The following is a 57,671-nucleotide window of genomic DNA, read 5'->3' as shown; positions in this document are numbered from 1 at the left end:
GTGATAGGAATGAGCACTACTGAACACGCCTCTCCGCGGGTAAAGCGTCCAGAGCTTTCCCCAGAAGAGCGAGAGGCTAAGCGTGCTGCCCGAGAGGCAGCACGCGCAAAGGCTATTGAAGAGGCACCCTTTGTTGCCGTTGTAGTGCGAGCTTCTGGGATTCATCCTTCTTCTTCTCGCATTGTTGCTATTGATGCTGTAACTTTCTCGGACAACGGTACCGTGGTGGATAAGTTCTTTGCGGTAGTGAATACGGATTCAGATCCTGGCCCGAAACATCTGCATGGTCTCACACCTGAAGATATCGCTCAGGGAAAGAAAATGGAGCAATTGGTGCGTGCCCTCGATCGTTTTATTGATGGCCGCACGCTCGTAGTCCATAACGCACCCCGCACTTGGGGTTTTTTGGTTTCGGAAACAAGGCGAGCATTGAAGCGCCAGCGCGGTCGGGCTCGCTCACAGAATAGAAACCATAGGAGGCAAGGTCCTCGACGCAGATTAGGGCATGTTCCTAGGCCTGCCCGCATTGTAGATACACTTGCCTCGTTACGACGTCGCGGAGTTGCATTACAAGACACTCGACTGCGGGCGGTTGCCCACCTGATGGGGTGTGGTCCGGATAATGCTGCGGCGTCGATAAGCAGAGCACAACAAGACCCTGCGGAAGTGGTGCGGGAAGAAACATTGCTTTTGGTTAATCTTTTTCTCACATTGCGTGGCGGCGAGCTTGCGGTGCGGCAGCCGGACCAACTGCGTGCAGATCGTTTTGGCCTACAACGCAGCATTGTGCGTGCCGAAGCTTCGGATTGCCCGCCGGAATTTACCAACCCCGGAGTCTATATTCCCGGAAAACCGCTGGTTGAAGGTATGGAATTGGTGGTTACTCCAGAGATTACTATGGACCCCAATATTATTATTGAGGCGGCCGTGGACGCTAACCTTGCCTATTCTGAAAAACTTACTCGCACCACCAGTATTGTTATTTGCAATTCCACCGAGCAGCTTCGCGGAAAAGCAATGCATGCACAACGAAAAGGTATTCCCCTAGTCCGCGACGCGGAATTTTTAGAGCTTGTGAAAACGGTCGCAAAAGGCACGCCCACAACCTAGTTCCTGTGTATTCCTGACTGCTGCAGAAGAGCATTACAATATTGGGAATGAAGTTGAATCTTTCCGGGTTACGAACCAAAGCCGCTAAGGCTGCGGCGTCGTTAGCCACACGTGCATCTCAGGCTACTGGCAGGGGCGCTGGTGGCATGATCGGCGGGCTTATCGCTGGTGTTATCGACCCCAATATTATGGAGCATTTAGGCGAAGGCCGCCCCGTAGCGTTAATTACCGGGACAAATGGTAAATCCACCACCACCCGGATGTTAGCTTCGGCGCTACGCACCCAGTACTCCGTAGCCACCAATGATGGCGGCGATAATATGGATGCTGGGATTATTTCTGCACTTATGGCAGGCCAAAAAGCCTCCCATATCGTATTAGAGTGCGATGAGCTTCACGTCCCCGCAGTTGCTGACCGCCTGCACCCAAGTGTTTTAGTGTTATTGAACCTCACCCGCGACCAGCTCGATCGTGTCGGCGAAATTAATAAACTTGAACGGGCCCTACGAGCTTGCGTAGAAAAGCACCCCAATATGACCGTAGTGGCCAATTGCGATGATGTGCTGGTAACCTCCGCGGCTTTCGACGCGCCAAATGTTGTATGGGTTTCCGCAGGCGCGGGTTGGACGGGAGACTCCGTATCTTGTCCACGCACCGGTGGCCATATTTTGCGCGATGGTGATGATTGGTACTCCACCATTCCGCTTATCGACGGCCGCCCATTCCGCCGTCCCACACCAACTTGGACTATCTCCGACGAGGGCATCACCAGCCCGGAAGGATCCCATAACCTCCAACTAGCTATCCCTGGCCGTGCAAACCGAGGTAATGCCACTCAGGCCATTGCCGCCGCCGTACAGGTTTTCCAAATTCCAGTAGATAAAGCCATATCGGCTGTAAGCGAAGTCGCCGACGTAGCTGGCCGTTACTCCACTATTTCTTTTGAAGGCCGTGAAGTACACATGCTGTTGGCAAAGAATCCCGCAGGTTGGCAAGAAGCCTTATCCATGGTTGACCGTACCGCCGATTCACTTGTTATTGCAGTGAACGGCCAAGTTGCCGATGGTGAAGACCTTTCCTGGCTCTGGGACGTCCAATTCGAAGCCTTCGACGATCTTCATGTGGTTGCCTCCGGAGAACGTGGCACCGATCTTGCAGTCCGGCTCACCTACGCTTCCATTAGCCACGACCTCGTTCCAGGCCTTGTAGATTCCATTCGAGCCTGTGAACCTGGACGCGTTGAAGTCCTTGCCAATTACACCGCTTTCCGTGACCTCAAGAAAGGCCTACTCGCACAATGAGCACCCTCCAAATCGGCCTTATTCTCCCAGATGTCCTTGGCACCTATGGCGACGACGGCAATGCCCTGGTACTCCGCCAACGCGCCCGTATGCGCAATATTCCTGCCGAAATTATTCCAATCCGCTTAGGAGCTGAGGTTCCTGCTTCCCTCGATATATATTGCATTGGTGGTGGTGAAGACGCCGCTCAAACCCTTGCAGCCGAGCACCTAAATAGTCCAGCTGGTGCCGGATTACGCACTGCTGCCGAATCCGGCACACCGATCCTTGCTATTTGCGCGGGTCTCCAGATTCTCGGCGAATCATTCCGCGCAAGCGATCGCATTGTCCCAGGTATTGGACTTCTCGACGCCACCACAGGCAGCCTTGGAAAACGTACAATCGGCGAAATCCAATCAACCCCCTCGGGCCTCCCCGGACTCACTGCACCGCTCACAGGTTTCGCAAATCATATGGGTGCAACCATCCTTGGGCCTGACGCCCGCCCTCTTGGCCATCTCACCCGCGGTGTCGGCAATCTCGACGCCCACACCATTAGCGAAAACCCTGACGCTGCCGGCCAAGAACGTGCCGAAGGCGCCGTCCAAGGAAGCGTTATTGCAACATATATGCACGGACCAGTACTCGCCCGAAACCCAGAACTTGGTGACCTGCTGCTAGCTAAGGCACTCAATATTGGTATTGAGGAGCTCGAACCCCTCAATATTCCTGTCGTTGAGCAACTCCGAAAAGAACGCCTCGCCTAACGCTACAGGCGAAGCCGGCCATTTAAGGCCCGAGAAAGCGTCAACTCATCGACAAATTCCAGATCACCGCCTAGCGGCATTCCACTCGCTAGGCGGGACACTACCAAATCCGGAAAATCACGCAGTAATCGCGCCAGATACGAAGCCGTAGCTTCCCCTTCAGTATTCGGATCAGTAGCAAGAATCACTTCCCGAATCTCAGGCATTTCAGCATTATTCGAAATATCCGGCAATACACCAGCAATACGCTGCAATAACACGCTAATATTCAAATCCTTCGGGCCAATATTCGCTAGTGGATCCAGTGCCCCACCAAGCACATGGTATCGACCCCGATACTCTCCAGTACGCTCAATAACCTGAATATCTTTTGGTTCTTCAACCACGCAAATCACACCAGCGTCCCGCGCCGAATCTGCGCAAAAACGACAAACCTCATCGCGAGAAATATTATGGCAAATGCGGCAAAAACTTACCCCATCCTGCAGCCCATCAAGAGCAGAAACAAGCCGACGTATATCGTCTGGATCTACCTGCAATAAATGAAACGCGATACGCTGCGCACTTTTCGGCCCAACCCCAGGAAGCCGAGACAATTCATCAATAAGATCCTGTAGCGGTCCTTCAAACACGTTCCGTGAACTTTCTCAAACAAACGATGGGCCACGCCCCGGGATAAACTTTACCGGGGCGTCGAAAAGCACAATAAATTTACAACGAGCCGAGAGATTGCCCGCCGAAGCCTGAAATCGGCCCCAGTTTCCGCTCCGATAAATCTGCAACACTGCGGCTGGCTTGATTTACCGCACTAAGCACCAAATCCTGGAGGGTTTCCACGTCGTCTGGGTCCACGATCTTTGGATCAATCGAAATATCCAGCACTTCCCCACCTCCGGACATTTTGACCTTCACCAAGCCATTCCCAGCTTGCCCCTCAACAGTCGAGGCCAAAATCTCTTGTTGAGCACGCTCAAGTTGAGCCTGCATCTCTTGGGCTTGGCGCATAAGTTGTGCCATATCAGGCTGATTCATAGCAATACCTTTCGTAGCAATATCGAGCCACAAGTGTAGCCCACAAGACATTATGCCTTGGGTTGCACCTCACAGCCTCACAAAATTTTCCTCATTACAATGGCCGAGCCCCAAGCTCACGCTCTAACATTTCCATAGCAACGGCGCGCGCATCCCGATGATCATGCGATCCCGGCTCCGAACTCGCCTGCCGCACCATATCCGCTTCCTCCTGTTCACGAGCAGAAACCTGTGGTGAACCTGAAGTAGAGGGCTCCGGTGCAGACTCCAGAGGCGACGCGGGCGGTGGAGGTGATGGCACCTCCTCTTCCGGGGGAAGATCATAGGGATCATCCGGCTCAGGCGGCAATGGGACACCGTCAGAAAATGTCGGATTATTTTTTAACCGCTCATTACCGCGTGCCACAGCCTCCTCCCACCGTTTAGGCTTACGAGGCTCCTCCACCGCAGGCTTTGGGGAATGAGCAGCGGGATATCTCGAAGAGGGCGCAACAGCAGGTGCAGCCCGCTCATCAGAATGCTGTGATTCCTCCGAAGACCCGCCCAACTTCGCAGGCTCATTCCAAACCGAAGTGGGTTGCTGCGGCGTCTCTGTTGGCTCGGGTTGTGGTGCTAGTACTTGTGGTGCTGGTGGAGTAGCTTGTTCCCGTAAAACCTGTTGTGGCCTCGGTGCTGGCTTGTCTGGATTCCATTCAGGCTTATCAGCATCGGGGCTAAAACCAGCAGACTGAAGATCCGTACCGACCACACAATGGACCCGCAGATCGTACCCAAGCTCAGTTTTTAAAACATTAATAATCGTCCCATTGTTGCGAGGATCATTGAGTCGCGCCGCCAACGCACCCGTATTATGCCCAATAATCAGCGTTCGATCACGGATACCCAGTGCTTTCGCCTCAGTAAGCATAATCTCCGCAACTTTATTTTCTATGCCAACAACCTCACGAACCCGTGCCCACTTACGCCGAATCCGATCGATAGGTTGCTCCTCAACCTTCTGATGTACCTGCTCTTTAGGTTGCGGAACCTGTGTTGGTGGAGATTGAGGCACTGGTTGCTGCGCTGGTTGAGGTTGAGGCACAGGGGCCTCAACCTTAGCTTCAGGTTTATCTGGAGTTAAAGCAGGGGTTAATGCTGGGGCAGACTGCTCTGAACGCTCCCGCACAGTCCTTTGAGATTTCCGCTCAAAAACACGCTTAGGAGGAGCACTTGGGGTGGCAGGAGCACTAGATGTAGGTGATATAAACGCTGCCTCAGTTTGAGTGGCAGGCTGTCCCATCAACATGCGTGCGCACAAAATCTCCAAAAGTAAACGAGGGCTTGTCGCACCACGCATATCAGTCAAGCCATCATTCACCAAAGCGGCCAATGTGCTTAAAACTCCCACCGGAAATTGCTTTGCCTGACCAGTCAAAACAGGGACACGATCCGCAGGAACATCAATCAATCCAAGAGCAAGCGCATCCGGAACTGATTGCAACACCATAAGGTCCCGCAACCGATCCAATAAATCAGTGGTAAACCTGCGAGGATCTAGCCCAGCCTCAATAACGTTATCCACCGTTACGAACAGCCCACCCCCATCATTTGTGGCAAGTGCATCAACTGCGGCGTCGATAAGCGTATCGTCTGTGACTCCCAATAATGGCACCGCAAGGTCATAGGTCAATCCGTCAGGCCCGGCACCTGACAACAACTGATCCAAAACTGACAAAGAATCCCGAGGAGACCCGCCGCCTGCACGAATAACAAGCGGAAATACGGCATCTTCAACATAAATACCCTCAGTGGCACAAGTACGCTCCAATAAACCACGCATCGCCGAAGGCGTAAGAAGACGGAAAGGATAATGATGCGTGCGTGAACGAATCGTACCGATCACACGTTCTGGCTCCGTGGTGGCAAAAATAAATACCAAATGCTCTGGCGGTTCCTCCACAATCTTTAACAACGCATTTGAACCTGCCGTACTGATCATGTGGGCTTCGTCGATAATAAACACGCGATAGCGCGACTCCGCAGGGGCAAAAAACGCACGATCACGCAGGTCACGCATATCCTCAACACCATTGTGGCTCGCCGCATCAAGCTCCGTAACATCCAAATTTCCGGGGCCACCTGGTGCAAGACTGCGGCATGAATTACACACCCCGCAGGGAGTAGAAGTAGGGCCTTGTTCGCAATTTAACGAACGCGCAAGAATTCGAGCCGAAGAAGTTTTACCACAACCCCGAGGGCCAGAAAACAAGTACGCATGATTAATACGGCCAGTATCCAATGCCACCGAGAGCGGTCCAGTAACATGTTCCTGGCCAACAACCTCACCAAACGTTGCAGGACGGTATTTGCGATAAAGAGCCACGAAGTAGAGCCTACCTGTGCAAGAAAATCGAATGCTTAAATGAAACTACTAGCGCTGAAGATTCATAAGATCAACGTTTTCCTCGATAAGCGCTTCCTGTAATGCAGCAACCCCATACGTATGCGCATGAATAAACTCATCATCTGTTAAAGGAATCAGCTGACATAACGTAGTAAGCCGCTCTTCCTCCCGAACCTGCGGAACTCCCTGCTCCCATACAAAAGGAGCAATAAGTAAACCATGATTTACCGAAACACTCTGCATCACATCCGACGCACCATACGCACCCATCCCAGGAAGAATCGTCCCAGGCTGCGCGTGAAAAACCGTGCTTTGAGAATTAGTGTCTACCAACATAGTTAAGGCCGCAGATACTAACGCAGAAACAACTTTTGGTTCAGCCCGCGCAACCATAAAGATCTCGCATCGAACAGGCACGTCCGGAGCGTCCGTAAGCGAGAGTCCGGTATCAACCTCACCAAAATCCACGGAGCACGCCAAAGATTCCCCTGCACCCAACTCTGCGGAAGCCATATGAAAACCAGCTACCTGCGCAAAATTAAGGGAGCAGGGAAAAATACTGTCAAGCCAGTAGGCGGTCTCTTTAAGATTCACTACTTTGAAAACTTCTCCACTGCAGCGAGCAATACACAGGTAGCCACGCCATCCATCGCTACTTCGACTTCAGATACTGGTGGCAGAGAGGGTGCTAGGCGAATATTGCGATCATTTGGGTCCTTCTTTAGCGGATATGAGGAACCGGCCGCAGTCAATGCAATGCCTGCTTCCTTCGCAAGCTCTACCACCCGTGACGCTGTGCCATCCACCACATCAAGTGAAATAAAGTAACCTCCCGTGGGCTTTGTCCATGTGGCGATACCATACTCCGAAAGGCGCGAGTCAAGGATCTGCAAAACCCGTTGGAATTTAGGCGCAAGTGAAGCTGCATGCTGCAGCATCACTTTCCGGACCCCTTCAGCATCACCAAAGAACCGAGCGTGAGCAAGCTGGTTAATCTTATTTGGACCAATGCCACGAACGTTTGCTTGTGTGCCATACCAATCAAGGTTGGACTTGGAAGAAGCAAAGAAAGAAACACCAGCTCCAGCGAAGGTGATCTTTGACGTGGAAGACATAAACCAAAAACGGTTCGGGTTGCCTGCCTTTTCCGCGAGGTCAAGGACGTTAATAACCTCGGGAAACTCCTCAGTCAAGGTATGGATTGCATACGCGTTATCCCACACAATGCGGAAATCAGGAGCTGCGGTCTGCATAGCTGCCAAAGCCTCACAAACCTCACGGCTAAATGTCACGCCAGTTGGGTTTGCAAACATAGGGACACACCACATGCCCTTAACCTGCGGATCCTTAACTAGTTCCCGGACTGCATCCATATCAGGCCCATGCTCAGTAATGTCCACTGGAAGCATCTCTATGCCAAAATGCTCAGTAATAGTGAAATGGCGGTCATAGCCCGGAACTGGGCAAATCCATTTAACTTTATCTTCCTTACACCAAGGACGCTCTGAATCCTGTGTGCCCCAAATCCAAGCAGCACTAATAAGATCAAACATGATGTTCAAGCTGGAAGCATCACCCGCCCAAACGTTTTCCACCGGAACGCCAAGGGTATCCGCCCAAATCTGCCGAATATCAATAATGCCCGTTAAACCACCATAGTTCCGGCAATCCGTACCATCAGAGGCTTTGAAATCCCCTTCTCCTGGCAAACTCAATAACGCATTTGAAATGGAAAGCTGTTCTGCGGAAGGCTTACCGCGAGTGAGATCAAGCTTTAGATTACGAGCCTTGAGCTCCCCATAAGCTTTTTCAATCTCCGCCTTGAACTCGGCGAGTTTGGTCGAATCAAAATCCTGCAACTGCAAAGTGGGCCACCTTCCACGGTGAAACGACGTTCTTTGGTCCTGGCTCGCTTTAGCTGTTTTGGTCACCTTGTTTTGGTTACCCTGCCACAGCCTTGCTCAACCTACTGTAGCTGTTCACCACCCGGACGACTAGCCCTACACAACACATAAAAATACCCCCGATACTATCGAGGGAGAAAACAAAATATTTTAGGGGACCCCGCGCACCCGTCAGAGCTCGCTGACCCTTGCTGCATTCCTGCCCTGGGGGAGTTCACAAGATACACGCCACACGGGGTCCTGACGCACAACCATAGCACAAAATCCCTGACAACGTTTTAGCCCAGTAAAAATGCCGCCAGGCTAAAACCACCCACAGCGACACCACACCCCCCAACGGAAGCAAGAGTCAAACCACTCAGTTTCCCAGTTGATGCTTGGTACTAAGCGTAGCAACTCAGCTCCGCTGATCGCATGGTGGTGATACAAAAAGGGCAAGTTTTTTAAAAACCCTTCCATTTTGTATCAGGCAGATTTTCACCACCTGGGGTTTTGCAGAAGCGATTGATACAAAAAGGGCAAGTTTTTCAAAAAGTCCTCCAAAAAATATCACTCTTCCAGCTGGCCACAGCCAAACAAAACTTCTCTGTGACGTTTTTAGCTGCATAAATAATATTCGAGGCCTGAAAACACCTTAATAAGGAGTGGGCACTTTAATTGCCCCATCCCAACCCGCAGGGCTCAGCCACCCGCAGCCCCCCCACTCCCAGGCCTACACCCAAACACCACCCCCACATTCAGCCCGCCCCCACTCAACTTCATTCGGTTTTCAACACCTCATGATTACCGCCATCCTGATACTTTTCTAAAGTTATCGGCGGGCCGCTTTCCCACAGTAAAGTTTATTCTCTGGCGCAATCCAGCTGTGCAGTTGTGATTTTACTTTGGGTTTGGCTTTTTTAAAGTTGCCGGTGTACAGTCTTTGAGGAACACAACGCAATTGCTGCGTTTTGTTGCAATGGAGGATTCGACTAGCGGCCTATGTCGCACGCCTGGAACGCGTGTTGGGAGCAATCCCTCAGGGGTTCAAATCCCCTATCCTCCGCCATAGACACCCCCTCGCCATTAAAAAATGGTAAGGGGGTTTCGTTTTGCCGTGAAATAATATGGCCACAAACCCACATTCTTTGTTTGGTTTGTCGATCAAGCTAAATTAACGGGGGTAGCTTCCTTAATTTTATCTGCGATTTATGTTTACTCTTGCTATAATCGGGGGTGCCGAAAGGGGGCATTTGTGACCGTATTTCTTGTAATTGGTGGCATCGGTCTCGCACTTGTAATCCTCACTTTTCTCGTTGGGGATTTGCTTGATGGTGTCTTTGATTTTGATGCACTCGACAATGACCTCTTTTCGCTTTCCAGCCTGGCTGCGTTTCTTGGCGCATTTGGGTTTGGTGGGGCGTTAGGGCTGTCTACTACTGGAAATACGGCTTGGGCTGCTGGTATTGGATTCTTTATTGGCGCGGCCGCAATGTTTGGGGCGATTAGGCTGACCAGATTTTTAAAGTCGGGCGAGGATGCTGCAAGTTTCCGATCCGATTCTTTGGTTGGGCATAGTGGTCGCGTGATTACTTCGATCCCCGAGGCTGGATATGGGGAGATTCGTATCAGTGTTGGTGGACATATTCGTAAGGTTGCCGCACGTTCAGCTGAGCCAATTGCTGTGGGTAGCGAGGTTTGGGTTGTGTCTATTCTTTCGCCTACGGCAGTTGAGGTCGTGGCGCTCCCTACGCTTCCATAAGTTTTGTTTGTTTTCTTTGATTGAAAGGTGTTATGAGCACAGCCATTTTTGCTTTAGTGAGTTTATTTGTCCTTCTGGTTTTGGTCGGGTTGCTTATTGCGAGCCGGTATCGGGTGGCTAAACCTAATGAGGCGTTTATTATTACTGGTCGTCGCGGGAAGGAAGTCCGTAATCCAGAAACAGGTTTGATTTCTACGGATTTAAGTGGACAGAAAGTGGTTATGGGTGGCGGAGTGTTTGTTATTCCGTTTATTCAGCGGCTACATATTCTGGATCTTTCGTCTCGGCGGATTATGGTGACTATTCGGAATGCGGTGTCTGGCCAGGGCATTAAATTGAATGTTGAGGGAGTTGCCATTGTAAAGGTTGGTGGCAATGAGGATTCCATTCGTGCTGCTGCCCAGCGTTTCTTGGCACAGCAGGGTGAGATTGAGACTTTTACTCAGGAGACTCTTGCTGGTTCACTTCGTTCGATCGTGGGTTCGTTGACGGTTGAGCAGATTATTCGGGATCGTGCGGCATTTGCCCAGCGGGTTACGGATGAGTCTGAGGCTTCATTGACTGGCCAGGGCTTGGTTTTAGATACGTTCCAAATTCAAGACATCACTGATGATGGTACGTACCTCAATGATTTGGGTCGTCCGGAATCGGCTAAGGTTGGTCGACTTGCAGCTGTTGCAGAGGCCGAGGCTACTCGGGAAGCTCAGCAAGCACAGATTGCTGCCGAGCAGGAGGTTGCTATTTCGCGGCGGGAGTTAGTGCTAAAGCAGGCTGAAATTCAAGCTGAGACGGATGCCGCATTGGCAAAGGCCGCGGCTTCAGGGCCATTGGCGCAAGCGGATCGTGATCAGGCGATTTTGCGGGAGCAGGAGAAGGTAGCGGTTGCTCAAGCAGCTTTAAAGGAACGCCAGTTGGACACTGAGGTTCGCAGGCCTGCCGACGCTCAGCGGTACCGGGTGGAAACGGAGGCTGAGGGGCGTCGAAACGCAGCAATTTTCGACGCCGACGCCCGCAAGGCTGCCTCTATTGCCAATGCTGAGGCGGAAGCTGAGAAGGCGCGCCTTGAGGGTGTGGGTGAGAAATCCCGTCGTTCGGCATTAGCTGAGGCAAGTGCCATTGAGGGTGCAAAATTGGGTGAGTCCGAAAAAGCGCGCCGTATTGCGGAAGCCGAAGCTGTTCGTGCCGAAGGTGAAGCTCAAGCCGCGGCAATCCTCGCGGTTGGACAGGCGGAAGCTGAGGCAATGAATAAACGTGCAGACGCGTTTGCACACTACAATGAGGCCGCGATCCTGCAAATGCTGGTAGAGGTCCTGCCGCAGATCGCCGAAAAAGTCGCAGAACCAATGAGCAATATTGAGAAACTGACAGTGGTTTCCACTGACGGTGCGGGTGCTATTCCTCGGCAAGTAACCGATAACTTGCTGCAAACTCTGCAAATGGTCAAAGACACAACCGGCTACGATATCTCTAAGATTCTGGAACGTAGCCCAGAGTCTTCGCACAAGTCTGAAGCCGTCACTGAACAGCACTAAACTGCAGGTGGTGTGTTTACAAGCGTTGACTCACCACCTATTTTAGGTTTCTCCTATTCTTGACCGATGAAAGATTAAGCAAATAGCTACCCCCTATTGCCCATACACTGCGTCACTGCTACTTATGGGCTTATGTTCAACCGAAATCCAAAAACCATAAGTGCGGCATACGACCCAGTTTTGCCTGAGCCCAAATGGGCGCGAAGAATTTCTACAATTCCGCCACTTATTTTTCAGGCTATGGTGGTTTTTGGATCTGCTTCCGCAGGATACTTCGGAGTGGAACACCTCCCAATCACAGTATTATGCGGCACTTTAGCATTATTTGGCCTTATCCTTGGAAAGCTAAGAGATGGGCGTAAAAAGGTCCTAGAACAAGAACGTCACCATGCGCAGATGAATGCGTTGGATTCCATCGTCCGGGAATTGACGCAAGCAACACAAGATGTGGGTGACACATTTAATGTTGAAGACCAGAAACTCCGTGATATGCGCCTTAATAACGCTCGCCGCAATATTCTTTCCATGGTGAAAGATCGCCTAGGGCCAGGAACAGGAGTAAGAGTCAATCTTTTCCTTGTTACTAATATTGAGCCAGTGGAATTACGTGCTTCTTCATGGGGCCATGGTGGTCGCCAAAATCAACGCTCCACACGCGTATTTACCATCAATGATGAATCATTGCGCCTGGCAATGAGCCTTAATGAGGGGCGATACGAACCAGATACCTCAGAAATCTCTGACGAAACATTTAACTACCAATGCTTCGCCACTATGCCAGTAAGCAATGCAGATAAACTCTATGGTCTACTTACCGTAGATGCACCAGAAGCCGACGATATTGACCACTTCGAGGCCACTGTGCTCCTCAACCAATTCGCTTCTCTGCTCGCTTTGACTTTCGCTAAAGATCCACAAGCACTAAGTGTCCCGATTGGGGAAAACGCCGCCCAAATGCAATCACTTCTGGCTGGCGAATCTGAACGCCTGGCAATCACTGATGCTGAATTAGTACTGGAAGACTAACTCCCGCTAGGAAAACCACTGGGGCTTATGGGAACATATAGACCCATGTCAACTCCTGTACGTTTTATTCCGGTGCAGCGCAGCCTATACCCGGTACTACTCGCGCTTTTCGTTGCGGTTTTTGTTATTTCCAATATCACCGCAACAAAAGCTGTAGCATTCGGACCAATTATTACCGATGGGGCATTCTTTCTTTTCCCCCTCGCCTATGTAGTTGGTGACGTACTCGCCGAATGCTTCGGTTTTCGGGCAACACGCCGCGCAATCTGGACCGGTTTTGCCGTCACACTTATTGCCGTTATATCTTTCTATATCGCAATTGCACTACCAGCTGCAGAATTCTACGAACACCAAACACAATTTGAAACTGTACTTGGCCTTGTACCCCAAATTGTCCTAGCCAGTCTTACCGGATACTTGGTTGGTCAACTGCTTAACTCCTGGGTTTTGGTAAAACTCAAGGAAAAGACCGGTGAAAAATCTTTATGGGCCCGGCTATTAGGCTCAACCCTTGTTGGCGAATTCGGAGACACATTAGTCTTCTGTTTGATTGCAGCACCCGCAATTGGAATTACCACTGCGGCAGACACACTCAACTACACATTGTTTGGATTTGCGTGGAAAACAGCAGTGGAAATCCTGATGATGCCCCTGACATATATTGTTATTGGATGGGTCAAGAAGCGCGAAAACTATTTTGCGGAAGCATAGTATCTGCCAAGAAATTCATCTCGGTAGGCTTCGTAATATCCGCCCTCAATAGCGGCTCGTATATTGTCTACTAAACTAACCATAAAATGCAGATTGTGAAGGGTACATAGCGTTCCTGCAAGTAGTTCCTTCGCACGCAATAAATGATGGATATAGGCTCGGGAGTAGTTTTCTGAAACATACCCTCCGAGCTCTTCGTCAATGCCAGAAAAATCGCGTTTAAACTCGGCTTTTGTAAGGTTTACACGACCATCAAGCGTATAGACGCCGCCATGACGGCCAAGGCGCGTAGGCGCAACACAATCGAAAGTATCTGCGCCGGATTCAATAGCGGTAAAAAGGTCATTGGGCTCAGAGATACCAAGAAGGTGTCGCGGACGGTCTTCCGGCAGTTCATCACACACCCAGCCGATAATAGTGCCCAGATTTTCCTTCTCTAATGCGCCCCCAATGCCATAGCCACCAAACCCACGGCGCCCTGCAGCCTCCGCGGCGTCGGAAAGCGATACCAAACCCCTAGCGGCCTGCCTGCGCAAATCCTCATATTGGGCACCTTGCACCACACCCCATAAGCTCTGTAAAGGTTTACCCACTCGCGCCTGAGTAAGCCGCTCGTGCTCATCTAAACAGCGCTGCGCCCAACGATGCGTCCGCGCCACCGAAGCCTCCTGGTACTGGCGAGTATCCACAAGCGTGGTGAGTTCATCGAAAGCGAACATAATATCTGCACCTAATTGGTGCTGGATCTGCATGGAAACCTCGGGAGTAAAACGATGCTTCGAACCATCGATAACACTTCGGAAATCCACCCCCTCTTCGTCTACTTTGGCCAGACGATCCTTTTTCTTTGCGCGAATATCACCCTCGACTAGGTTCTTAGTATCCATTGCAATGACTTTTTTAAACCCCACGCCGAGGCTCATTACCTGAAAGCCGCCCGAATCTGTATAGGTTGGCCCATGCCAGTTTTCAAATGCAGCCACTCCCCCAGCTTCGTCTACAATTTCGGGCCCTGGCTGCAGATACAAATGATACGCATTCGACAACACTGCCTGCGCCCCCGTAGAACGGACCTGCTCTGGAGTTAATGTTTTTACAGTTGCTTTCGTTCCGACGGGAATAAATGCTGGAGTGGCAATATCTCCATGAGGGGTGTGAATAACCCCAGTGCGACCATGTGGGGAAGAATCAAGGCGAGTATGTAACTCGAAAGTGGTGTCGGCTTGCGTCATGAAATAAGAGTTTAGCCTTGACGCAATGCATGGAGTTTTTCGGTGTTCTGTCGGTCCCGTTCCTCTTGCAGACGCACCCACTCAGATTCCAAAGCGGCACCTTCCACATCAACAACTGGCAAAATACGGTCCAGCCAAGCTGGAATCCACCATGTAGCCCTTCCAAGCAGGAACATTGCGGCAGGAACTAATCCCATTCGAACAAAAAACGCATCGAAAAATACGCCCGCGCCGAGTGCAAAACCAAATATTTTAATAAAAGGCAATGGTTGATCAATAAATGCCACAAACACCGCGATCATAATTAATGCTGCGGAGGTAACTACGCGGGAACCGAGTGTATAACCTTCAATAATCGATTCTTCAACAATGTTGTACTTTCCGCTTTGTGGCTTACCTGCGATATGCGTGTAGTGTTCACGCATACGCGACACCAAGAACACTTGATAATCCATTGCTAAACCGAAGGTCACACCGATTAAGAAAATCGGCATAAAGGAAATCAGCGGTCCTGGCGTATTTACCATTCCCCATAGACCTTCCTGCCAGAACAGTACAGTCACGCCAAATGCTGCACCAACAGAAAGCAAAAAGCCCAATCCAGCCACAACGGGAACCATTACCGAACGGAATACCACCAGCAATAGCAAAACTGCAAGGCCAACAACGATTCCCAAGTAGATCGGCATCGCATCGGAGAGCTTTTGGGTAACGTCTCGCTGGATAGGCGTCAAACCCGTGATACCAATCTCTATTCCAGTACTTGACTCAATTGTTTGTTCACGGGACCGTAGCGCAGCCATAAGTTGGCTGGTCATTGGATCCTCTGGCCCGTAATTTGGAGTAAGCAGCATTTGCGCCGCATTATTTTTTTCATTCACGCCGATTATCTGCGCGTGCTTTACCCCAGGGTGGGTAGCAAATTGCTGAATAGTATGCTGAAACGAAGCCAATGCAGCAGCGTCTTTGCGCTTAAACTCTTGTTCGTTACGCTCTGCTTCGTCTTTCATGACGCCAACAAGTGGAGCCAGCACCTGAGATTGCGCATCAACTTCACGGGCATCCACTACTAAAAGAAAAGGCGCATTTACACCCGGGCCAAAACCCTCTTTCATTAAATCAGCAGATTTCCGCTGAGTAGTGTCGAGGTTTGAAGTGGTATCCGATGGCAGCGCAAGTTCTAAGCGAGTGGCCGGAATTGTCAAAGCCCCCAAACCCAAAACTACAACTGTGAGCACAAGTGCGGGGAAACGGTGCACAAAGCCAACCCACACACGACCCTTTGACCGAGTAAAAGTTCCTTTTTCATCAGACTCTTTCCCGATTTTAGGTATCCGCAATCCAAATGCATATTGACCAGCAACGCCAAGCAATGCAGGCAAAAGTGTCAAAGCCACGAGAACAGCCACCGACACTGTAAACGCAGCAGCTAGGCCCATATACGTAAGAAACGGAATATTCACAATCGTTAGCGCAACAAGCGCGATTACCACTGTAAGACCCGCAAACACTACAGCAGATCCGGCAGTGCCTACAGCCATGCCAGCTGCTTCATCCCGTGGAGCACGCTTATATTCACTACGGAATCGAGAAACAATAAACAATGCATAGTCAATACCAACAGCTAGCCCAAGCATGACCGCAAGCACGGGAGTGGTGTTATTAAGAGGCGCCCAAGCGGTAGCAAGGATAATCGAAGCACTACCAATACCAACGCCTACCACTGCAGTCACCAGCGGTAAACCTGCCGCAATAAGGGACCCAAAGGTAAAGAGCAATACCAAGAAAGCAACACCGATACCAATAATCTCACTCGTCGATTTAATCACCAGCGGATCGCCAAAAGCTGCACCACCACTTTCCACGGTGAGCCCCAGGTCACGCCCAGCTTGCATGGCGTCATTAATTACTTTGCGGTGCTCTTCAGTAACAGCCGAAGGAAGCGGAACATCAATGCCAAAGGTTGTGTAGCCGATACGCCCATCATCGCTTACAAGCCGCAAGTTATAGGCGTCTTTCTCCGCCATAGGCAACGGTAAACCACTCTGTGTCTCCTGCTCAATAATCCCTTGCATAAGCTCTGGACTAAGCTTTACAGGATTACCAAAACGGCGGGTATCAGTGAGCCCTGGCAGATCTTTTTCAATCCGCCCAATAACAACATCAATGGCCTGGGAATATTTAGGTTCATCTAAACGGTGCCCCTCAGGTGCCGCAAACACCATATTCACACCGGCTGACTCTAAGGGATTTTTCTGGTCAGGAAATAGCTCAACCAAAGACTCCGCAGCACGTTGAGATGGAGTACCCGGAATGGAAAAAACATCATCAAAACCGCGCTGAAATGCGGATGCCGAACCAGAAATAGCAGCGAAAATAACCGCCCATATAGCTAGAACAGCCCATTTCCGGCGGTACGAGAACCTGCCTATGCGGAATAGCAGCTTGGCCACGGCGAAGAATACTCCTCAGGTTACTCGATGGTATAGAAAGACTAGTCTCCCAGGAAAGCCTACCCCGGAAGATTCTCAAGGTGTGCGAAGCGTATGCTTTCCACACCACAGGTGCCATATAAGTACATCGGGGTCACTCTGAGAAATGAAACATCCGATTCATAAAAACAATCCCCCAACATCGAAATGTCCAGGGGATACGTTTTTATTGGCGGTGGCGGGGGGATTTGAACCCCCGGTTGGGGATTACCCAACACTCGCTTTCGAGGCGAGCACCTTCGGCCGCTCGGACACGCCACCGCCAAAAAGCTTATCGGGATAAGCGGGTAGCTACCAAATTACCCAGGTTATTTATCGTCTTTCTGGAAAGCACCCAGTACTTTATCCTTGGCGTTCTGTACGGCTTCACCAGCATTGCTAAGCGTTTCCTTGACGTCGGCTTTCGTTTGATCTGCGCGTCCTTCATCAGCCATGCTCTCATTGCCAACTGCTTCGCCTACGGCTTCCTTGGCTTTGCCACCGAACTTTTCAGCTTTACTACCTAGATCTCCCATATTGGGGCTCCTTTTCATAGTTGAAGGTTCCACCACTCTACGGGGGACACACATACACATCCCCCCCCCACTGAAATGATTGATATAAGTTTGTTATCTAGGTCTCAGTTGGGTGTGTTTGAAAAAATCCACCATGAGTTTCGCACATTCGGACTCAAGTACGCCTCCTCGAACTTCTGCATTATGAAGTACTGAAGGGTCACGTACTACATCAAAAACAGAGCCACATGCACCGGTCTTTGGCTCCCACGCACCAAAAACAATACGTCCGATCCGCGCTCCAACTAACGCACCAGCGCACATTGTGCACGGTTCTAGAGTTACTGCAATAGTACAGTCAGTTAGCCGCCAACCATCCCCGTACGCTTGCACAGCTTGACGGATCGCTAATATCTCAGCATGAGCGGTTGGGTCTAGATCTGCTTCACGGCGATTCGTAGCCGCAGCCAGTTCAGAGCCGTCGGGAGCAAAAATAACCGCACCCACTGGGACGTCGAAACGCGGAGTAGTTTTGGCTATTTCTAAAGCGCGACGCATATAACCTTCGTCGCGCAGCAGCCCAGTTGGTTTCGGCAAGTTACTCAAGGTATAGATCTGTCGCTTTGGCAAACTCCGCATCAAAACCCAATTCAGTTGCTATACATACAAGTTGCGCACTTGGAAGCAAATCATAGTCACCACAAATTGCCTGCATTGTCGCAGCTGAAAGGCCAAAATCCTCCAGGATTCCAAAATCACCTGCCGGGCAAGGATCGGCAAGATCACAATCCCCTAAATCAGGCACACAGTCTCCAGTAAGAGTCAGGGCAGTATCAGCATATGCATCAGCTACCGCCATACAGGAATCTGAAAGCAAGACTCGAGCACCAGAATCCACTGGTCGTGCGACAATAAAATAATCATCATTCACACAGCTCATCGAAAATACATGCCCATGTTCGCGCAGATCTCGGATCGCCTTCACTGTTTCGTCAATGCTTGTGAAACGTGACGGTAGTTCCGTCACGAACCATGCACCAGTTGGTGTCCGGCACACTGCCACCGCGAAACTCGAATCTGCGTCGTACCCCTGAAGGGGCGCTACAAGAGGCTCAGTTTCATTCATAACCCGTAACCGTAGCCTGAATGTGCCACACTTGTCAGGTGACCACAACAACAATCTCCCGCCCTGTATGCATTCTTGGACTCGGCCTTATTGGAGGTTCACTACTTCGCGACCTCACTGCCAGCGAACATCCCACTTTTGGCTTTAATCGTTCGCCTTCCGGAGCAAAAGCAGCATTAGAAGAAGGATTTGATGTTTCCTCCTCACTACCAGATGTGCTGCAACGTGCCGAGGTGGAAAATGCGCTTATTGTATTAGCCACCCCAATGCCCGCCATCGCTTCTTTGCTCAATGCACTGGAAAAACATGCCCCAAACTGTGGTTTCACCGATGTCGTGAGCGTAAAAAGCGAAGTATATGAACTTGTTTGCGAACACGGAATGCAAGATCGTTATGTTGGTGGACACCCAATGGCAGGCACTGCCGATAGCGGTTGGAGTGCATCGCAGCGGAATCTTTTCCAAGGGGCGGCATGGGTAGTTACATTCGATCACGCTTTCAAAGGCCAAGCATCAGAACGCTGGATCCGGCTTTGGGAAGATGTAGTACGAATGGCTGCACGAGTAGGGGCTGAGGTAATTCCATCACGTGTCCAGCACCACGACGCAGCGGTCGCACGTATTTCTCATTTACCGCACTTACTTGCGGAAGCACTCGCTATTGTTGGAGATAATGGCGGCGCCCTCGCGCTTTCACTTGCTGCAGGCAGCTTCCGAGACGGCACACGTGTTGCTGGATCCAACCCCTCATTGGTGCGCGCCATGTGCGAAACCAACCATGCTGCCCTACTCACTGCACTCGATGAAGCCATTACATTGCTTGTCGACGCCCGCGCCAACCTCGCCGCAGCAAAACCCAGCGTTGAAGAACTCGTTGACGCAGGCTACCGATCACGAATTCGGTATGAGGCACGTTCTGGCGGTCGCAAAAACATCAATGAGATTTCCCACCGACCAGTTCTACGATTCCAACCCGGCACCGATGGATGGATAAACCAATTAATCCAAGCTGAAGACCTTGGCGCAAGAATCGAAGTGTTTTAGGTTTTTAAGTCGTACAACGTATCAAGGTCATCAACCAAAATTTCAATAGTATCTAACCAATGCGAAAGAGAAACCGCACCGAGTTCCAATTCCAGGATGACTGCAATTTCCCCATCGCTCTCAGCCACATTTAATACACGTTGTCCTGGGGTAACTTCCAGATATTTTAGTATTTCCTCTAGATACTCTGCCGGGTGGTAGCTCACTCCCTCTGAGGACTCCGATCCGGTAATCCGTAGCTGGAACCTATTGTTGCGGGTTATCTCCGCGTCCCAACCATCTCCACTTTCACCGTGGCGAAAGTCTTTCGTTTCTAAAAACTCTTGCAAATAGGCAGCCGCCTGTTCTGGCGTAACTGGAAAATGGAGTTTCTCCAGCTTTCTCACTGGTTTTCGTTCAGGCTGAGATGGGTCTTGTGCTTGTGCATAAAGAAATGCGGAGAGTTCATCTACTGGCATTACGTTTTTGGGATAGTCATAAGCGGGAGTTATATTCTGAACAGCACCTTCCCTCAAAGTTACCGGATATGTTCCAGGCACAAAACCATATGCATTAAAAAATTTCATTCCATCCACTGGAGCTTGGTCTCCTGCAAACGCTGCAATAACTTTTGTCATATCTACGTCGCCATTTTCTAAATTCCGCCGCGGAATCACGAATACTTCGGGTCTTCCTTCCCTAGCCGCGACCAGACTCATGCCGTCTCTTGACGCCGAACATGTCAAGCCCCGCCAATCGCTTTCATCAGAGAGGTTCCACGCCCACTGGAAGAAAATTTCAAGTTCATTTTTCGGATCAAATACTTTAAGTTTTTCCAACCATTCGGGCGGAGTTAATGCAATATCTGTTGGAAGGTGTTGGAGTATGTAGCCCAGGCTAAAATCAAAGTCCTTCCAGTTTCGTATAACCGGTGTTGCTGGGTAAAACTCCCAACTATCAGGAACATTAGCCAGTTCTTTAATCCACCTATACGGCGGCTGGTACGAATACTCTTCGGCTAATTCCAGTGATCGGTACTCGTGGCGGGCTATCACCGGCCAATGATTAAAGGAACGGACCCGAATGGTAATTGATCTGTCTATTGCAGGTTTGCGGACAGAAATCTCAAGTACCCTATCCTTATCTAATAGCCAACGGAATATCGGATTGGGCCCCATCATTGTCAACGGCTTTCCCCCAAGAATCTCCGCTGCCTGGCGGAGAAAAACAAGGCAATCTTGCTCTGTAATGAATTTTCCTTCCAGACCCCTAACCCTGGAAAGCAACTCATATTCAGTATTCATGAGTTTTTACTCCTCACAATAAATAAACCCTACGTATCAAAATGATACGTAGGGTTTATATTGCGCGCCCGGAGGGATTCGAACCCCCAACCTTCTGATCCGTAGTCAGATGCTCTATCCGTTGAGCTACGGGCGCTTAGAGATTGCTGAGTGCAACGAGATGTTACATTACACCTGACCTGCGCAATTCAGCAAATTAGCAGGTCAGGCACGGTAATGCAGTGTCTAATCCCGCTAAAGAACGAGGTCAAACACTGGGATGGCAAGAAGGTAGGTAGCCAGGGTGATCAAGATAATGCCAATGATATTGAGCCACAGTCCGGCGCGTACCATTTCATTGATTTTCACATAGCCAGAACCGAAAGCAATAGCGTTTGGCGGGGTGGCCACTGGCAGCATAAATGCACAGGTTGCCGCGAGCGCCACTGGAATGGTAAGCAGTAGCACGTTCTGTTCACCCGCTGCAGTCAGTCCAATACCTACCGCAACGCCACCAATAATTGGTAGGAACGCCGCAGCTGTCGCGGTATTTGAAGTGAACTCAGTGAGGAAAATAACCACTGCTGCCACTGCCGCAATAATCAGGATAATTGGCAAGACTTGCAGCCCTTTAGCCAATTCACCGATATATAAAGATAAGCCAGAATCGGAGAACATTTTCGAAAGTGCCAAGCCGCCACCGAAGAGCAAAAGTACGTCCCAAGGTAGTTTTACTGCGGTTGGCCAATCGATTAGGCGATTACCTTGCTTATCCACAGGAATCATAAATAACAAGATCGCAGCAACCATACCGATAGCTGAATCTGCAATATTGAGCTTCGAGCCTGTAAGTTTCAGCGCGATTGGAATGAAAATCCAGGACAGCGCAGCAGTAACGAAAATAATCGCGGTAAGCACTTCGCCCCGTTTCATCTTGCCCATACCGTCAAGCTCGGCTTGGATAATCTCCCTACCACCGGGAATATCCTTCATTTCTGGTTTATAAACTTTGATCAAGATAAACCAAGCAAGAATCATAAACACAATCGCCAATGGGGTCCCCACAAGCATCCACTGACCAAATCCAATATGCACATCATGCGTTTCTGAAAGGTATGCAACAAGTAGAGCATTCGGTGGTGTACCGATAATAGTTCCAAGTGAACCAATCGAAGCTGAATACGCGATCGCAAGCATAAGGGCAGTCGCAAAATTCTTTTGCTTGTCGTGTCCACCGACTATTCCTGCGGTAAGTACCAATACAGATAACCCGATTGGCAGCATAACCACTGCTGTTGCGGTATTGGATACCCACATGGACAAAAATCCTGTTGCAAGCATAAAGCCCGCAATGAGTTGCTTCGGTTTCGTCCCTACGGCTAGCACTACTAGCAATGCCAACCTTTTATGCAAATTCCACTTTTGCATAGTGAGCGCAAGGATAAAACCGCTCATAAATAGAAAGATCGTGGGCGAGGCGTATGGTGCCGCAATTGCATCAAACTTGATAATTTGAAGTACCGGGAAAACCACTAGTGGCACTAATGCAGTTACAGCAAGTGGAATGGCTTCAGTCATCCACCAAGTTCCCATTAGCACGGCGGTCACCGCTGTAATACGCATGGCTTGGTCGGTATATGCAGCTTCCGGATCAGTAACTGTCGCGTTGACTGCATCAACTGCAGAGGAAGGGAATAAGAAATACACCAGTAATGCTAGGGCTATACCCCCGATCATTCCGGCGGCTTGGCGTGGCCAGGCAGCGGCGTCATGGGCGCCATTTTCCAGATTCTCTGCATCGATTGCGGAGGATTCTTTCGTCGCTTCTGTGCTCATAAGAATTACCTATGCTCGTTTGTTTAACGGCTCCCCCTAACCCAACATCCGAGTTTGGTGAAGCATCCTTTTTATTCGGCTCAATCACCACATTTTGTTCCAGTTTTATATGGTTATCGAGCCATACATCAAACGTACAACGTTCATGCCCTACACCCGACTCTTATGCGGCTCTCAATTTCAACCAAACAAGAGTTCACAGGATGACATTCTCACTACACCCAGTTTTTATAGCTCGCTACACACATACAGAGTTTCTCTACCTGCAGTTTTAATGGGTTTTATATAATCTTTTGCATAGATTCGCACGCTTAGTTGTGGTTTATTCCACGCCCTTAAACCACCCCCATATGTGGCATATAAATACAAAACCCGGACTTATTGTCCGGGTAAACGTTGCGCGCCCGAAGGGATTCGAACCCCTAACCTTCTGATCCGTAGTCAGATGCTCTATCCGTTGAGCTACGGGCGCAGGTCTAGCATTGCATTTGGCGGAGGCGAGAGGATTTGAACCTCCGGTCCTTCGTTAAAAAGACAACTCATTAGCAGTGAGCCCCATTCGGCCGCTCTGGCACGCCTCCATGCGCAATGCGAGACTTCCTTATCCTACAGACGCGGCGCGGCCGTCTCCAAATTCCAAGGCCACGGGGTATGGTTGCAGCATGATTCGCTCAGATCTTGCAGCTCTTCCAGATTATGTTCCCGGTGTGCGCACTCAAGGCGCCGTCAAACTTTCCAGTAATGAGTCAGCCCACGGCCCGCTTCCTGCCGCCGTGCTCGCCATGCAAGCTGCCGCGACAAAACTGCACCGCTACCCGGACTTTCAGTCCACTGAGCTTATCGACGCCCTCGCCGACCACCTCCATCTTCCCCCATCACAGGTTGCTGTAGGCTGCGGCTCATCCGCATTGTGCCAGCAACTTGTCCAAATCACCTGTATGGAAGCAAGCGATGAAGTCATTTTCCCTTGGCGGAGTTTTGAAGGATATCCAATATTTGTTCAGGTCGCGGGGGCTACTCCGCGGGCGATTCCATTAACCACAGATCATCGTGTCGATCTTCAAGCGATGGCATCGGCCGTCACTGAAAACACCCGCCTTATTTTTGTGTGCAATCCAAATAATCCCACTGGAACCGTTATTGCTATGGAAGAATTCCGTAATTTTATGGATTCAGTTCCTGATCATGTGGTAGTTGCACTCGATGAAGCATACTTCGAGTATGTTCGGACTAGTGATACCCCCTTGGCCCATAACCTGATTGGTGAATACCAAAATCTTGTGGGCTTGCGTACATTTTCTAAAGCATACGGACTGGCTGGCATTCGTATTGGCTATGCTTTTGGATCCAACACTGTTATTTCCGCATTGAAAAAGGTGGCTATTCCATTTTCCGTGAATTCTATTGCCCAAGCAGGGGCTTTAGCATCATTACGCGCCTCGGAAGCACTTATGGAGCGCACCGATGAAGTCGCTGGCCTAAGAAACCGAGTTGCCGCAGCATTGGATGCGGTTGAATCTCAAGCGAACTTTGTGTGGATTCCCGGTGAGCCAGCATCAACCGCTGAGCAATTAGCCACCCAAGGGATTCTTGTGCGCGCATTTCCAGAAGGTATTCGTGTGACTGTTACTACCCAAACTGAGATGAATCACTTCTTGAAGGCCTGGGAAGCTATCCAAGGTTAATAAGCAATACACCTGTGGCAATGCAAAGAAATCCAACACCCATCCGTGGTGTAAGTGGATCCCGAAACATTATTCGGGCCAATAATGCGGTAAGAACTACACCACATGCGGCCCATACGCCGTAGGCAATCCCCACAGGCATACCGATCGCAAGTGCTTGCGCTAAAAAAAGAAAAGCAAAGGCATATCCAAGAAATACCAGTATCATCCAGTATTTCTTCTGCATCCCATTGGAAGCACGTAGAGACATTGTCGCCACGCCTTCTGCAGTGATTGCACCGATGAGCCATACCCACGCCACTATGCTGATACCTCCGCCCTGGGTTCTGATTTAGCTAAATAGACCCCAGCGCAAATACATGCGAAACCTAGCCACATATTAAGAGTGAGGGGGTCGTCGAAAAGCAAATAGCCGAGGATAGCCGTAAATGTAACTCCTCCGGCCGACCACACACCATAAACAATTCCAATGGTAATGCCAGACGCAAGCACTCTTCCCAGGAAGTAAAATGAGGCGGCGTACCCACACATCATAATTGGGAAATACACCGATTGACCATGCGAAACTGCATTTAATGACAATGTAGCCAGCACTTCTGTGACCACTGCAAGACACAGCAAAAACCAAGGTGGCGCTCCCATAGACCCGAAACTCCCACTGACTGAATCGATAATGCCTTGGTTATCAGTGTAAACCTTGAACCGTCCCAGCCACGAAATACGAAAGCCCTAGCGAATTTTCACTCACTAGGGCAACTACCAAGACACTTGGCGGAAGTAGAGGGATTTGAACCCCCGGTCCGTTTCACGGGACGCTCGCTTTCAAGGCGAGTGCATTCGGCCGCTCTGCCATACTTCCATCGCTACCATTTTAGGCAGCGGGAATAGTTTAACTGATCTTCCCCATAAAACACTATTTTGCCCTAGCCTGGTAGCTATGAAGGCGATCACACTAGCGGACCCAAGCGATAAGACTTCGCTAACACTTACAGAAGTTCCCACCCCTGAGCTTGCCGAAGGTGAAGTATTGGTCAAAGTTTTTGCGGCCGGGGTAAACCGGGGGGATTTATTACAGGCTGCGGGACACTATCCTCCACCTCCAGGCGCCAGCGAAATTATGGGCCTTGAATGCGCAGGAATTGTAGAAGATCCGGGTTCATCTCACTTTGCAAAAGGTGATGCTGTTGCTTGTTTGCTGGCCGGTGGAGGTTATGCGGAGTTCGTTGCGGTCCCCATTGGGCAACTCATGCCGCTTCCAAAAGGCTATTCGTTTACAGAGGCAGCAAGCATTGTCGAGGTGGCCTGTACCGTCTGGTCAAATCTTGTTATGCTGGCTGGCCTCCACAAAGGACAAACTCTACTAGTGCATGGAGGCGCTGGCGGTATTGGAACTTTTGCCATCCAGCTCGCCAAGGCATTGGGCTGTACGGTCGCGGTTACCGCCGGCTCACAGGAAAAACTGGATACTTGTAGGAAACTCGGCGCGGATATTTTGATTCATTATCGCGAAGAAGATTTCGCCGAGATTATGAAGAATAAGGCCGATGTCATTCTAGATATCATGGGCGCAAAATATCTGGACTCGAATATTCGCGCTCTTGCCATGGACGGTCACCTTGTGATCATTGGCATGCAAGGTGGGGTGAAGGGTGAACTTAATATCGCCCGTCTGCTTACCAAACGAGGTTCTATTTCCGCCACTGCGTTGCGGGCCCGCGACCTTGAAGATAAAGCTCGTATCGTGGCAGATACGGTCGAGCATGTGTGGCCGCTGCTTGCAAACGGCACTATCCAACACCAAATTCATGCCACCTATCCACTTGCCGACGCCGCATCCGCCCATGCCGCGCTAGCCTCTGGTGAGGTCACCGGCAAGGTTATTTTGACTGTTGCGGAGCCCTAAGCCAACGACGCCACAACTCTGGTGAGTTGGTCAATATCGTTTGTAGTGTTGAACGGCGCCAATCCAATGGTCACAGCACCCCCGGCGTCTTCTACACCCATAGCATTTAGCAGTGGATCACTGGGACTTACGGTAGTGACAAGCCCATTGGCTGCAAGCCGCTGTTGAACGGTGTCTGCTGGCACATTGTGGATGACAAAGGTGAGACGTGGCACCCTATCGATTCGACTTACATCACCATATTCAGCTGCTTCGCCGGAAATTCCCACCAAATGCACACGTGACAACCCACGCAATGACTCAATTGCATAATTATTCAGGGTGCGCAGATAAGAATTTAGCTCTTGCATGCTTACATGCAGGCGACGGCGTCGCTTGCCATAGGCATCTTCATCCAAATCCGCAAGGTGATCCACAAGTGTTGCAACACCGCCAAGCAGGCCGTAAGACATCTTTCCAAGTTCCAGTTTTTCGGGCCCCTCTACGCCTTCGCGTAATGAGGTTAATCTTGGGAACATTGATTTATCACGAAAGACCAGTGCAGCGACATTTGGGCCACCCATTGCGGCACAATCGAATGCCAGTATGTCTACACCCCAAGCATCCATATCAATGGGCCGATATCCGATAACTGCTGTCGCATCTACCAAAACCCAGGCGCGGGAGCGCTCGTGAACTATATTGCAGATATCTTCCACTGGAACAACACTGCCTACATACGGGTGTGCCGCCGCAAAGGAAACGAGACGGGTCCCTCCCGTAATCAAACTGCGGAATTGCCAGTCTGGGAGATCGCCTGTACCTAGATCTGGCTGCGCCCATGCAACCTCGATATCTGAACGCTGAAACGGCTGTGTAAGCAGCGGAGAATCTGCCTGTGAAAGCACAACGCTGTGCGACCGGAATGGTAGCGCATCAGCTAATGAACGATACAGCACTTCCAAACTTGGGCCGAGCACAACACATTCGGCTGATGCGCCTACTAGGTCCGCAATCGCCCAACGTGCTGATGCCGCGAAACTTCGCCCTAGGGGACGCCCGCGCTCCTGCGAACGCGAATGTGAACCTGTAGAGGGCTCCACCTGCGCAACCGAAGGAGACATGCGGAAGGAACGCGCTACTGCGCCAGAGACCTTTTCAGGTATTTGGGGGCTCTCATGAGCGTTGAGGTAAGTCCAACCGTCACTCAAGGAGACGTAAAGCCCGCGTACTCGGGCTACGTCAAACACCATCTGCTACTCACTCCTTGCCGTGCGAAGATACCCACCTAGTATGCCTGCTTCACCCGATTTGCGCGACTATACAGCTAGTGTGGACTTTGTGTCAGAATTAGTATCTAAAAGGTTTCGGCAGGAAGATATTAAGCGAATTACAAGGATTGATCCTGCCCACGCCCCAACATCGCAGTCCAAAACTTTTCGTGCCGCTTGGTTGGATCTTGTAAGAGGTTTTCGCCAACATGAGTTGTGGCTTCAGTTAGGTTGGCAAGACATTAAACAGCGGTATCGTCGAAGTGTCCTTGGGCCGTTATGGATAACAATCGCCACTGGGGTCATGGCATTAGCACTCGGGCTACTTTATTCAGTGTTATTTAAAATACCGGTAGCAGAGTTTCTTCCGCACGTGACCGTAGGTTTGATCATGTGGAATTTTATCTCAGGCGCCATTAAAGAAGGCTCAGACATTTTTATTGATAATGAAGGTTTAATTAAACAACTTCCTTCCGCATTATCAGTTCACGTTTATCGCCTAGTGTGGAAACAAACACTATTCTTGGCACACAACATGGTTATTTGGGTAGTACTTATGCTAGTTTTCCCAAGACCTTTAGGATGGCAAGTACTTCTCGCATTTCCCGCTTTATTTCTTCTTATATTGAACGGCGTTTGGGTATCTATGTTTTTTGGGATTGTAGCAACAAGATACCGCGATGTCTCCCCCCTTTTGGAGGCACTGACACAGTTGCTGTTCTATGTGACGCCCATCGTTTGGACCACTCAAACATTGAAGGAACAAGGAGGCGAAATTGAATCTCGCGCCCGAATTGCCGAACTCAATCCTTTATATCACTATATGGAGGTCGTGCGAGCACCGCTCATTGGTGTAGACCTCCCTGCCTACCATTGGTGGGTAGTTATTGGCTGCACCTTTGGTGGTCTAATCTTAGCCTTATTAGCAATGAAGCAATGGCGTTTCCGCGTCAGTTATTGGGTTTAGTAAAGGGAAAGGCACTACTCTAATGGTCTCCATTGATACCTACAATGCCTGCGTCGACTTTCCCATCTTTGATGCTAAGTCTCGCTCAATGAAAAAGGCGTTCCTCGGCGCAGCGGGTGGAGCAATTGGTCGCAACTCAAACAATGTTGTGGTCGTCGAGGCTCTTAAAAATATTAATCTTCACCTCAGGGAAGGTGATCGTGTTGGGTTGGTGGGCCACAATGGCGCGGGGAAATCTACTCTCTTGCGGTTATTGTCAGGCATTTACGAACCAACACGTGGTTCCGCACTGATCGATGGTCGCGTCGCACCCGTTTTCGACTTAGGCGTGGGCATGGACCCGGAGATTTCTGGATACGAAAATATTATTATTCGTGGTTTGTTTCTTGGCCAAACCCGGAAACAAATGAAAGAAAAAATGGATGAGATCGCCGACTTTTCCGAACTTGGCGAATATCTTTCAATGCCGTTGCGAACATACTCCACGGGTATGCGCATTCGCTTAGCCCTGGGCGTCGTCACTTCTATCGAACCTGAGATCCTTCTCCTCGATGAAGGTATTGGTGCCGTTGACGCAGCGTTTATGGCTAAGGCTCGCACACGATTACAAGAGCTTGTCGAACGTTCTGGTATCTTGGTGTTCGCATCCCACTCAAATGACTTTCTGGCCCAGTTATGTGATTCCGCGCTTTGGGTAGATCACGGCGAAATCCGTCAGGCTGGAGCAGTCGATGACATCGTTGAGGCTTATGAAGGCAAAGGCGCCGCAGACCATGTTCGTCGATTAATGGAACGCATGGAAAAAGAAAAAGCGGAGGCTGCTGCTAAAAAGTCTAACTAGCCAATACTTCTGCAATAGTAGTGATTTTGGCAAAGCGACCCGAAAGCACGTTGCATGTTTGGTCAATAACCTCCATTGCTGGGATGGGGGTTTCCCGGCCGCGGACCGTAAGGGGGTGGGTTGCAGTTGCATCTTTAATTAGTTCCACCTCATAGCCCAGATCCGAGGCTAAACGAGCGGTGGTTTCTACACATTGTTCAGTACGAATTCCTGCGACTTGAATAGTATCGACGCCCCGAAACGTCAACATTTGCTGCAAGTTTGTAGTGGTAAATGCATTGTGGCTGGTTTTTGTAATGACTGGTTCCCCACTTTTGGGAACAAGACCCGGCTGGAGCTGCACCAAACCATTCGCCGGATCGAAAGGCCCCCTGGTGCCTAGGTCGGCATGAAGCACCCAAACAATAAAGTGTTTTTTCATTCTGGCATGGTCCACAAGTCTCGCTATCTTGGCGGCAATGTCCGGATCCGATATCCCTTCCCAACTAGGAATTTTCCGGAACGAATCTTGGACATCGATGATTAGTAGTGCGGTACTCATATCGCCACGATAGCTAAAAACTTGTTATCCTCGCACCGCTTTTACTCGCATAAATAGCCATATAACCAGAAATATAATCCCATTCACTAGTGCCATAGTTGGAGATGTTGCCGCATCTAATTGATATGCGACCCAAAATCCCACCTGGGAACTCACCAGTGCCACAAGCATCGTGACCATAAACATTGCGCCTTGGGAATTCGTGACCAATAACGCAGTTGCAGCAGGCACAATCATCAGCGCAACAACGAGCACTGCACCAGCTGTATTAAACGCAACTACCACAGTGAGTGATACCAGCACCATAATGACGTAGTTCAGAACACGTTGCTTAATACCAATGGCCGTAGCAAATACCGGATCAAATGTAGAGATTGTTAGAGGTCGTTGAGCTAATAGCAGCACTGTTGCCATCAAAAGTCCAACTGCACCAACAACCCATGCATCTTTCGGGCCAAGATCTAACCCACCAACAATCCAGTGTGTTAATGCCGCGATATTAAGATCACCAACAAGCACAGTGTGTTCGGAAATTGTGGAGGTGGTTAGCCGGGTGGAAATAATAATCACGCCGATGGCAAAAAAGGCCGGGAAAATTAAACCAGTGGCAGAATCTTCAGTAAATCGGCCTCGTCCACGCAACCATTCGGTTGCGGCGATAACCACCACTCCACCGATAGTTGCGCCGATTATTAAAAGTGGCGAACGCGGTGATCCTGCCCAAATAGCGGCGATCGCAATGCCTGGTAGAACCGCGTGTGCGAGGGCGTCAGAAAGCATTGCTTGCCTACGCAAAACCAACACTACACCCGGCAAAGCACACGTAACAGAAACAACAGCGGCAAGCACTGCTACAGAAACTGCGAAACTCATGAAACCGCCACCCCTGATCGTTTCGGTGCAAAAATCATAGAAACTACGACAATGACACTCAGTACCAGCACGATCGCTGGACCTGTGGGAATTTTGCCAACCGCTACAGAAATATAGGTTCCAAGCACTGCCGCAACGGCACCAAACAAGCCCGAAAGGAACGCCATGCGAGCTACCGTGCGTGAAAACTGGCGCGCAGCCGCGGGAGGAAATACCGCGAACGCGATCATAAGAATAAGTCCTACGGCTTTTACACCAATTACAATGGCCAACACTATTAGCCCAAAGAGCAGCGGATCCAGCCAATGCATAGGCATTCCGGCAACTCGCCCCATTAATGGATCAAAGGTCATTAATGTAAACGGACGCCAAAACGCAATCAGAGACAACAACACTACGCCACTCACCACAGCAATCGTCACCACATCCAAATTGGTTAATGTTGCAGCATTACCGAACATTAACTCTTCTATGCCGCCTTTTCCGCGGATGCGACTCCGTTGAATAATTTGCAGTAGTAACAAACCACCACCCAAAAAAAGCGAAAGCATAACGGCCATAGTGGCGTCGATTCCAATACGGGTAGTCTCCGCCACTTTATTGGCAAGTACTACTGCTAGTAGTCCAGTGACCAGTGCGCCAAGCGTAATAATCGGCATGGACCTGCCATCAAACATCAACGGAGAAAGCCCGACAAACAAGAACGCGCCCATCACACCTGGAGTTGCAGAGTGACCAATCACGTCAGACATTAATGATTGTTTCCGCAAGTATAAAAATGCACCCATGGCACCCGAACAAGCACCAATAAGCACCGTGCCATAAATAATCCGGCGATAGGAAAACTCGGCGAGAAAATCCAAAAGGCTCATTTACATCAGCCCCAGACCAAAAGCTTCATTAACGTGTTCACGGGTAAAGGCCTGCTCAATTGGACCAGTAGAAATTAAAGTACGGTTCACTATTGTTACGTGATCACAGAATTCTGAAACCGTCGAAAGGTCGTGGTGAACAATAACGATGGTGGCGCCATCGTCTCGAAGACCGTGCAACACACCACGAATTACTCGTTCACTAGCGGCATCCACCCCAGCAAATGGTTCATCAAGGAGGTAGAGGTCTGGTGCCTGCACCAAAATCCTGGCAACAAAGACCCTTCGGCGTTGTCCACCGGACAGCTCGGAAATTTGTCGTTTTGCCAGCTCAGGAATACCTACTCGTTCAAGAACAGTGGTGATCTGCCCTCGTTGCTCTGGAGTCATCCGACGGAACCAACCAAGCTTGGAATACAGCCCCATTCCAACGACTTGTTCAACGGTAATCGGGTAATCCCAGTCAACCGATGCCGCCTGCGGCATATAGGCAACACGGTCACGTACCGCATCGAGCGGTTGGTCAAATAAGGCAACATTTCCAGATTGCCTTGGGATCAGGTCAATTGCGGCTTTCATAATGGTGGATTTACCTGCACCATTCGGGCCAATAAGCCCCATAACCGAACCCATGGGGACCTTCATGCTTACATCTTCGATTACACGATAACTCCCATAGGCAACATTCAAACCAGCAATGCTGAGCGCGTCCATGTCTTCCTTCTTTAAGCATGCGTATCGACGCCCCGTAAATGAGGCGTCGATGAAAAGGTTTTAGCCTGCAAGCGCGGCACGGATCGCATCCGCGTTGTACTTCATAATCCCGATATAGGTATCGGTTGGAGCATTTGCACCAAGTGAGTCCGCATAGAGTTCTTTATCGGAAATCTCTACCTGCCAGCCCTTTGACTGCACAGTCTCCTTCAGGGAGTTAATTGCCTGCGGATTCGCGAGGTTATCTTGGAAGATCGTCTTGATCTTCTTTTCTGCAATAAACTCGCCCAACTCCGTAAGCTCTGTGGCAGAAAGCTCAGACTCGGAGGTCACAAAGTCAGTTGCGTGAATTTCTACTCCGAATTGCTTACCAAAGTAGTTAAACGCATCGTGACCGGTGATAAGGATGCGCTTTTCCTCCGGGATGGCGTCAATTTGTTCTTTTACGTATGCAGCGGTTTCGTCGATTTCCTTGGAGTACTTCTCGGCATTTTTCTTGTAGGTATCCGCGTTTGCAGCATCAGTCTCACTGAGCTTTTTGGCAATTGCGTCAACTACGTGCTTCCAGTTGGACGTACTATTCCAAATGTGTGGGTCGTAGAGCTTTTCCCCACCCTCGCCGAGTTCTGGCCAATCCAAAAGGTCTTCTTTTGGAATTGATTCACCAACAGCTACTTGACGATCTCCTTGGGCTTCCAATTGATCAATCATTTGTGCTTCCATATGCAGACCAGTCCAGAACACCAGGTCAGACTCTTGGATCTTCGAAATGTCCTGAGTTGTTGGCTGGTAGGTATGGGGATCGCCACCAGGACCAACCATAATCGTTACATCTGCATCAGGAGCAATGTTCTTCACCGCGTCACCAATATACCCAGTGGTCGCGAACACGGTAATTGCTTTGGAGTCTCCAGCTGGTGAATCTACTTTGCTCTCAACGTCGCTTGTACTGCAAGCAGCAAGACTACCCGCGCAAACACAGGCGGCAATCGTTGCTGTAACGCCACGGAAAAACCCGCGGCGGCTGATCTTTTTATTGAAGTTGGTTCCCATGAACTCCGAGTTTAGGCTACACTTATTTGAGCGAACTAAGAACTGAATATGATTGATTCAATTCGGGGGTATTTTCGAGTTCATCAAAGTAAAAAATTCGGGTTTTGTCCAGCATTTTTTACTAAACCAGATCACAATTACTCACTTGCGCACATATTTTAAAAGTGTGCAATCTCACTCTTGGGTGGGTCGCGAAATTACAAATGTGGGAGAATACAGGCATGCCTCTTTCCCCAACCGACACCATTGCAGCCGTTATCGTCACCCACCAACGAGCAGAACTCCTCCGCCACTCCCTTGACGTTGTAGCCTCCCAAACAACTCCCGCGCATTGGATCATTGTGGTCGATAATGGCAATGAGCCGGAAGTGGCGCAGGCAGTTGAAGAAATAGCAGGTGAAAGGGGAATATACTTAGCCTCGCACCGAAATCTAGGAGGGGCCGGAGGCTTCGCTTACGGGTTCCTTACAGCTTTAGCGCTCGGCGCAGAAGCAGTATGGTGCGCTGATGATGACGGCCAACCGGAAGACAGCGACGTGCTCACAACATTGTTACATTGTGCCGCAAAACATAATTTAGAAGAAATATCACCAGTCGTCTGCAATTTGGAAAATCCGGACCGCCTAGCATTTCCCTTGCGTCGAGGAATTGAATGGCGGCGGTGGCGCTCTGAACTTATTGATCCCAAAAATCCCGAAGACGATCTTTTACCCGGCATCGCATCTTTGTTCAATGGCGCCCTAATTAGCAGTTATGCTATCGAACGGATTGGGGTTCCAGATTTCCGACTGTTTATCCGAGGAGACGAAGTCGAATACCACCGCCGGCTTGTACGTTCAGGCTTAAAATTTGGCACGTGCCTCACAGCTGCATACCTCCACCCCGATGGCTCGGATGAATTCAAACCGATACTCCGAGGCAGAATGCATACCCAATACCCAGACAATGCACAAAAACGCTACTTTACGTACCGCAACCGGGGATATTTAATGAATCAACCTGGAATGCGCCACCTGCTTCCACAGGAATACGCGCGCTTTGGTTGGTTCTTCCTCGTGCAACAACGTGACCCAGCGGGCTTTATTGAATGGCTTAAATTACACAAGTTAGGGCGTCAGGAAAAATTTGATCGCCCTTAACTTGAGGCATTTTTAAATATCACCACACGCTGGACTACAAAGTTAATTACGGTGGCGGTGCCTTGGGAGATAAGAAACGCCACCAGCAGTGCGGGCTTCTCCCCTAATGGCTGTTCCAGTAGGAAAAATAGTAATTTATGGCCACCGACATTCACACCGTATGTAATCGTGTAAAGCAGTACTACAGCAGCAAAACGCTTTGACGACGCCTCCGCCTCAAAGGTCCAGCGGCGGTTAATCATATATGCAGTCAGGGTGCCAAAAATAAACCCCACAGTGCGTGCCAGTCCAGGACCGAAGCCAAGAATGATCTGAAAAACATAGGTAAACCCAAGATCTACAACCGCAGCCACGCCACCCGAAATAATAAAGCGAATTGCCTGGGTCCGAGCCGTGAGATTCTTTGATGTTGAAACTTCAGTCACGTACCGGAATGCTACACGTTTATTCGCTTTCCTCCATGAATCCTGGGGCCCGGAGTAAATCGCGGTAACAATCTAAACGCTCCACCACTGAATTTCCCACAATGGTTCGGAGTACTTTCAAAGAAGACGCACATAATGCCCGAATGCCGTCAGCAGACAACCGGGAATCATCATCATCAACCCAACCCAGTGCCTCCATGGTGGTTTCTGCAATGTGGTCTGTAAGCCTTGGACCACTTAAACAACTCAACGCCAAAATCAGTGACCAAAACGCGTCTCTACCCGCCGCATCTTCTTCGAGAGGAAGCTCTTGACGTGTCCGCTTAGTAGATTTCGTTGGTGTAGAAAGATCCAAAGCTTGAAGTAGCGAAACAAAATCGCGAATTCGCGAACGTTCAATGATCGAAGCCACCTCTGGGTGCACCTTTTTTAACACTGCTTGTGTGGTTGCTTTACCCGTAAGCAGTTCATTGATTCCACTGGGGTCAAACTCGCCAGAAAGCGAACCAGAACCCGCGATACACAAAGCCCGAGGTGTTCCTCGATCACGCGGATAGGTTTCTAGTGTTTCCAAATGGATATCCCACAACCCCCATTGGAACGTGAGCAGAGGATATTGGTGAAGGCAATCCTGCGAATCCAGGGGCTCCGATCCAGTCCGAAACGACCAAGGAGAATTAGCTTGGAGATTGAAACAGGTACGTAACACTCCCGCTACTTCCGCGAGTGAAAGCGCATCATTAATTCCAATTGTGCGCTGAATAGCACCATCATGGTGGGCTAGTTCCGCATGGAGCAGCGCGGTTCTAGGTGCGCGGTGCGTCATAAAAGCAAGGGTAGTTACTTTTTGTTTGACGCGTCCACACAACTATTTCTTTGGTGTATAACCAAACAATGCAAATGCCCAGAAAACCATTGCCATAAGCGTGTGTGGGCGGCGCAAACCAATCTTGCGTAACAACGCCCCCAACTGCAGGTTTAACTTAGTAGCAGCAAATATCGCACCAAGTCCTCCGCCAATCTTGAGCCAAGTAACCACAGGACCGTCTTCGGTGCCATCTAGTTCAAGCGAATCAAATGTAATGTCATTTTCAGGGTCTTCATCATTATTGATGTAATAAACACCAGCAGCTACAAGAGCAGCAATGATGACCCGTCGAAGCCACTTATTAGGTACATAATCTGGAAGCACAGCAATGGCGGTTATCAATCCAGCGCCAAAAGTACGAGTTAGGTTCATATTGGCCACGATAGTCGAGGTAGGGTTGTGTGCATGTTTGGCTTGTTTAAAAAGAAGGCTCCAGCACCGCACATCGCTGCCGAAAACACGAGTGCTCCGCTAGATAATTTCATGACCATGTTGATGGCGCAGGAACTCCCATTGCTTGATAGCAAAGATCGCGTTCGGGTCTACGAAATCCTCAATGAATATGAAGGGGCACAGATAACTTCACAAGAAGAACTTCCTGAGGAAATTCGGCAACTTATGGACCTATAAAACCACCAATATCTACCCCCAAGAACACAAATTCCTTGGTAGCTAGAAAAATCACTACAATCCACAATCAGCACTTATGAAGCACGCAACCGATCCGTGCGGACCAGGGACCTTAAACTCGCAACTGGATCATAGAAACCTTGAAGGTGACTAATAACACGGGCAGAGTTGGGCGTCGAAAAGAAGAATAAGCTCGACAAACCCGCAAATAGGGGTACCGTGGTAAAACGATGACGAGCGATAAGGGCAAGTCCAGCACCGTTGCTTCGACCGGTGCTTCTGGGGCCCTCCAAACAGAAGCCAAATCCCTCACCGGCTGGGGCCGTACCGCCCCCACAACCGCAGAGGTACTCTCCACACCAGACCTAGAAACAATCTGCAATGCAGTTCGCTTAGTTGCAGAACAAAACGACACAAAACCAGCACACCTACGTCGTGGAGTCATCGCCCGCGGTATGGGGCGCTCCTATGGTGACTGTGCTCAAAACGGTGGCGGGCTTGTTATTGATATGCAAGCTTTCAACCAAATTCACAGCATCGACCCAGATACTGCCATTGTTGATGTAGACGGTGGTGTAACCCTCGATCAGCTTATGAAGGCTGCACTACCTTACGGTCTTTGGGTTCCAGTGCTTCCTGGTACCCGTCAGGTAACTATTGGTGGTGCTATCGGCCCAGACATTCACGGCAAAAACCACCACTCTGCAGGATCCTTCGGTGACCATGTAGTTTCCATGGAACTCCTTGTTGCAGATGGCCGAATACTCCACCTCGAACCAGAAGGTACACCAGATGACCCCAAGGGTGAACTGTTCTGGGCAACCGTTGGTGGTATGGGCCTGACTGGCATTATCGTTCGTGCACGCATCAAGATGACCCGTACCGAAACCGCATACTTTATTGCAGATGGGGATCTGACAAAAAGCCTGGATGAAACCATCGAATTTCATTCGGATGGTTCGGAAGCAAACTACACCTATTCTTCAGCTTGGTTTGATGCAATCTCGCCCGAACCAAAGCTCGGACGTTCAGCGATTTCCAGGGGTTCGCTCGCAACCTTGGCGCAGCTCGAAGAACTTGCTCCGAAGCTGGCAAAAGACCCACTGAAGTTTAACGCTCCGCAATTGGTTACTGTGCCAGATATTTTCCCTTCATTTACCATGAATAAGCTCAGCATGATTGCTATTGGTGAGCTTTGGTGGTTAAAGTCAGGCACATACAGAAACCAAGTGCAAAACCTCACCCAGTTTTATCAGCCGCTTGATCTAATTGGTGAGTGGAACCGCGGCTATGGTTCTCGTGGTTTCTTGCAATACCAATTTGTTGTACCGCGCGAAGCCGTAGAGCCATTTAAGGATATTATTCGGGATATTCAAAAGTCTGGGCATTATTCTGCTCTCAATGTGTTTAAGTTGTTCGGCGAGGGCAACCGTGCGCCACTCTCCTACCCAATGCCAGGTTGGAATGTGTGCGTAGACTTCCCGATCAAGCGTGGTTTGGGTGATTTCTTGGATGATCTTGATCGCCGTGTCATGGAATTTGGGGGCCGGTTGTATTTGGCTAAGGAGTCACGCACTCCGGCCGAACGTTTCCACGCCATGTACCCAGGTATGGAGGGCTGGTTAAAAACCCGCCATGATATTGATCCCACTGGCGTATTTGCGTCTGATATGTCCCGCCGTCTCGAATTGCACTAAGAAGGATTTACAATGCTTAACGCTGTGGGTAAAGCCCAAAATATTTTATTGCTTGGCGGTACTTCGGAAATTGGTATTGCCATTGTGGAGGAGTTTCTTAGTAAAGGTCCTGCACATGTGACTCTGGCCGCCTATAAGGATGAAGGGCGTATCGACGCCGCTGTGGCACAGCTGAAGGCCGCTGGGGCGTCGTCAGTAGAAGTTATTGATTTTGATGCGCGTGCCTTTGATACCCACCCTGAGGTGATTGACTTAGCGTTTTCACAAGGTGATGTGGATATCGCAATTGTTGCATTCGGCGTACTTGGCGATAACGAGGAGCAATGGCAGAACCAAGCAAAAGCCGTGGATGCCGTGCAGATCAACTACACAGGTGCAGTTTCTGTTGGCGTGCTTTTGGCTGAAAAGTTTAAAGCCCAGGGCCACGGCACGATTGTTGCTATGTCCTCCGCAGCTGGTCTAAAGGTCCGTCGCTCAAACTTTGTGTATGGATCTGCTAAGGCCGGCTTAGACGGTTTTTACACCCAGCTTGGTGAGGCTCTTCGCGGTTCCGGTGCCCACGTTTTGGTGGTACGCCCGGGACAGGTTCGCACCCGCATGAGCGCTGGCGTGAAAGAAGCACCGTTCACGGTGAATCGTGAAGAAGTAGCAACATCCGTGGTCCAGGCGACTTTAGACCGCAAAGATACAGTTTGGGTGCACCCGATGTTTAAGTACGTCATGATGGTGCTTCAACATCTTCCTAAGACAATATTGCGTAGGTTACCAATCTAGTTACCGCAACCTATGCAAGACTGGAGTGCATGACACAGGTAACTGCTAGGGAGGCTTTAGATCTTCCCGTCCCTGCAACTGAAGTGCCGTTCACTAAAGACTTGATGGGAGATAGGGCAACCGTATTTTCCGTCTTAAGTGCTGGGGTGGGCGGCGCGTTGTTTACCTTAGTCTGCTGGTTTGTTTTAAAGCAGACAAACTTGCCCGCTTTTGGAAGTTCAGAACAATTGCAGGCAATCGCAACAGCAGGGACATTTGCAGTGCTTGTAGTTGTAGGTGTGTTGTCCTACCTGTGGACTCGCGATAACACCAAAAGATGGCTACGGTGGCTCACGCTTCCAGTAAGTTATTTAGCCCCTGCTGCGCTTGTAGTCACCACTACAGCCATCCCATTATCTGCCACAAGACTTTATCTTGATGGTGTTACCGTAGACCAAGGGTTCCGGACCCAATTTCTTACTCGTCTTACGGATAGTCCCGTACTAGACGATATGAATTACATTGATATGCCTTCCTTCTACCCTGGAGGTTGGTTTTGGCTAGGCGGACGTTTCTCAGCGTTTTTAGGGTTACCCGGATGGGAAGGTTTTCAGCCTTGGGCGTTGGTGTCCATAAGCGCCGCCGCGTGCATTGTGGTGCCTGTATGGCAACGAATCTGCGGTAGCTTACCAGTGGCCACCGGTATTGGCCTTGTAAGCATTTGTATAGCACTTGTAGTGACCGCTGAAGAACCTTACGCCGCCATTGTAGCTTTGGGGGTTCCCGCAGCATCCGTACTGGCATATCGAGCTGTTGCAGGCCATAAATTGGCCATTGCTGGGATGATAATTTACTTAGGCATTTCGGCTTCAATGTACACGTTGTACACAGTAACTATTGCCTTAAGCGTAATCCTGATTGCCACGGTATTTGCAGTCTTTGTACAACGCAGTTGGCGTCCAATTATTAGGCTCATTATCGTAGGTTTAGGCTCTATGGTAGTTGCTGCCCCTGTGTGGACCCCATATCTTCTCGCTGTTCTTCGCGGTGATAACCGTTCGGGAGCTACAGCAATGCACTACCTTCCGTATGAAGGCACACAAATTCCGCTACCAATGCTCTCATTTAGTTTTGTCGGCGGTTTATGTTTACTCGGATTACTGTTTCTTATGGCGCGCGCGGTAGATCCTGATGTGCGCTCTATGGGGATTGCATTATTTGTGTTCTATTGCTGGATCGTTGCTTCCATGATTGCAACATTGGCTGGAAATACCTTGCTTGGGTTCCGCCTGGATTCGATCGTCGCCCTGCAACTCACCACCGCGGGTGTCCTGGCGGTAGCTGATATCCGCTTATTCGGTATTTCCCGGTTATACCCCGTCCAACTCAGCGATGCGACGCGCAGTCTGATTACTGCTTGCTTGATTTTGGTTACTATTGCAGCTGGCTTAGGTTACGCGCAAACGATTCCAAAGCGAAATGAAGACGCAATTAACCTTGCCTATTCAAATACTGATGGTTATGGAGAACGCGCTGACCGCTATCCCGCAGATTCTGCCCAGTATTACAAAGAAATCAATGAGATTTTGACCGCTAAAGGCTTTGTTCCTAGGGAAACTGTCGTGCTTACTGATGAGCAGAATTTTATGTCGTATTATCCTTATCGTGGTTTCCAGGCATTTACGAGCCATTACGCAAATCCTCTTGGGGAGTTTGATAGTCGAAATGAGCAGATCGAGCAGTGGGCAAAAATGTCGTGGCAAACGATCAATACTCCAAAGAAATTCTCAGAGTCTTTGGCCGATTCGCCGTGGAAAACCCCCGATGTATTTATTTTCCGAGGCGATCGAGACAAGGGCTATAAATACGACATCGCGGAAGATATTTACCCAAATAACCCAAATGTTCGTTTCCGTGGTGTTTTCTTTAATCCAGAAGTATTTTCCACATGGGATGTCACGCAAGTCGGTCCTTTCATTGTGGTAACCCGGGAAAACGAGAGGAGCTGACGTAACATTGACCACTGTGTCTACATCAGAGTCGCAGACCCCGGAATGGGTGAAAAGCCTCGCAATTATTAGCGGTGTGTTGGGCTTCATCCTTTTTGTCATCACTCCGTTTATGCCAGTGACGCAAACACAATCGACGTTAAATTGGCCCCAAGACGGAAAAATAAATAGCGTAAGCGCGCCGTTAATTTCCTATGCGCCTGACGGTATTGAAGCCACAGTGCCGCTCACGGTCGTCGATAAGCTGCGTGAAGGGCAAACAACTGTGCTGAGCACATTGCCCAGCGACAGTAAGGATGCAACCTCCCGCGGTTTATTTGTGCGCTATTCAGACGCCGGTCTGGATGTTCTTACTCGCGATAAAGTTCCATTTAGCATTTCCAAAAGCGATCTCGAAAAGCTTGATCCCCAGGCTGTATTGAAAATTTCCGCGACAAAGGACTCTACAAAGGCGGAAATTCCTGGTACGAAGTATAAGGGCGAAACCGATGACGATGAGCGACCCCAGGTCACCGGCATCTACACGGAGTTAGAAAACTCCCCAGAGCTTATCGACGCCGGCCTCGCGGTTAAGGTGGACATTAATTCACGTTTTACCTCCACACCAAGCATTTGGAAGTACACAACGATGTTTGGGGGATTAATACTATTACTTATCTCCCTATGGACACTTTGGCGTCAAGATAGAAATTATGGACACCAACTGCCATTTTTGCCAGCAGGCTGGTTCTCATTCCGCCCACTCGACGCACTCGTCGGCGCAATTCTCACTTATTGGTACCTTATTGGGGCAAATACCTCGGACGATGGCTACCTCCTTACCATGGGACGCGCCTCAGCAGAATCTGGCTATATGGCCAACTACTACCGCTGGTTTGGAGTCCCAGAGTCCCCATTTGGCGCACCATACTATGACCTATTGGGGTTAATGGCACGAATTTCCACAGCATCAATCTGGATGCGCCTACCTGGCTTTATCGCAGGGATCCTTATCTGGATGATTCTTAGCCGGGAAGTGCTCCCCCGCCTAGGCGAAGGAATTAATTCGCGGCGTGTTGCACACTGGGCATCTGCCTTTGCCTTCCTGAGTTTCTGGTTGGTATACAACAATGGTTTACGCCCAGAACCTGTAATTGCCCTTGGTGCTTTGCTTACCTGGGTATCAATCGAACGTGCAATTGCAATGCAACGACTCCTCCCAGGAGCTATTGGTGTCATTATTGCTACAGTCTCATTAGGAGCTGGCCCTACAGGGCTTATGGCTGTGTCGGCTTTATTAGTAGGCCTATCAGGCCTCGTGCGAATCGTTGTACGTAGAGCCAAAACAAAACGCGATATTTTCGCCATGTGCGCACCATTCTTAGCCTCAGGAACAGCAATTCTTCTGGCAGTTTTTGGCGACCAAACACTCGCCACAGTAATTGAATCTATTCGTGTACGTAGCGCAAAAGGACCTTCACTGCACTGGTACGACGAGTGGGTTCGTTATGAAACCCTGCTACAACAAAACGTAGACGGCTCATTCACACGTCGTTTCGCTGTGATTATGATGTTCGTCGGCGTTGCCATTGTTGTGGCAGCAATGCTCCGACATGGTCGAGTTCCGGGAAGTGATCCTGATCCATCACGCCGACTCCTGCTGGTAATTTTCGGCACGATGTTCTTTATGATGTTTACACCCACAAAGTGGTCTCACCACTTCGGTGTATACGCGGGCATCGGCGCTGCAATTGCTGGTCTCGGGGCAGTAGCACTCGCGCATCAGCTTTCAAAATCAAAGCGGCTACGCGTACTTACTGCCGGCGGTGTTCTTTTTATTACCGCGAATACCCTCGCTGGAACCAATGGTTGGTGGTACGTATCCAGCTTTGGTGTCCCTTGGTATGACAAAACAATCCAGCTAAAGAATATTGAAGCCAATACTGTGATATTGGTGCTCTCCCTGCTTGTTCTTGCGGCAGGAACGTATCTCTCCTTTATTGACGATATCCGCAAAACAGCGGCTGGTGGCGAAATCAAACAAGAGCGCCGCAAAACCCACGGCGTCCTCAATGCCCCGGTTATGGTTATGACCGCACTAGTAGTGCTATTCTCTATCGCCTCCCTAACAAAAGGCTTTATCTCCCAATATCCTGCATACACTGTGGGCCTAGGGAATCTTCGCACGTTTACTGGGGATCACTGTGCACTAGCTTCAGATGTCATGGTGGAAAACAACACCAATGAATCGTTCCTTACTCCAGCAAATGGCAGTGCACTGGGTGATTCACTCATCACGTCTGAAGAAAGCAACTTTAAGTCCAATAATATTCCGGTGTATATCAGCACAGAAGGCGTAAGTACGAGCGGTACTTCTGCGGGTTCCATCGCTGGATCCACCGAGGAAAATGAAACTGGCTCTGGTGAGGGTGCAGGACAATCTGCGGGTATTACTGGTGGTGTTCGTCCGGACACTGGTATCAATGGTTCCCGTGCCGAGTTACCATACAACCTGGACTATAAAACCATTCCGGTTGTGGGTTCTTACACTGTAGGCGCCCAATTCCCCGCAAGCACGAAAACCACCTGGTATTCCTTACCTGAGCGCAAAGCAGATGCACCTATTTTGGTGATTTCCGCAGCTGGCCGTATTAAGCATGATGATATCAATGGTGTAGAGCAAGACGGCCAAAAACTGGTAGTTGAATATGGTCGCACCAAAAATGGTAATGGCGACGATATTGAAAAACTCGGAACGATCGAACCATACGATATTGGCCCTTCTCCTTCCTGGAGGAATCTTCGCGTTCCATTAGATTCGCTTCCGCCAGAAGCTGACGTTGTACGCATTGTTGCGTCTGATTCAAGCCTAGACACCGATCAATGGTTGGCATTCACTCCTCCACGGGTCCCAAGTCTTACCCGCATGACCAATGTGATTGAGCCAGAAACACCTGGTCTCCTCGACTGGTCTGTGGCGCTGCAATTCCCATGTCAACGAACGTTCTACCATTATGCGGGCGTTACGGAATTGCCTGAATACCGTATCTCCCCAGATCACCCTGGAAAAGTTACGCTTTCACCTTGGCAAGATTTTAATGGCGGCGGGATTATGGGGGTTTCTGAAGCTACCAGTAAGTCACTTGAGGTTCCTACGTACCTTAATAATGACTGGCAGCGTGACTGGGGTTCCCTTGAAACATATTCTCTACGCACAAATTCTGTAGGTGAAGAACCCGTCCCAGCCAAGATTGATTATCAAACGCATACTCGTTCAGGACTGTGGAGCCCTGGCAAAATGCAAATCAATCAATAGCAAAAGTGCAGAAAGATCAAAGTCGCGGCGCCTTCCCCGAGCGCCGCGACTTTGATACGTTCGTTAAGCTTGCTGAGCTTCTATAGCTTCAAGCAGCCTAATCAAATCACCAATACTATACTTAGCACGATCTAACATTATTTCCAGATCTTCAACTGGAAGTTTACCAGTATCCACTTGGTGCTGAACCACTTTTGCTAACTCCTCAGCAGGGGCAACATCTAAACCAGCATCCCGTGCCACCGCAATCAGCGCGCTTATTGTCACCGCTCCTGCCGCTACCGCCAAAATAACCTTGACCAGTTCAGGATTTTCTTTAGACATCACTTCAAGCGCTGGCATTTTATCAATGCTCATTGAAGGGTTAAGAAGGTTTCCGAGTTGAACATGATTACCTTTAACAAAATCATCGAGCTCGCCACGGCTACCATTAAAAAGGTTTAGATCAGTATCGTAATTAATTCCGGCAACCCTTCCCGTGCTTGAACGCTGCCAGAATGTCATATAGTCCCAGCCACCAGGAAGCGTTGTTGGTGCACTATTTTGATAGGCGGCCATCCATAATGGGTAGTCCTTGAATTCATCGGTATTGCCCATCTGCTGTTCCCAAAAATAACGGTACGTATAAATAATTGGTTTACGCCCTGTTAAAAGCTCTATTTCTTTTACAAATTCACGCACCCAAGCTTGCATTTGAGCGGGACCAACACCATCGTTATATTCAATATCAAGCACTGGAGGTAGCGATGGCTGCGGTTGGCTGGCAAGAACAGCGGCATACGCCGCAGCCTGGGCTGTTGCACTTACACCTGGGCGACCAAGATGATAGCTACCAATAATCATTCCAGCATCCATTGCTTGGCGGGAATCGGAGGCGAAATGGGGGTTTAGATAATTTATACCTTCGGTCGCTTTTATAAAGGCATAACTGTATCCATCACTTTGCACCATTTTCCAATTGATGCCTTCACCACCGGGGTGTTGCCAGCTTGATACATCCACACCAGATGGTGCACCAAGCTCGATTGCCTTTGCTTTTGGCACCGCAATAAAGGCGATGACAAGAGCAACTACCAGGAAAATTCCTGTGATATTGCGCGTTAGGGCCTTTGGGGAAAACATCATGAGGCTTAATGTACCCCACAAGTCACATTAGTCACAGCTTTAACACGCGCTACATCATTAATTCTTTACCGGAGATTAAAAGTTAGAAAATTCACGCTGAATAGAATGCTCTTAGCCTGCACTTTTAGAGCACCATTCGAAAGCTTAAACGATTAAGTAATTTTTGTGAGCTTGGCCACACAGAGTTCCCGCTTCGCGCTTCAGCATGATTCCCTCATAAGGCTATTCCATTACACTGGGCAAACATGAAAGATCTTTACCGCCTTGCAAACGGACAATGGCTTGACACTCATACCATTCCCGCTGATCGTGGCATTGATGGAATGTTCCATCAGCTTCGTGACCAATCCGAAGTTGACGTTCGGGAAATCGTGGAAACGACCGACACTTTGGCGGCAACGATCTATACCTCTTTTATGGATACGCAGGGAATTGAATCCATAGGAATTAAAGCCCTTAATGAGGATTTCGCCCTGATTGACGCCGCAACTACCGCAGAAGCCTTTGCTCACGCATTAGGTGAACTGAATTTTATTGGTGTTGGGGCTCCTCTTGGTTTTTGGGTGAATAAAGACACCGGCCAAGATGGGACAAATGCCATTTTATATATTGATCAAGAAGGTTTAGGTCTTCCCGACGAGGTTTACTACCGGGATAGTGCATACGCCGATATCCTGGCTAAATACCGTACCCATATTGAAAAAATGTTGGGTTTTTTGCCGTCTGAAAGGTTGCTGGGGTACTCGCTTGCCGACGCCGCGGGCCTTATTGTTTCCTTGGAAACTAAGGTCGCCGCAGGGCACTGGAATGTAGTGGATAGCCGCGACGCTTTAAAAACGTTTAACCCAGATTACAAGCTACCGCCGCTTGCCCAGACAATTCTGCAAGGCGCAAAAATCCCAGAAACACCAATGATTACGCGAATGCCTTCATTTGTGGATCACCTGGAGGAACTTCTGCAGAGCGAACCATTAGACACTTGGAAACTCTGGGCGACCTGGAATATCTTGAGCTCCCGCGCAGAATACTTAAGCCCAGAAATTTCCAAGGCTGATTTTGATTTCTTTGGTACCGAACTTTCTGGCGCCACCGAACAACGCGAACGCTGGAAGCGCGGTTTGGCCCTGGCCGAAGCCACTGTTGGACACGAAATTGGCAAGCATTTTGTACAACGACACTTCCCACCCGAGGCTAAGCAAGAGATGCTCGAGCTCGTGGATTACCTCCTGAAAGCTTATAACGAACGAATTTCCGATCTGCCATGGATGACCTCGGAAACAAAGCAGCGGGCATTGGTCAAACTTTCCAAGTTCCGGGCAAAAATCGGCTATCCGGAAACTTGGCGCACCTATGAAAGTTTAGAGTTTTCACCGCAAGGCAAAGACCTACTTGCAAACATTCGTGCCGCCATGCGCGTGAATACCAATTACGAACTACAAAAACTCGGAAAACCTGTCGATCTAAATGAATGGATCACCACACCACAGACTGTCAATGCGTTCTATAACCCCAGTGTGAATGATATAACGTTTCCTGCTGCTATTCTCCGTGAACCGTTTTACACAATTCATGGCGACGCCGCGACCAACTTCGGCGCAATCGGCGCGGTCATAGGCCATGAAATAGGTCATGGATTCGACGATCAAGGCAGCCAATTTGATGGCGACGGAAACATCAAATCATGGTGGACCGACGAAGATCGTGCAGCCTTTGAGGTATTAACCGCAAAGCTCGTCCAACAATTCGACGGTAAGATCCCGAGCGTTCTTCGTGGTACAGAAACCCAAGGCGTAAATGGTCGATTCACCCTCGGTGAAAACATCGGTGACCTCGGTGGACTTGGCATTGCCGTAGTTGCCTATAAACGCTACCTTGACGATCGCGGCCTTACTTTTGATACCGATATTCGAAAAAAAGTGGACACCGATGGTGCTGATCCGGAATTGCGGGACGTCGAATACACCGGTCTACAGCGGCTATTTCTATCTTGGGCTCGAATTTGGCGTACCGCCGCACGCCCCGAATACGCCGCACAAGCACTCGCCATAGATCCTCATTCACCTGCGGAATTCCGGTGCAATATTATTGCAGCTAATATTCCAGAGTTCTATACCGCTTTTGAAGTTGAACCCGAAAGTGAGTCTTGGATCCATCTGGAAGAACGGGTAGTGATCTGGTAATCCCCGTATAGATAATGGGCGCTTGAGGGCGCCCATTTTTATTACCCTAGCTTTTCAAATTCTTTTTCACTGCTTCTTGAACCTTATCAACAGCACCGACAAACTTGCCGCTCGTCTTCTGGTCAATAACGTCACCGACCTTCTCCACAACCATATCAACTTTGTCTGGGTTTGCCTTGGCAAATTCCTTTGCTTTTTGGAACATGCTCATCTCATTCTTCCTTTGATTGTGTTCGTGTCATTATTACTCAAAATACGATGGTAGCGCTAAACCACCTAAGAACTTGAAAACACTAGACAATCTTAAACTTACCGAGTAACTTACTAAGTAAGTTACTCGGTAACTATCAGAGGATACTTTAATGACAATCAGAAACGCGCTGCTGAGTCTTATCAGCCTAAAGCCCACGGGTGTTGGAAATTTACGTCAATTATTCGAGAAACAAACTCATGGAACCTGGCCTATTAACGTCGGCCAGGTTTACCAAACCATTCAGCGCCTTCACCGTGACGGTCTTATCGAACACATTGGAACTGAATCTGGCACTCCTGGAAGAAATGCCGAAATTTACCAAATCACGGAGTTGGGAAAGCAAACGCTCGTCCAGTGGTGGCGAAAACCAACATTAAAAACTCGTGATGACCGGGACGAACTTGTAATCAAACTTTCTATGGCGGCACTACTGGATACAAACATTAAGGAAATTATCCAAAATCAACGTGAAGCCACCATGGCTGAATTACGAGAAATAACCCGCATGAAAGCGGAAACTCAACCGACACGAAGTGCACAACGCCTACTACTTGAACGTAGGATCTTCGACCTTGAAGCCGAAGCTCGATGGCTCGACCATATCGAAACCTTAAGCCCTGCGAAGGAAATAAACCCATGACCGCTAATATGCCCGCATTAGTACTCGAAAACGTTACCCGGCTTCATAACGACGGGCCAAACACAATCCACGCGCTTGACCAGGTATCGCTCACCGTCGATTACGGTGAACTTGTTGCAATCATGGGCCCATCTGGCGCCGGAAAATCCACGTTATTAAATGTCGCTGGCACTTTGGATACACCCACAAACGGCAGAATCCTGATTGAAGGTAAAGATGTATCCACCCTTTCGCCACGACAACGAGCACATGTCCGTAGAGAGCACGTTGGGTTTGTATTCCAAGATTTCAATCTCGTCCCAACCCTCACTATTGCAGAAAATGTCGCACTCCCCCTTGAACTAGGGAAAACTTCCCGCACTCAGGCACGCGTACTGGCGCTTGAAGCCCTACAAGAAATAGGAATGCCCGAAATAGCCGACCGTTTTCCTTCCGAAGTTTCCGGTGGTCAACGTCAACGGGTAGCAATCGCCCGAGCATTAGTCGGCGGCCGAAAGCTGATCCTTGCTGATGAACCTACCGGTGCCTTAGACACCAATACAGCAGAATCTGTAATGCAGCTTTTACGCACCCGTGTCGATCAAGGCGCCGCCGGTCTACTAGTAACTCACGAACCTCGCTTTGCCGCTTTTGCGGATCGGGTTATCTATCTTCGTGATGGGAAAATCGAAGGAACGACGCAATGACCCAGATTAGCCTTGCATATCGTTTAGCTTGGAGAGATATTCGAAGAAATAAATTCCGCACCTTCCTAGCGGTTCTGCTATTTGCTCTCCCTGTAACTTTTACCTTGGTTGTTTTAATGCCATATTCCTATCCAGTGCATGAGACCACCCAAAAAGATACTCTGAACAGGGTATACGTCCGCCATCGAGCTTGTGGCGAAGGGACATCAGCTCAGGATTATAACTGCCTTCCCAGTTCTAAACTCGAGCTCAATGATATTCCAGATATAGAACGAATCAAGTTATCCCAGCCAAATAATACTCATTTCGCCGCTTCGCTCGTGCCCGAATATCACATCTCGTTTGTCGCTTCAGGAATAAATGGGAATAACACGAAGATAAACGTAAACGCAATACATAATCGGCAAGATTTATATAACGAAATACCAAACAATGGGGAAATTTATCTAGATAACGCAACCGCATTTGTTCTTGGTGCGAAGATCGGCGACCGCATCCCACTTCGCATCGAAGAAAAAGAAATTACTCTTAATGTGGCAAACATTGGCTCTTCAACTTCAACTATCCCAATCGACGATGTTCCACTGAGTTTACCTGCAAAAGAAGATTTGAAATCTGCTTCACTTCCAAACCAGATTGAAGCTTATTGGGTAACCCGAGAGTACTCAGACTACGATTCTTCCGATTACCAAGTCAGTGCCTACGGACCTAATCGGAAAGTAACCACCAACGTCACCCCTTACGCTTGGGAAACTATTGCTGGAAGTTCATTCGAAGATCATTTTGCTGTCCTCATAGTATTTATACTTGGGCTCCTTCTTATTGCGTGCATGGCCGGCCCAATCTTTACAGTATCCGCACGTCGGCGCCTCGCCAGTTTAGGTTTATTGGCCGCCCAGGGCGCAAACCGCATCCAACTGGGAGCCATTTCATTCGCTGAAGCAAGTATCGTCTCTATTCTCGGCCTTTTTCTTGGGCTTGTGATCAGTTCACCATGGTGGCTGCATATAGGCAGATTCCCTTGGGATTATCTGCTTGCAGCAACAATTGTGTGCATTATCAGTGGAATCGTTGCCGCTGTAATGCCCGCAATACACGCCAGCAAAGCAAATCCAGTTCTAGCGCTTGCAGGAGGATCGAACTTTAGTATTTCCAAAGTACGTTTCTACCATTTTATTCCGCCGATTCTTGCAATATGTTTTATGGCGATTTTCCACACTGCCGAAGATTTACTCTTAATTTTAGTAGCAATCGTTGCCGCTGCCATATGCACAATATTGAGTGCGCCAATATTCCTTTCTATTCTGCTTGTTATTGCTCGGGTTCTCGCGCCGCCAGAACGCATGGCACTAAGGGATACTCAAAGAAACTATCAAAGAGTAATGCCAGCTACAGCAGCACTTATTGGATCAACCTTTATTACTTTAAGTATTGCTTGGACAATTAATGCTGAACAAGAATGGTATTACCAGACTCCACCGAGAGTTATTTATGCACAAGCAGGGTTAGAATCTGCTACAACGATTCCATTCGATCAAAAACTCGAAGAAATCAAACATGATTACAGCACACAGGCACAAGCAAACACGTATTCCGCGCAATTAGCTTCAAATACTAGTAGCTTCCACATCAGCGCGATGACACAGGATGGCACTACATACACAGAAAAATTCGAACATTTTGATTTCTTGCGTGATTCAATTTATTACACCCCCACATCGAATCTTTATATCGTAGATCCGGAAATGCCCCAACTATTGCATCACCTTTATCCAGAGCAATATCCAGTTGCACAAACCGAAGCAGCAGTCCAGGCTTTGAAGGAAGGCAAAGTTGTCGTCGATAGTATTTCTCTCCTAGAAGGTAAAGATCAAAGTGTCTACCTTACAGAGGATGGAAAAACTTCAATTCATAAACTTAAAGGACATCTTATTGGCCCTCAAGGACAATCACTGCTTCATGCCCACGCTTTAATTAGTAAAAAAACAATTGAACAACTAGGATACGAAACTTTTTATCAAAGAACTCTATTTGCACGAAATTCTGATCTTACTTGGCATGAACTGCTCAAACTGCAAACAATGAAAAGTGAGTTTCTTAGTATCCAAACATCAGGCCCGGATATCGGACAGAAAATAGATCAAAACTTAATCACGTTTGCAGGTTGGCTAACCACCATAGGCATTGCGGTGGTAATTGTTACCCTTGCCGCTGGTGAATCACGTCGAGATATTCAAACGATGTTAAGCATTGGCGCTACTCGAAACACCATCATTCGATTCTGCCTTTGCCAAGGGGCAAGCATTGGCCTATTGGGAACACTCGCTGGATTGTTGTTTGCTGGCATTTTCATGGCTTTGGGGGCAAACCAAATGCGAACACTAGATCAACCTTGGGAACTCATGGCCCTACTCGCAGTCAGTACTCCCCTGGTTTCTATTATTGCAAGCTTTAGCTATGGCGCTTTTACTATTCGAAATACGGAGCCAAAATGAATCATCTATCGATTGCCTTTCGCCTTGCCTGGCGTGATGTTATATCGCATAAATGGCGTTCATTATTTACCGGCGCGCTTTTCAGCGTTCCGATTATTGCAATTATGACATTTGCTACTCTCGCCTATAATGACGATGGCACCATTGATAATTCCCCTCCAGCAGCCACCGCATACATTGAAAACAGCCGTTGCGATGATGGAATTAATCATTACTACTGCATACCTTCAAATGAATATGAAGATGTTATTCAATTAACAGACCGTCAACGCATTAGCAAGACACTAGGAGATAATGACCAATTAGCGAACTCTTTCTATCCGGAATTTAGATTCAATGCTGAAGTCAAAGGGAAATCAGGGACCAGATCAGTTGCGGAAATAAAAAGTTCCCAAGCACAGACGCGCAAGGAAAATGCTGCCGTACCGGAACCAGGAACGATTATCCTTGATGAGCAGATTCGCCAAATGACGAATACTACTATTGGCGATCAAATAACACTCAAGTTTCAAGATACGAAAAAGAATTTAACGGTCAAAGAATTCGCCTCAAACACTACAATTCATCCCGAAGATATTCCGTTTAACACTCCTAAAGCGGAGGATATTGTTACTGCCGACCTTCCTACATATACAACAGTTACGTGGACCTCTAGTAATTCGATCGAGCAAGACCCGTCAAATACTGGTGTTTCCATTACACGTCATGCGGCTCTCCAAGATGAACCAACGTCAATCGTTTTGGATTATTTCAGCAATATATATTCAGCTGAAGAATTTATTGCATGGTTCGCACTTTGGTTTCTGGTACTAGTATTTATTGCTTGTATTGTCGGACCGGTTTTTGCAGTATCGGCAAATAGAAAACTAAAAACATTGGGGCTGCTTTCCACTATTGGTGCAAAGCCCTCAGATTTTCGAAATATAATGCTAGCGGAGGGTATTATTATCGGAGTCTGCAGTTCTATTTTCGGAATCTTTGCATCAATCACAATGAGTTTATGGGCGTTCCAACAGTCGGGGGATATTGGCACTATACGCTGGCCCTGGGATGTGACGCTTCTTGTTGTTGTATTCGCGATAATATGCGGTATCTTTTCAGCTCTTGTACCAGCATTACGTGCACAACAGCTTAATCCAGTGACCGCGCTGGCGGGTGGGACGTCGATACATATGCGCAGATTACGCCTCCACCACGTAATTGCCCCTATTATTACATTGCTTGCAGGAATTGGGATTGCCACCGAAGCGTTTCTTCCATTCCCAATTTGGCTCATTATCGCGGTAATTTCAGGCATTATTAGCACTACTACTCTTGTACTTTTATTCGGTAAGACTAGCCATTACCTGCCATTGTCATTGCGCCTTGCAGCCCGAGATGCAGTTCGAAATTATCATCGAACAGTTCCTGCAATTGCGGCTATTACTGGCGCAACAATGTTTGCGTTTGGGTTTGTTTCTTTTGCTACAGAAGATCCTTCTGCGGAGTCAAGTACCGCCTTTAATAATGCAGTCTCCGTTCAAACATTTACCAATTCCATTGATGCAGCTCCGTACGATTCCTATATTCATTCACTGCAACGTCAGCTTAATACTCCAGAACGAGTAAATGTTTATCGTCCATATACAGAAGACACCTATGAAATAAAATTCCTTAGTGTCCGATTACCTTCCGGAGATCAAACTGAAGAATCACGGTTCCCCAATTCCGCATCATATGAAGCGCTTTTAGAAAACCACCGTTACCCTGAGCATGGATCAATTATTATCGTTGACCCTAATGCTCCAAAATTCCTGGCTGCGATTCGGCCCGATTTGTTTAGTGCAGAAACAGCGAACGCGGCGTCGAAAAGCCTAGGGGAAGGGAAAATCGTCGTAAACCACCCTGCCATATTGCGGGACGGCAAGGTGAAAATACTCGAAGGATCTGGAAATTACCATGACCTATTAAATGGGCCGCCACCTCAATCAGACGTCAAAGAAGTACCGGGGCATGTTTTTACAAGTACGGAAAACCTGCCTGAGTCATATATAGGCCTTATGTCGGTAGATACTGCTCGATCTTTGGGCTACGTACCCGTCTTTGAGAGCGCAAAACTTTGGCGTGAACAGGAATTTCAGTGGGTTGAAAATTTTATTATCGATAATGCTATAGACCAATGGATTATTCCAAATACAGATTCGCCTAGCACTTATTTACAGCGAGTCGCCTCAACCTCAAACCCATTTAATTTCATGTACTTATTTATTCCACCAGTCCTAATGTCAATGCTTTTAACAATGTTCGTGGTTTTCCTTGTGGTCATTCTCGCAGGCATAGAGGCCGAACGTGACACAAAAACCATGCTTGCCCTCGGGGCAGATCCGAAATTATTGCGCAAATACGGTGGAGGGCAAGGTCTTATTCTTGGCACTCTTGGCACCCTGGCAGGCCTTTTTTACTACAGTTTTTTGTCGTTTACCACAGATCTGCATAGCAGCAATACACTGGATTTCTCTGAAGTTCCGTGGTTGTACTGTGTATTGCTGTGTGGGGTCCTGATCTTATTATCGTGGGTGATTGGCCTGATTTTCGGCGCTAGGTTAAAGCAAACGTAAAGTGTTCACCATGAATACCACTGGGCAGGAATTCCATATTGGCGGAAATGAAAAGGGATTGTCACCTGAGGAGCAGCTCGACCAATTGAGTTGGTATATTCGCGAGCACTACCCTGAGCCTAATAATCCGGAGGATTTAGATCGTTGGATTGCTCACCTCCCGGATCGAATTACCCACGCGGCAATGATGATGCTTGGATCTGCCGTCGATCACACAATGCCCGGTGTTGTATTCCTGGGTAATGTTACCCCCACTGATATTCCAGAGCTTGGGGCAGTGCAATTTACGCCCAGTAATCCTACTGGTGCCTGGGCTATTAGTTGCCATGGTGAGGGTGGTGATTTAGCTTTAGAGAATTTCTGGCGGCCTGAGGTAGCTGCAGCCGCTGAGCTTTCTGGAACTACAATTCTGGATATTGGCTACCCCGATAATGCGGACCAGATTGCGGCGGCAATCCACTATATAAACGCGCCACAAATCACCGTATGGGCGGCGTCGTCAGCTGCACCATTTGCTATTGCTATACATTCGCTTATCGACGCCCTGCTCCTCACCCGCCCCCGAGGCGCCCTGCCGGACTCTGAATCCTGGCCACCTACATGTATCCAGGTCAATCGCGGCGACATAGCACCACAAGGCGAAGTTTTAGAATATTTGAGCGATCATCTCATTAGTACGCCAGAAGTTGCCCGACAACGCATTCAAGATGCCGCTAATTTCCTGGCATCCCGCTAAGGTCAATCCCCTGCAACGGATCGGATTCGTGACCTTCTTCCACCGGTGCGTCAACCTTTGCCAATGTAACGGTAGCCCCGGTGGCGTCGGCAATAATTACTAAATGGCCGAAGTCTGAATCCCAAGGTTCGCGAATTACCTCACCACCGAATTCCTCTACATGCTCCACCACTTCTTCAATATCCGCTACGCCTAGGTAAGTTTGCCAGAATGAAGGAATTTCTGGGGGAAAGTTCTTTTCTGCATTCCAAATACCTGCAAATGGTGAGCCTTCAACAAGCGCCGTTGTGTATGGAAATCCATCCATTTCATGGGTAGTCCATTCGAATAATCCACGGTAAAAGTCGCATGCTGCAGAATACGCTGTAGTGCACGTTAGTTCGTGCCATACAGGTGTGCCTGGTTCACCCGCTGCAATAAAAGCCTCTTCGCTGGAAGGCTCAATAAGTCCAAATAAGGCACCAGATGGGTCCACAAGAATAGCCATTCTGCCAAACGTAATCTCTGCCGGCTCGATAAGGATTCGAGCACCTAACTCATTAGCGCGGGCTACTTCTGCATCAAGATTGTCTGCTAAAAAGTGCGTTACCCACGTATCTGGGAGCTGTTCGTCACTTGGTTTTTCAACAATTGCCGCTACCGGCAAGCCTTGCACTCGGGCAATGCGGTAACCTGGTGCTGTTTCCTCGAATTCCCAGCCAAGTAATTGATTATAAAAATTCGCCGCACGGCGAATATCAGATGTAATGAGGTCAATCCAATACGGCATACCGCCCTCAGCCATGAATGCCGGCATTACATGTTCCTCCACTTTTCTTCATCAAAATCATTTTCTCCTTCTTCTAAACTATTTGCACGGACTCGTGCGGTTTGCCCTGAAACAGCCACTACATCACCGTCTCTGAGGGTTTTGCCGCGGCGCGTATCTACAATCCCATTCACTGTAACTTGCCCTTGTGCTATGAGCTCTTTAGCCTCACCGCCCGTTTCGACGAGGTTCGCCAACTTTACAAACTGTCCTAGTTTGATCGTCTCATCGCGGATAGCGACATCAAAGAGTTCATCCATAAAGATAAGTCTATTCGTTTCTTTCACTTCCCGCGCCTTAGGAGTTTTTCAACGTCAGTTCGTGAAACCCGCCATAGAGCATGACCAACGCAAGCACCACAAAAACCAGGCCACATAGCTTTTCCATTATGCCGGAATTGCGTTGAAGAAACCCCGAAGCTTTTTGCACTGCAAGCGCCACACTTACAAACCAAGCGAGGCCCGCAAGAATCAACGTAGCCGCAATAAAAATTGACACTAGGTAGCTCATTTCAGGTTGGACAAATTGTGCAAATACCGCCCCAAAAAAGATAAGCGCTTTTGGATTTGAAAGATTGGTAAAGATGCCTAGGCGAAGGGCATTGGCTTTCATTCCGCTTGCTGTGGTCACTAATTCTGCACCATTACTTTTAAAGGCGTTGATACCTATCCAGAGTAGATAGCTTCCTCCAATGATTTTCATAAACGTCAAAATAATCGGGTGGGTATTAACCAGCGCGGAAAGACCAAAAAGGCTAGCTAGGATCCACACTGAGTTTCCGATCATAATTCCGATTGCACACGCCACACCATCTGCACGTGCCCGTGCCCCCAAGCGAAGTATTTGCACCACATCAGGCCCGGGACTAGCAATCGCGGCAAGCCAAACCGAAAGAAGCCCAATGAAGGTCGCAAAATCCATAATGGTTAGTATGGCAGACCGTATTCGTCTGGCGGCCCAGGATATAGCGGGTCTGGATAGTAGTCTTCGTCTTCTTCTATATTGATGGGCATATCTTTGTCTGTCAGCCGCGGTATATCATTGCAGTCACGCAATTGATACATACGTTCGGTCATCTTTTCGACGTGCCGGTCCCTTTGTTTTTCCCGGAAGCTCGCTAATGTTGTTCCCCACCGCCCAAAACCATTACGAATTGGCGGGGCGTCGTAATGTTCATCGCTTTTGGTGCGTTTCGAATGCCTTGTTTCGATTCCTTGTTCCATCCCCGCGATATGTCCGGCAAGTGGGCCCATTGGCTTCGTGCTGATTGTGAGGCTTTCGCCGAACTGCCAGGTAATGTTTCCATAAATATCGGAGGTTGCCTTGGCATTACGATCAGTCTTGTAGTTGTGGTGATCACGGCAGAGGCATTGCAGGTTGCTAATAGTGGTCCAGCCGCCTGCTTCATGGTTGATCACATGATCGATATCGCAAAATCGCGCCGCCACATTGCAGCCCGGAAAGCGACAGTTCCCATCCCGCAAACGTACTGCTACTCGCTGGTCAATGCTGGGATCGTGGGTATCATGGCATTGCTTTGCGACGTCGTTTGCGTCACTGTAATGCACGTGTGTGCTACGCATTAGTCGCTCGCGCTGCTTCGGGGTAAGTACTCCGATTGTTTCGGCTTCTACAAGTTCCGCCGTTGTGGTTGGAGTCAGTTGT

The 57,671-nt window shown here is 49.1% G+C and carries 53 protein-coding genes, 6 tRNA genes and 1 other RNA gene (1 of these 60 only partly in view); 25 read left to right on the top strand and 35 right to left on the bottom strand.

The window, feature by feature from the left end; translation table 11 throughout:
* Positions 1 to 9 precede the first annotated feature (9 nt).
* Genes CFREI_RS00585 through CFREI_RS00575 form a run of 3 tightly spaced genes read left to right on the top strand, consistent with a single transcriptional unit; the run spans position 10 to position 3,157 of the window.
* A complete protein-coding gene (locus CFREI_RS00585) occupies positions 10 to 1,110 on the top strand; it encodes a DNA polymerase III subunit epsilon (protein WP_240483176.1) in 1,101 nt (366 codons plus the stop codon).
* Positions 1,111 to 1,157: 47 nt separating this feature from the next.
* Positions 1,158 to 2,411, top strand: a complete 1,254-nt coding sequence (locus CFREI_RS00580; RefSeq protein ID WP_027011633.1) for a Mur ligase family protein — start codon at positions 1,158 to 1,160, stop codon at positions 2,409 to 2,411.
* Positions 2,408 to 3,157, top strand: coding sequence for a type 1 glutamine amidotransferase (locus CFREI_RS00575; RefSeq protein WP_027011632.1), 750 nt, complete (start codon positions 2,408 to 2,410; stop codon positions 3,155 to 3,157). Before CFREI_RS00580 ends, CFREI_RS00575 begins: the two co-directional genes overlap by 4 nt.
* Positions 3,158 to 3,159: 2 nt before the next feature.
* Here the strand turns inward: CFREI_RS00575 and recR are convergent, their stop codons facing one another.
* The 6 genes from recR to ffs all read right to left on the bottom strand — a co-directional run bounded on the left by recR (position 3,160) and on the right by ffs (position 8,721).
* Positions 3,160 to 3,789: a recombination mediator RecR gene (gene recR / locus CFREI_RS00570; RefSeq protein WP_027011631.1), complete on the bottom strand. Its 630-nt coding sequence runs from the start codon at positions 3,787 to 3,789 to the stop codon at positions 3,160 to 3,162.
* 79 nt (positions 3,790 to 3,868) lie between these two features.
* On the bottom strand, positions 3,869 to 4,189 hold the full coding sequence (locus CFREI_RS00565; protein WP_027011630.1) for a YbaB/EbfC family nucleoid-associated protein: 321 nt from the start codon (positions 4,187 to 4,189) through the stop codon (positions 3,869 to 3,871).
* Positions 4,190 to 4,283: 94 nt separating this feature from the next.
* A complete protein-coding gene (locus tag CFREI_RS00560) occupies positions 4,284 to 6,551 on the bottom strand; it encodes a DNA polymerase III subunit gamma and tau (protein ID WP_027011629.1) in 2,268 nt (755 codons plus the stop codon).
* Positions 6,552 to 6,599: 48 nt separating this feature from the next.
* Positions 6,600 to 7,166, bottom strand: a complete 567-nt coding sequence (locus CFREI_RS00555; RefSeq protein ID WP_027011628.1) for a suppressor of fused domain protein — start codon at positions 7,164 to 7,166, stop codon at positions 6,600 to 6,602.
* Positions 7,166 to 8,431 carry an aspartate aminotransferase type Ic gene (locus tag CFREI_RS00550; protein WP_420834534.1) on the bottom strand — a complete coding sequence of 422 codons (1,266 nt, stop codon included), beginning with the start codon at positions 8,429 to 8,431 and terminating at the stop codon, positions 7,166 to 7,168. Before CFREI_RS00550 ends, CFREI_RS00555 begins: the two co-directional genes overlap by 1 nt.
* A 193-nt stretch (positions 8,432 to 8,624) precedes the next feature.
* Positions 8,625 to 8,721, bottom strand: an RNA gene (ffs, locus tag CFREI_RS00545) — signal recognition particle sRNA small type.
* 715 nt (positions 8,722 to 9,436) lie between these two features.
* On the opposite strand from ffs, the gene CFREI_RS00540 reads away from it, so the two are divergent.
* The 5 genes from CFREI_RS00540 (at position 9,437) to CFREI_RS00520 (ending at position 13,486) form a co-directional block, all read left to right on the top strand.
* Positions 9,437 to 9,524 (top strand) — tRNA-Ser (locus CFREI_RS00540).
* A gap of 186 nt (positions 9,525 to 9,710) precedes the next feature.
* Positions 9,711 to 10,217, top strand: a complete 507-nt coding sequence (locus CFREI_RS00535) for an NfeD family protein (protein ID WP_027011625.1) — start codon at positions 9,711 to 9,713, stop codon at positions 10,215 to 10,217.
* 32 nt (positions 10,218 to 10,249) lie between these two features.
* Positions 10,250 to 11,749 carry a flotillin family protein gene (locus CFREI_RS00530; protein WP_027011624.1) on the top strand — a complete coding sequence of 500 codons (1,500 nt, stop codon included), beginning with the start codon at positions 10,250 to 10,252 and terminating at the stop codon, positions 11,747 to 11,749.
* Positions 11,750 to 11,881: 132 nt separating this feature from the next.
* Positions 11,882 to 12,775 (top strand): hypothetical protein, encoded by an 894-nt coding sequence (locus CFREI_RS00525; protein ID WP_027011623.1) that lies wholly within the window; start codon positions 11,882 to 11,884, stop codon positions 12,773 to 12,775.
* Positions 12,776 to 12,820: 45 nt separating this feature from the next.
* Positions 12,821 to 13,486, top strand: a complete 666-nt coding sequence (locus tag CFREI_RS00520) for a queuosine precursor transporter (protein ID WP_240483175.1) — start codon at positions 12,821 to 12,823, stop codon at positions 13,484 to 13,486.
* Here CFREI_RS00520 and tgt read toward each other — a convergent pair.
* The 6 genes from tgt to CFREI_RS00490 all read right to left on the bottom strand — a co-directional run bounded on the left by tgt (position 13,468) and on the right by CFREI_RS00490 (position 18,830).
* Positions 13,468 to 14,718: a tRNA guanosine(34) transglycosylase Tgt gene (tgt, locus tag CFREI_RS00515; RefSeq protein ID WP_027011622.1), complete on the bottom strand. Its 1,251-nt coding sequence runs from the start codon at positions 14,716 to 14,718 to the stop codon at positions 13,468 to 13,470. The genes CFREI_RS00520 and tgt overlap by 19 nt on opposite strands.
* An 11-nt stretch (positions 14,719 to 14,729) precedes the next feature.
* Entirely contained in the window at positions 14,730 to 17,171 is a 2,442-nt protein-coding gene (locus tag CFREI_RS00510; RefSeq protein ID WP_027011621.1) for an MMPL family transporter, read from the bottom strand.
* Positions 17,172 to 17,380: 209 nt separating this feature from the next.
* A tRNA-Ser gene (locus CFREI_RS00505) sits at positions 17,381 to 17,471 on the bottom strand.
* 47 nt (positions 17,472 to 17,518) lie between these two features.
* The gene (locus CFREI_RS00500) at positions 17,519 to 17,725 is read right to left on the bottom strand and encodes a CsbD family protein (RefSeq protein WP_027011620.1); all 207 of its coding nucleotides are present in this window, start codon (positions 17,723 to 17,725) and stop codon (positions 17,519 to 17,521) included.
* Between the two features lie 93 nt (positions 17,726 to 17,818).
* Complete coding sequence (locus CFREI_RS00495) at positions 17,819 to 18,262, bottom strand: nucleoside deaminase (RefSeq protein ID WP_051255759.1); 444 nt, start codon at positions 18,260 to 18,262, stop codon at positions 17,819 to 17,821.
* A gap of 40 nt (positions 18,263 to 18,302) precedes the next feature.
* On the bottom strand, positions 18,303 to 18,830 hold the full coding sequence (locus CFREI_RS00490; protein ID WP_027011618.1) for a tRNA adenosine deaminase-associated protein: 528 nt from the start codon (positions 18,828 to 18,830) through the stop codon (positions 18,303 to 18,305).
* Between the two features lie 20 nt (positions 18,831 to 18,850).
* On the opposite strand from CFREI_RS00490, the gene CFREI_RS00485 reads away from it, so the two are divergent.
* Entirely contained in the window at positions 18,851 to 19,873 is a 1,023-nt protein-coding gene (locus tag CFREI_RS00485; protein WP_420834522.1) for a prephenate dehydrogenase, read from the top strand.
* Here CFREI_RS00485 and CFREI_RS00480 read toward each other — a convergent pair.
* The 5 genes from CFREI_RS00480 to CFREI_RS00460 form a co-directional block, all read right to left on the bottom strand.
* Positions 19,870 to 21,156 (bottom strand): hypothetical protein, encoded by a 1,287-nt coding sequence (locus CFREI_RS00480; protein ID WP_027011616.1) that lies wholly within the window; start codon positions 21,154 to 21,156, stop codon positions 19,870 to 19,872. The two genes, CFREI_RS00485 and CFREI_RS00480, sit on opposite strands and share 4 nt — an antisense overlap.
* A 63-nt stretch (positions 21,157 to 21,219) precedes the next feature.
* Positions 21,220 to 21,292: transfer RNA gene (locus CFREI_RS00475), tRNA-Arg, on the bottom strand.
* Between the two features lie 98 nt (positions 21,293 to 21,390).
* On the bottom strand, positions 21,391 to 22,971 hold the full coding sequence (locus tag CFREI_RS00470) for an SLC13 family permease (RefSeq protein WP_027011615.1): 1,581 nt from the start codon (positions 22,969 to 22,971) through the stop codon (positions 21,391 to 21,393).
* A 399-nt stretch (positions 22,972 to 23,370) separates the two neighbouring features.
* Positions 23,371 to 23,443 (bottom strand) — tRNA-Arg (locus CFREI_RS00465).
* A 17-nt stretch (positions 23,444 to 23,460) separates the two neighbouring features.
* A tRNA-Ser gene (locus CFREI_RS00460) sits at positions 23,461 to 23,552 on the bottom strand.
* Between the two features lie 81 nt (positions 23,553 to 23,633).
* Between CFREI_RS00460 and hisC the strand changes: the two genes are divergently transcribed.
* Entirely contained in the window at positions 23,634 to 24,656 is a 1,023-nt protein-coding gene (gene hisC / locus CFREI_RS00455) for a histidinol-phosphate transaminase (RefSeq protein WP_027011614.1), read from the top strand.
* Here hisC and CFREI_RS00450 read toward each other — a convergent pair.
* The 3 genes from CFREI_RS00450 to CFREI_RS00440 form a co-directional block, all read right to left on the bottom strand.
* The gene (locus tag CFREI_RS00450; protein ID WP_027011613.1) at positions 24,643 to 24,957 is read right to left on the bottom strand and encodes a DMT family transporter; all 315 of its coding nucleotides are present in this window, start codon (positions 24,955 to 24,957) and stop codon (positions 24,643 to 24,645) included. The genes hisC and CFREI_RS00450 overlap by 14 nt on opposite strands.
* The gene (locus CFREI_RS00445; RefSeq protein WP_027011612.1) at positions 24,957 to 25,298 is read right to left on the bottom strand and encodes a DMT family transporter; all 342 of its coding nucleotides are present in this window, start codon (positions 25,296 to 25,298) and stop codon (positions 24,957 to 24,959) included. The genes CFREI_RS00450 and CFREI_RS00445 overlap by 1 nt, the downstream gene beginning before the upstream one ends.
* A 127-nt stretch (positions 25,299 to 25,425) precedes the next feature.
* Positions 25,426 to 25,515, bottom strand: a tRNA-Ser gene (locus CFREI_RS00440).
* A 78-nt stretch (positions 25,516 to 25,593) separates the two neighbouring features.
* Between CFREI_RS00440 and CFREI_RS00435 the strand changes: the two genes are divergently transcribed.
* Positions 25,594 to 26,559: an NAD(P)H-quinone oxidoreductase gene (locus tag CFREI_RS00435; protein ID WP_027011611.1), complete on the top strand. Its 966-nt coding sequence runs from the start codon at positions 25,594 to 25,596 to the stop codon at positions 26,557 to 26,559.
* On the opposite strand, the gene CFREI_RS00430 is transcribed toward CFREI_RS00435, so the two are convergent.
* Positions 26,556 to 27,791 (bottom strand): aminotransferase class V-fold PLP-dependent enzyme, encoded by a 1,236-nt coding sequence (locus CFREI_RS00430; RefSeq protein ID WP_027011610.1) that lies wholly within the window; start codon positions 27,789 to 27,791, stop codon positions 26,556 to 26,558. The genes CFREI_RS00435 and CFREI_RS00430 overlap by 4 nt on opposite strands.
* 40 nt (positions 27,792 to 27,831) lie before the next feature.
* On the opposite strand from CFREI_RS00430, the gene wzm reads away from it, so the two are divergent.
* Together wzm and wzt are read left to right on the top strand one after the other, a co-directional pair.
* A complete protein-coding gene (gene wzm, locus CFREI_RS00425; protein ID WP_084170630.1) occupies positions 27,832 to 28,776 on the top strand; it encodes a galactan export ABC transporter permease subunit Wzm/RfbD in 945 nt (314 codons plus the stop codon).
* Between the two features lie 22 nt (positions 28,777 to 28,798).
* Positions 28,799 to 29,617 carry a galactan export ABC transporter ATP-binding subunit Wzt/RfbE gene (gene wzt, locus CFREI_RS00420; protein WP_027011608.1) on the top strand — a complete coding sequence of 273 codons (819 nt, stop codon included), beginning with the start codon at positions 28,799 to 28,801 and terminating at the stop codon, positions 29,615 to 29,617.
* Here wzt and CFREI_RS00415 read toward each other — a convergent pair.
* The 5 genes from CFREI_RS00415 to CFREI_RS00395 are packed head-to-tail and all read right to left on the bottom strand — an operon-like array spanning position 29,610 to position 33,670.
* A complete protein-coding gene (locus CFREI_RS00415; RefSeq protein WP_027011607.1) occupies positions 29,610 to 30,158 on the bottom strand; it encodes an isochorismatase family protein in 549 nt (182 codons plus the stop codon). The two genes, wzt and CFREI_RS00415, sit on opposite strands and share 8 nt — an antisense overlap.
* A gap of 24 nt (positions 30,159 to 30,182) precedes the next feature.
* On the bottom strand, positions 30,183 to 31,031 hold the full coding sequence (locus tag CFREI_RS00410; protein ID WP_027011606.1) for a metal ABC transporter permease: 849 nt from the start codon (positions 31,029 to 31,031) through the stop codon (positions 30,183 to 30,185).
* Positions 31,028 to 31,903: a metal ABC transporter permease gene (locus CFREI_RS00405; protein WP_027011605.1), complete on the bottom strand. Its 876-nt coding sequence runs from the start codon at positions 31,901 to 31,903 to the stop codon at positions 31,028 to 31,030. Before CFREI_RS00405 ends, CFREI_RS00410 begins: the two co-directional genes overlap by 4 nt.
* The gene (locus CFREI_RS00400) at positions 31,904 to 32,617 is read right to left on the bottom strand and encodes a metal ABC transporter ATP-binding protein (protein ID WP_027011604.1); all 714 of its coding nucleotides are present in this window, start codon (positions 32,615 to 32,617) and stop codon (positions 31,904 to 31,906) included.
* A 60-nt stretch (positions 32,618 to 32,677) separates the two neighbouring features.
* Positions 32,678 to 33,670 carry a metal ABC transporter substrate-binding protein gene (locus CFREI_RS00395; protein WP_084170629.1) on the bottom strand — a complete coding sequence of 331 codons (993 nt, stop codon included), beginning with the start codon at positions 33,668 to 33,670 and terminating at the stop codon, positions 32,678 to 32,680.
* A 221-nt stretch (positions 33,671 to 33,891) separates the two neighbouring features.
* Here CFREI_RS00395 and glfT1 point away from each other — a divergent pair, with 221 nt between their 5' ends.
* A complete protein-coding gene (glfT1, locus tag CFREI_RS00390; RefSeq protein ID WP_027011602.1) occupies positions 33,892 to 34,809 on the top strand; it encodes a galactofuranosyltransferase GlfT1 in 918 nt (305 codons plus the stop codon).
* Here glfT1 and CFREI_RS00385 read toward each other — a convergent pair.
* From CFREI_RS00385 to CFREI_RS00375, 3 genes are read right to left on the bottom strand one after another with little or no spacing between them, the layout of a single operon-like run.
* Entirely contained in the window at positions 34,806 to 35,234 is a 429-nt protein-coding gene (locus CFREI_RS00385; RefSeq protein ID WP_027011601.1) for a GtrA family protein, read from the bottom strand. The two genes, glfT1 and CFREI_RS00385, sit on opposite strands and share 4 nt — an antisense overlap.
* A 19-nt stretch (positions 35,235 to 35,253) precedes the next feature.
* The gene (locus CFREI_RS00380; RefSeq protein ID WP_156907677.1) at positions 35,254 to 36,060 is read right to left on the bottom strand and encodes a hypothetical protein; all 807 of its coding nucleotides are present in this window, start codon (positions 36,058 to 36,060) and stop codon (positions 35,254 to 35,256) included.
* A gap of 42 nt (positions 36,061 to 36,102) precedes the next feature.
* Positions 36,103 to 36,474: a hypothetical protein gene (locus CFREI_RS00375; protein ID WP_027011600.1), complete on the bottom strand. Its 372-nt coding sequence runs from the start codon at positions 36,472 to 36,474 to the stop codon at positions 36,103 to 36,105.
* 33 nt (positions 36,475 to 36,507) lie between these two features.
* Between CFREI_RS00375 and CFREI_RS00370 the strand changes: the two genes are divergently transcribed.
* From CFREI_RS00370 to CFREI_RS00350, 5 genes are all read left to right on the top strand, one after another.
* Positions 36,508 to 36,732, top strand: a complete 225-nt coding sequence (locus CFREI_RS00370; protein WP_027011599.1) for a hypothetical protein — start codon at positions 36,508 to 36,510, stop codon at positions 36,730 to 36,732.
* Positions 36,733 to 36,962: 230 nt separating this feature from the next.
* Positions 36,963 to 38,429 carry a decaprenylphosphoryl-beta-D-ribose oxidase gene (dprE1, locus tag CFREI_RS00365; RefSeq protein WP_027011598.1) on the top strand — a complete coding sequence of 489 codons (1,467 nt, stop codon included), beginning with the start codon at positions 36,963 to 36,965 and terminating at the stop codon, positions 38,427 to 38,429.
* A 12-nt stretch (positions 38,430 to 38,441) separates the two neighbouring features.
* Positions 38,442 to 39,203, top strand: a complete 762-nt coding sequence (dprE2, locus tag CFREI_RS00360) for a decaprenylphospho-beta-D-erythro-pentofuranosid-2-ulose 2-reductase (protein ID WP_027011597.1) — start codon at positions 38,442 to 38,444, stop codon at positions 39,201 to 39,203.
* Between the two features lie 20 nt (positions 39,204 to 39,223).
* On the top strand, positions 39,224 to 41,191 hold the full coding sequence (locus tag CFREI_RS00355; RefSeq protein ID WP_420834533.1) for a galactan 5-O-arabinofuranosyltransferase: 1,968 nt from the start codon (positions 39,224 to 39,226) through the stop codon (positions 41,189 to 41,191).
* Between the two features lie 16 nt (positions 41,192 to 41,207).
* Positions 41,208 to 44,486, top strand: coding sequence for an arabinosyltransferase domain-containing protein (locus tag CFREI_RS00350; protein WP_035111275.1), 3,279 nt, complete (start codon positions 41,208 to 41,210; stop codon positions 44,484 to 44,486).
* A gap of 63 nt (positions 44,487 to 44,549) precedes the next feature.
* Here CFREI_RS00350 and CFREI_RS00345 read toward each other — a convergent pair whose 3' ends face one another.
* The gene (locus CFREI_RS00345) at positions 44,550 to 45,611 is read right to left on the bottom strand and encodes a glycoside hydrolase family 25 protein (RefSeq protein WP_035111273.1); all 1,062 of its coding nucleotides are present in this window, start codon (positions 45,609 to 45,611) and stop codon (positions 44,550 to 44,552) included.
* A gap of 245 nt (positions 45,612 to 45,856) precedes the next feature.
* Between CFREI_RS00345 and CFREI_RS00340 the strand changes: the two genes are divergently transcribed.
* A complete protein-coding gene (locus tag CFREI_RS00340; RefSeq protein WP_027011594.1) occupies positions 45,857 to 47,791 on the top strand; it encodes a M13 family metallopeptidase in 1,935 nt (644 codons plus the stop codon).
* A 46-nt stretch (positions 47,792 to 47,837) separates the two neighbouring features.
* Here the strand turns inward: CFREI_RS00340 and CFREI_RS00335 are convergent, their stop codons facing one another.
* Positions 47,838 to 48,002 carry an antitoxin gene (locus CFREI_RS00335; RefSeq protein WP_084170628.1) on the bottom strand — a complete coding sequence of 55 codons (165 nt, stop codon included), beginning with the start codon at positions 48,000 to 48,002 and terminating at the stop codon, positions 47,838 to 47,840.
* Between the two features lie 151 nt (positions 48,003 to 48,153).
* Between CFREI_RS00335 and CFREI_RS00330 the strand changes: the two genes are divergently transcribed.
* From CFREI_RS00330 to CFREI_RS00310, 5 genes are read left to right on the top strand one after another with little or no spacing between them, the layout of a single operon-like run.
* Positions 48,154 to 48,684 carry a PadR family transcriptional regulator gene (locus CFREI_RS00330; RefSeq protein WP_027011593.1) on the top strand — a complete coding sequence of 177 codons (531 nt, stop codon included), beginning with the start codon at positions 48,154 to 48,156 and terminating at the stop codon, positions 48,682 to 48,684.
* Entirely contained in the window at positions 48,681 to 49,370 is a 690-nt protein-coding gene (locus CFREI_RS00325; protein WP_027011592.1) for an ABC transporter ATP-binding protein, read from the top strand. Before CFREI_RS00330 ends, CFREI_RS00325 begins: the two co-directional genes overlap by 4 nt.
* On the top strand, positions 49,367 to 51,865 hold the full coding sequence (locus CFREI_RS00320; RefSeq protein ID WP_027011591.1) for an ABC transporter permease: 2,499 nt from the start codon (positions 49,367 to 49,369) through the stop codon (positions 51,863 to 51,865). Before CFREI_RS00325 ends, CFREI_RS00320 begins: the two co-directional genes overlap by 4 nt.
* On the top strand, positions 51,862 to 54,462 hold the full coding sequence (locus tag CFREI_RS00315; RefSeq protein ID WP_027011590.1) for an FtsX-like permease family protein: 2,601 nt from the start codon (positions 51,862 to 51,864) through the stop codon (positions 54,460 to 54,462). The genes CFREI_RS00320 and CFREI_RS00315 overlap by 4 nt, the downstream gene beginning before the upstream one ends.
* Positions 54,463 to 54,472: 10 nt before the next feature.
* On the top strand, positions 54,473 to 55,198 hold the full coding sequence (locus tag CFREI_RS00310; protein WP_051255757.1) for a hypothetical protein: 726 nt from the start codon (positions 54,473 to 54,475) through the stop codon (positions 55,196 to 55,198).
* On the opposite strand, the gene CFREI_RS00305 is transcribed toward CFREI_RS00310, so the two are convergent.
* The 4 genes in view from CFREI_RS00305 to CFREI_RS00290 are tightly spaced (at most 37 nt apart) and all read right to left on the bottom strand, a layout consistent with a single transcriptional unit that may run on beyond the window.
* Positions 55,176 to 55,994, bottom strand: coding sequence for a VOC family protein (locus tag CFREI_RS00305; protein WP_027011588.1), 819 nt, complete (start codon positions 55,992 to 55,994; stop codon positions 55,176 to 55,178). The genes CFREI_RS00310 and CFREI_RS00305 overlap by 23 nt on opposite strands.
* Positions 55,994 to 56,266, bottom strand: a complete 273-nt coding sequence (locus tag CFREI_RS00300) for an RNA-binding S4 domain-containing protein (RefSeq protein ID WP_035111581.1) — start codon at positions 56,264 to 56,266, stop codon at positions 55,994 to 55,996. Before CFREI_RS00300 ends, CFREI_RS00305 begins: the two co-directional genes overlap by 1 nt.
* 37 nt (positions 56,267 to 56,303) lie before the next feature.
* Positions 56,304 to 56,927 (bottom strand): LysE family translocator, encoded by a 624-nt coding sequence (locus tag CFREI_RS00295; protein ID WP_027011586.1) that lies wholly within the window; start codon positions 56,925 to 56,927, stop codon positions 56,304 to 56,306.
* 5 nt (positions 56,928 to 56,932) lie between these two features.
* Positions 56,933 to 57,671, bottom strand: partial view of an HNH endonuclease signature motif containing protein gene (locus CFREI_RS00290; protein WP_027011585.1) — the final stretch only. It continues 752 nt past the right edge of the window; the window shows 739 of its 1,491 coding nt (coding positions 753-1,491); its start codon lies off the right edge, out of view; the stop codon is at positions 56,933 to 56,935.

This window comes from Corynebacterium freiburgense, from assembly GCF_030408815.1.
Lineage (GTDB): Bacteria > Actinomycetota > Actinomycetes > Mycobacteriales > Mycobacteriaceae > Corynebacterium > Corynebacterium freiburgense.
The sequence above is the reverse complement of the archived record's forward strand: the minus strand, read 5'-3'. Positions and strand labels throughout refer to the sequence as shown.

What these genes read in the sequence shown, in the direction of transcription:
- CFREI_RS00585 (WP_240483176.1), top strand. Translation starts at nt 10, where the DNA reads ATGAGCACTACTGAACACGCCTCTCCGCGGGTAAAGCGTCCAGAGCTT.
- CFREI_RS00580 (WP_027011633.1), top strand. Translation starts at nt 1,158, where the DNA reads ATGAAGTTGAATCTTTCCGGGTTACGAACCAAAGCCGCTAAGGCTGCG.
- CFREI_RS00575 (WP_027011632.1), top strand. Translation starts at nt 2,408, where the DNA reads ATGAGCACCCTCCAAATCGGCCTTATTCTCCCAGATGTCCTTGGCACC.
- CFREI_RS00565 (WP_027011630.1), bottom strand. Translation starts at nt 4,189, where the DNA reads ATGAATCAGCCTGATATGGCACAACTTATGCGCCAAGCCCAAGAGATG.
- CFREI_RS00530 (WP_027011624.1), top strand. Translation starts at nt 10,250, where the DNA reads ATGAGCACAGCCATTTTTGCTTTAGTGAGTTTATTTGTCCTTCTGGTT.
- CFREI_RS00525 (WP_027011623.1), top strand. Translation starts at nt 11,882, where the DNA reads ATGTTCAACCGAAATCCAAAAACCATAAGTGCGGCATACGACCCAGTT.
- CFREI_RS00520 (WP_240483175.1), top strand. Translation starts at nt 12,821, where the DNA reads ATGTCAACTCCTGTACGTTTTATTCCGGTGCAGCGCAGCCTATACCCG.
- tgt (WP_027011622.1), bottom strand. Translation starts at nt 14,718, where the DNA reads ATGACGCAAGCCGACACCACTTTCGAGTTACATACTCGCCTTGATTCT.
- CFREI_RS00500 (WP_027011620.1), bottom strand. Translation starts at nt 17,725, where the DNA reads ATGGGAGATCTAGGTAGTAAAGCTGAAAAGTTCGGTGGCAAAGCCAAG.
- CFREI_RS00495 (WP_051255759.1), bottom strand. Translation starts at nt 18,262, where the DNA reads ATGCGTCGCGCTTTAGAAATAGCCAAAACTACTCCGCGTTTCGACGTC.
- CFREI_RS00490 (WP_027011618.1), bottom strand. Translation starts at nt 18,830, where the DNA reads ATGAATGAAACTGAGCCTCTTGTAGCGCCCCTTCAGGGGTACGACGCA.
- CFREI_RS00485 (WP_420834522.1), top strand. Translation starts at nt 18,851, where the DNA reads ATGTGCCACACTTGTCAGGTGACCACAACAACAATCTCCCGCCCTGTA.
- CFREI_RS00480 (WP_027011616.1), bottom strand. Translation starts at nt 21,156, where the DNA reads ATGAATACTGAATATGAGTTGCTTTCCAGGGTTAGGGGTCTGGAAGGA.
- CFREI_RS00470 (WP_027011615.1), bottom strand. Translation starts at nt 22,971, where the DNA reads ATGAGCACAGAAGCGACGAAAGAATCCTCCGCAATCGATGCAGAGAAT.
- hisC (WP_027011614.1), top strand. Translation starts at nt 23,634, where the DNA reads ATGATTCGCTCAGATCTTGCAGCTCTTCCAGATTATGTTCCCGGTGTG.
- CFREI_RS00445 (WP_027011612.1), bottom strand. Translation starts at nt 25,298, where the DNA reads ATGGGAGCGCCACCTTGGTTTTTGCTGTGTCTTGCAGTGGTCACAGAA.
- CFREI_RS00435 (WP_027011611.1), top strand. Translation starts at nt 25,594, where the DNA reads ATGAAGGCGATCACACTAGCGGACCCAAGCGATAAGACTTCGCTAACA.
- CFREI_RS00430 (WP_027011610.1), bottom strand. Translation starts at nt 27,791, where the DNA reads ATGGTGTTTGACGTAGCCCGAGTACGCGGGCTTTACGTCTCCTTGAGT.
- wzm (WP_084170630.1), top strand. Translation starts at nt 27,832, where the DNA reads ATGCCTGCTTCACCCGATTTGCGCGACTATACAGCTAGTGTGGACTTT.
- wzt (WP_027011608.1), top strand. Translation starts at nt 28,799, where the DNA reads ATGGTCTCCATTGATACCTACAATGCCTGCGTCGACTTTCCCATCTTT.
- CFREI_RS00415 (WP_027011607.1), bottom strand. Translation starts at nt 30,158, where the DNA reads ATGAGTACCGCACTACTAATCATCGATGTCCAAGATTCGTTCCGGAAA.
- CFREI_RS00410 (WP_027011606.1), bottom strand. Translation starts at nt 31,031, where the DNA reads ATGAGTTTCGCAGTTTCTGTAGCAGTGCTTGCCGCTGTTGTTTCTGTT.
- CFREI_RS00405 (WP_027011605.1), bottom strand. Translation starts at nt 31,903, where the DNA reads ATGAGCCTTTTGGATTTTCTCGCCGAGTTTTCCTATCGCCGGATTATT.
- CFREI_RS00400 (WP_027011604.1), bottom strand. Translation starts at nt 32,617, where the DNA reads ATGGACGCGCTCAGCATTGCTGGTTTGAATGTTGCCTATGGGAGTTAT.
- CFREI_RS00395 (WP_084170629.1), bottom strand. Translation starts at nt 33,670, where the DNA reads ATGGGAACCAACTTCAATAAAAAGATCAGCCGCCGCGGGTTTTTCCGT.
- glfT1 (WP_027011602.1), top strand. Translation starts at nt 33,892, where the DNA reads ATGCCTCTTTCCCCAACCGACACCATTGCAGCCGTTATCGTCACCCAC.
- CFREI_RS00380 (WP_156907677.1), bottom strand. Translation starts at nt 36,060, where the DNA reads ATGACGCACCGCGCACCTAGAACCGCGCTGCTCCATGCGGAACTAGCC.
- CFREI_RS00375 (WP_027011600.1), bottom strand. Translation starts at nt 36,474, where the DNA reads ATGAACCTAACTCGTACTTTTGGCGCTGGATTGATAACCGCCATTGCT.
- CFREI_RS00370 (WP_027011599.1), top strand. Translation starts at nt 36,508, where the DNA reads ATGTTTGGCTTGTTTAAAAAGAAGGCTCCAGCACCGCACATCGCTGCC.
- dprE1 (WP_027011598.1), top strand. Translation starts at nt 36,963, where the DNA reads ATGACGAGCGATAAGGGCAAGTCCAGCACCGTTGCTTCGACCGGTGCT.
- dprE2 (WP_027011597.1), top strand. Translation starts at nt 38,442, where the DNA reads ATGCTTAACGCTGTGGGTAAAGCCCAAAATATTTTATTGCTTGGCGGT.
- CFREI_RS00345 (WP_035111273.1), bottom strand. Translation starts at nt 45,611, where the DNA reads ATGATGTTTTCCCCAAAGGCCCTAACGCGCAATATCACAGGAATTTTC.
- CFREI_RS00340 (WP_027011594.1), top strand. Translation starts at nt 45,857, where the DNA reads ATGAAAGATCTTTACCGCCTTGCAAACGGACAATGGCTTGACACTCAT.
- CFREI_RS00335 (WP_084170628.1), bottom strand. Translation starts at nt 48,002, where the DNA reads ATGAGCATGTTCCAAAAAGCAAAGGAATTTGCCAAGGCAAACCCAGAC.
- CFREI_RS00330 (WP_027011593.1), top strand. Translation starts at nt 48,154, where the DNA reads ATGACAATCAGAAACGCGCTGCTGAGTCTTATCAGCCTAAAGCCCACG.
- CFREI_RS00325 (WP_027011592.1), top strand. Translation starts at nt 48,681, where the DNA reads ATGACCGCTAATATGCCCGCATTAGTACTCGAAAACGTTACCCGGCTT.
- CFREI_RS00320 (WP_027011591.1), top strand. Translation starts at nt 49,367, where the DNA reads ATGACCCAGATTAGCCTTGCATATCGTTTAGCTTGGAGAGATATTCGA.
- CFREI_RS00315 (WP_027011590.1), top strand. Translation starts at nt 51,862, where the DNA reads ATGAATCATCTATCGATTGCCTTTCGCCTTGCCTGGCGTGATGTTATA.
- CFREI_RS00310 (WP_051255757.1), top strand. Translation starts at nt 54,473, where the DNA reads ATGAATACCACTGGGCAGGAATTCCATATTGGCGGAAATGAAAAGGGA.
- CFREI_RS00305 (WP_027011588.1), bottom strand. Translation starts at nt 55,994, where the DNA reads ATGCCGGCATTCATGGCTGAGGGCGGTATGCCGTATTGGATTGACCTC.
- CFREI_RS00300 (WP_035111581.1), bottom strand. Translation starts at nt 56,266, where the DNA reads ATGGATGAACTCTTTGATGTCGCTATCCGCGATGAGACGATCAAACTA.
- CFREI_RS00295 (WP_027011586.1), bottom strand. Translation starts at nt 56,927, where the DNA reads ATGGATTTTGCGACCTTCATTGGGCTTCTTTCGGTTTGGCTTGCCGCG.